The organism is Laceyella tengchongensis, from assembly GCF_900182735.1.
Taxonomy (GTDB): domain Bacteria; phylum Bacillota; class Bacilli; order Thermoactinomycetales; family Thermoactinomycetaceae; genus Laceyella; species Laceyella tengchongensis.
Genome location: NZ_FXTU01000005.1, coordinates 114,655 through 171,425 on the forward strand (window position 1 = coordinate 114,655; position 56,771 = coordinate 171,425).

61 protein-coding genes, 1 pseudogene and 1 riboswitch (2 of these 63 only partly in view) are annotated in these 56,771 nt (G+C 51.7%); of the genes and pseudogenes, 55 read left to right on the forward strand and 7 right to left on the reverse strand.

Annotation, left to right across the window (positions count from 1 at the left end; translation table 11 throughout):
• From icmF to pyrG, 3 genes are all read left to right on the forward strand, one after another.
• Window positions 1–2,108: the 3' portion of a fused isobutyryl-CoA mutase/GTPase IcmF gene (gene icmF, locus QQZ12_RS11475; RefSeq protein WP_284724459.1), read on the forward strand. The gene continues 1,147 nt to the left of window position 1, outside the view; 2,108 of the gene's 3,255 nt are visible here — the last part of the coding sequence; the start codon falls outside the window, past its left edge; its stop codon occupies window positions 2,106–2,108.
• Between the two features lie 233 nt (window positions 2,109–2,341).
• Window positions 2,342–2,818 carry a DNA-directed RNA polymerase subunit delta gene (gene rpoE / locus QQZ12_RS11480; protein ID WP_154986031.1) on the forward strand — a complete coding sequence of 159 codons (477 nt, stop codon included), beginning with the start codon at window positions 2,342–2,344 and terminating at the stop codon, window positions 2,816–2,818.
• Between the two features lie 264 nt (window positions 2,819–3,082).
• Window positions 3,083–4,702 (forward strand): CTP synthase, encoded by a 1,620-nt coding sequence (gene pyrG, locus QQZ12_RS11485; RefSeq protein WP_102993668.1) that lies wholly within the window; start codon window positions 3,083–3,085, stop codon window positions 4,700–4,702.
• 106 nt (window positions 4,703–4,808) lie between these two features.
• Here the strand turns inward: pyrG and QQZ12_RS11490 are convergent, their stop codons facing one another.
• Window positions 4,809–5,396, reverse strand: coding sequence for an ECF transporter S component (locus QQZ12_RS11490; RefSeq protein ID WP_284724460.1), 588 nt, complete (start codon window positions 5,394–5,396; stop codon window positions 4,809–4,811).
• Window positions 5,397–5,579: 183 nt separating this feature from the next.
• Window positions 5,580–5,718: riboswitch (FMN riboswitch) on the reverse strand.
• Between the two features lie 214 nt (window positions 5,719–5,932).
• Here QQZ12_RS11490 and QQZ12_RS11495 point away from each other — a divergent pair.
• Window positions 5,933–6,250 carry a cytochrome C oxidase subunit IV family protein gene (locus QQZ12_RS11495; protein ID WP_106341805.1) on the forward strand — a complete coding sequence of 106 codons (318 nt, stop codon included), beginning with the start codon at window positions 5,933–5,935 and terminating at the stop codon, window positions 6,248–6,250.
• Window positions 6,251–6,345: 95 nt separating this feature from the next.
• Complete coding sequence (locus QQZ12_RS11500; RefSeq protein WP_154986029.1) at window positions 6,346–6,849, forward strand: GNAT family N-acetyltransferase; 504 nt, start codon at window positions 6,346–6,348, stop codon at window positions 6,847–6,849.
• Between the two features lie 94 nt (window positions 6,850–6,943).
• On the opposite strand, the gene QQZ12_RS11505 is transcribed toward QQZ12_RS11500, so the two are convergent.
• From QQZ12_RS11505 to QQZ12_RS11520, 4 genes are all read right to left on the reverse strand, one after another.
• The gene (locus QQZ12_RS11505) at window positions 6,944–8,035 is read right to left on the reverse strand and encodes a hypothetical protein (RefSeq protein WP_102993664.1); all 1,092 of its coding nucleotides are present in this window, start codon (window positions 8,033–8,035) and stop codon (window positions 6,944–6,946) included.
• A gap of 301 nt (window positions 8,036–8,336) precedes the next feature.
• Window positions 8,337–9,263 (reverse strand): PIG-L deacetylase family protein, encoded by a 927-nt coding sequence (locus tag QQZ12_RS11510; protein ID WP_189318928.1) that lies wholly within the window; start codon window positions 9,261–9,263, stop codon window positions 8,337–8,339.
• Window positions 9,264–9,492: 229 nt separating this feature from the next.
• Window positions 9,493–10,410: a PIG-L deacetylase family protein gene (locus QQZ12_RS11515; protein WP_189318927.1), complete on the reverse strand. Its 918-nt coding sequence runs from the start codon at window positions 10,408–10,410 to the stop codon at window positions 9,493–9,495.
• Between the two features lie 356 nt (window positions 10,411–10,766).
• Window positions 10,767–11,207, reverse strand: coding sequence for an SRPBCC family protein (locus QQZ12_RS11520; RefSeq protein WP_102993661.1), 441 nt, complete (start codon window positions 11,205–11,207; stop codon window positions 10,767–10,769).
• 362 nt (window positions 11,208–11,569) lie between these two features.
• Here QQZ12_RS11520 and QQZ12_RS11525 point away from each other — a divergent pair, with 362 nt between their 5' ends.
• The 10 genes from QQZ12_RS11525 to QQZ12_RS11570 all read left to right on the forward strand — a co-directional run bounded on the left by QQZ12_RS11525 (window position 11,570) and on the right by QQZ12_RS11570 (window position 20,121).
• Window positions 11,570–11,932, forward strand: coding sequence for a response regulator (locus tag QQZ12_RS11525; RefSeq protein WP_102993660.1), 363 nt, complete (start codon window positions 11,570–11,572; stop codon window positions 11,930–11,932).
• Between the two features lie 29 nt (window positions 11,933–11,961).
• Window positions 11,962–12,339, forward strand: a complete 378-nt coding sequence (gene kal / locus QQZ12_RS11530; RefSeq protein WP_189318926.1) for a 3-aminobutyryl-CoA ammonia lyase — start codon at window positions 11,962–11,964, stop codon at window positions 12,337–12,339.
• Window positions 12,340–12,375: 36 nt separating this feature from the next.
• A complete protein-coding gene (kce, locus tag QQZ12_RS11535; RefSeq protein ID WP_102993659.1) occupies window positions 12,376–13,200 on the forward strand; it encodes a 3-keto-5-aminohexanoate cleavage enzyme in 825 nt (274 codons plus the stop codon).
• Window positions 13,201–13,280: 80 nt separating this feature from the next.
• Window positions 13,281–14,135 (forward strand): class II fructose-1,6-bisphosphate aldolase, encoded by an 855-nt coding sequence (gene fba, locus QQZ12_RS11540; RefSeq protein ID WP_102993658.1) that lies wholly within the window; start codon window positions 13,281–13,283, stop codon window positions 14,133–14,135.
• 74 nt (window positions 14,136–14,209) lie between these two features.
• A complete protein-coding gene (gene fsa, locus QQZ12_RS11545) occupies window positions 14,210–14,863 on the forward strand; it encodes a fructose-6-phosphate aldolase (RefSeq protein WP_132221753.1) in 654 nt (217 codons plus the stop codon).
• 748 nt (window positions 14,864–15,611) lie between these two features.
• On the forward strand, window positions 15,612–16,574 hold the full coding sequence (glpX, locus tag QQZ12_RS11550) for a class II fructose-bisphosphatase (protein ID WP_102993932.1): 963 nt from the start codon (window positions 15,612–15,614) through the stop codon (window positions 16,572–16,574).
• A 64-nt stretch (window positions 16,575–16,638) separates the two neighbouring features.
• Window positions 16,639–17,910: a transcription termination factor Rho gene (rho, locus tag QQZ12_RS11555; RefSeq protein ID WP_284724461.1), complete on the forward strand. Its 1,272-nt coding sequence runs from the start codon at window positions 16,639–16,641 to the stop codon at window positions 17,908–17,910.
• Window positions 17,911–18,007: 97 nt separating this feature from the next.
• A complete protein-coding gene (locus QQZ12_RS11560; protein WP_102993655.1) occupies window positions 18,008–18,985 on the forward strand; it encodes a LysM peptidoglycan-binding domain-containing M23 family metallopeptidase in 978 nt (325 codons plus the stop codon).
• Between the two features lie 160 nt (window positions 18,986–19,145).
• Window positions 19,146–19,346 (forward strand): 50S ribosomal protein L31, encoded by a 201-nt coding sequence (gene rpmE / locus QQZ12_RS11565; protein WP_102993931.1) that lies wholly within the window; start codon window positions 19,146–19,148, stop codon window positions 19,344–19,346.
• 184 nt (window positions 19,347–19,530) lie between these two features.
• Entirely contained in the window at window positions 19,531–20,121 is a 591-nt protein-coding gene (locus QQZ12_RS11570; RefSeq protein WP_223247994.1) for a thymidine kinase, read from the forward strand.
• A gap of 55 nt (window positions 20,122–20,176) precedes the next feature.
• Here the strand turns inward: QQZ12_RS11570 and QQZ12_RS11575 are convergent, their stop codons facing one another.
• Complete coding sequence (locus tag QQZ12_RS11575; protein WP_102993654.1) at window positions 20,177–21,229, reverse strand: CPBP family intramembrane glutamic endopeptidase; 1,053 nt, start codon at window positions 21,227–21,229, stop codon at window positions 20,177–20,179.
• 217 nt (window positions 21,230–21,446) lie between these two features.
• Between QQZ12_RS11575 and prfA the strand changes: the two genes are divergently transcribed.
• The 36 genes and pseudogenes from prfA to spoIID all read left to right on the forward strand — a co-directional run bounded on the left by prfA (window position 21,447) and on the right by spoIID (window position 52,994).
• Window positions 21,447–22,517, forward strand: a complete 1,071-nt coding sequence (prfA, locus tag QQZ12_RS11580; protein ID WP_102993653.1) for a peptide chain release factor 1 — start codon at window positions 21,447–21,449, stop codon at window positions 22,515–22,517.
• Between the two features lie 26 nt (window positions 22,518–22,543).
• The gene (prmC, locus tag QQZ12_RS11585) at window positions 22,544–23,425 is read left to right on the forward strand and encodes a peptide chain release factor N(5)-glutamine methyltransferase (RefSeq protein WP_102993929.1); all 882 of its coding nucleotides are present in this window, start codon (window positions 22,544–22,546) and stop codon (window positions 23,423–23,425) included.
• A 73-nt stretch (window positions 23,426–23,498) separates the two neighbouring features.
• Entirely contained in the window at window positions 23,499–24,131 is a 633-nt protein-coding gene (spoIIR, locus tag QQZ12_RS11590) for a stage II sporulation protein R (RefSeq protein ID WP_102993652.1), read from the forward strand.
• Between the two features lie 117 nt (window positions 24,132–24,248).
• Window positions 24,249–24,713 (forward strand): GNAT family N-acetyltransferase, encoded by a 465-nt coding sequence (locus QQZ12_RS11595; RefSeq protein ID WP_154986021.1) that lies wholly within the window; start codon window positions 24,249–24,251, stop codon window positions 24,711–24,713.
• 104 nt (window positions 24,714–24,817) lie between these two features.
• Window positions 24,818–25,873, forward strand: coding sequence for an L-threonylcarbamoyladenylate synthase (locus tag QQZ12_RS11600; RefSeq protein ID WP_284724485.1), 1,056 nt, complete (start codon window positions 24,818–24,820; stop codon window positions 25,871–25,873).
• A 158-nt stretch (window positions 25,874–26,031) separates the two neighbouring features.
• Complete coding sequence (locus tag QQZ12_RS11605; protein ID WP_284724462.1) at window positions 26,032–26,595, forward strand: manganese efflux pump MntP; 564 nt, start codon at window positions 26,032–26,034, stop codon at window positions 26,593–26,595.
• A gap of 196 nt (window positions 26,596–26,791) precedes the next feature.
• Window positions 26,792–27,439, forward strand: a complete 648-nt coding sequence (locus QQZ12_RS11610; protein ID WP_102993649.1) for a low molecular weight protein arginine phosphatase — start codon at window positions 26,792–26,794, stop codon at window positions 27,437–27,439.
• Between the two features lie 85 nt (window positions 27,440–27,524).
• Window positions 27,525–27,974 carry a ribose 5-phosphate isomerase B gene (gene rpiB / locus QQZ12_RS11615; protein WP_022737376.1) on the forward strand — a complete coding sequence of 150 codons (450 nt, stop codon included), beginning with the start codon at window positions 27,525–27,527 and terminating at the stop codon, window positions 27,972–27,974.
• 5 nt (window positions 27,975–27,979) lie between these two features.
• Window positions 27,980–28,540 carry a TIGR01440 family protein gene (locus QQZ12_RS11620; RefSeq protein ID WP_102993927.1) on the forward strand — a complete coding sequence of 187 codons (561 nt, stop codon included), beginning with the start codon at window positions 27,980–27,982 and terminating at the stop codon, window positions 28,538–28,540.
• Window positions 28,541–28,604: 64 nt separating this feature from the next.
• Window positions 28,605–29,846 (forward strand): serine hydroxymethyltransferase, encoded by a 1,242-nt coding sequence (glyA, locus tag QQZ12_RS11625; RefSeq protein ID WP_102993648.1) that lies wholly within the window; start codon window positions 28,605–28,607, stop codon window positions 29,844–29,846.
• Between the two features lie 266 nt (window positions 29,847–30,112).
• Window positions 30,113–30,742 carry a uracil phosphoribosyltransferase gene (gene upp / locus QQZ12_RS11630; protein WP_102993647.1) on the forward strand — a complete coding sequence of 210 codons (630 nt, stop codon included), beginning with the start codon at window positions 30,113–30,115 and terminating at the stop codon, window positions 30,740–30,742.
• 448 nt (window positions 30,743–31,190) lie between these two features.
• Window positions 31,191–31,406, forward strand: a complete 216-nt coding sequence (locus tag QQZ12_RS11635) for an AtpZ/AtpI family protein (protein WP_102993646.1) — start codon at window positions 31,191–31,193, stop codon at window positions 31,404–31,406.
• A gap of 7 nt (window positions 31,407–31,413) precedes the next feature.
• Window positions 31,414–31,809: an ATP synthase subunit I gene (locus QQZ12_RS11640; protein WP_022737381.1), complete on the forward strand. Its 396-nt coding sequence runs from the start codon at window positions 31,414–31,416 to the stop codon at window positions 31,807–31,809.
• 10 nt (window positions 31,810–31,819) lie between these two features.
• Window positions 31,820–32,599, forward strand: coding sequence for a F0F1 ATP synthase subunit A (atpB, locus tag QQZ12_RS11645; RefSeq protein ID WP_022737382.1), 780 nt, complete (start codon window positions 31,820–31,822; stop codon window positions 32,597–32,599).
• A gap of 44 nt (window positions 32,600–32,643) precedes the next feature.
• Complete coding sequence (atpE, locus tag QQZ12_RS11650) at window positions 32,644–32,871, forward strand: F0F1 ATP synthase subunit C (protein ID WP_022737383.1); 228 nt, start codon at window positions 32,644–32,646, stop codon at window positions 32,869–32,871.
• A 119-nt stretch (window positions 32,872–32,990) separates the two neighbouring features.
• Entirely contained in the window at window positions 32,991–33,479 is a 489-nt protein-coding gene (gene atpF / locus QQZ12_RS11655; RefSeq protein ID WP_022737384.1) for a F0F1 ATP synthase subunit B, read from the forward strand.
• The gene (locus tag QQZ12_RS11660; RefSeq protein ID WP_102993645.1) at window positions 33,476–34,021 is read left to right on the forward strand and encodes a F0F1 ATP synthase subunit delta; all 546 of its coding nucleotides are present in this window, start codon (window positions 33,476–33,478) and stop codon (window positions 34,019–34,021) included. The genes atpF and QQZ12_RS11660 overlap by 4 nt, the downstream gene beginning before the upstream one ends.
• Window positions 34,022–34,054: 33 nt before the next feature.
• Complete coding sequence (gene atpA, locus QQZ12_RS11665) at window positions 34,055–35,569, forward strand: F0F1 ATP synthase subunit alpha (RefSeq protein WP_102993644.1); 1,515 nt, start codon at window positions 34,055–34,057, stop codon at window positions 35,567–35,569.
• 100 nt (window positions 35,570–35,669) lie between these two features.
• Window positions 35,670–36,542 (forward strand): ATP synthase F1 subunit gamma, encoded by an 873-nt coding sequence (atpG, locus tag QQZ12_RS11670; protein WP_022737387.1) that lies wholly within the window; start codon window positions 35,670–35,672, stop codon window positions 36,540–36,542.
• A gap of 87 nt (window positions 36,543–36,629) precedes the next feature.
• Window positions 36,630–38,030, forward strand: a complete 1,401-nt coding sequence (atpD, locus tag QQZ12_RS11675) for a F0F1 ATP synthase subunit beta (RefSeq protein ID WP_022737388.1) — start codon at window positions 36,630–36,632, stop codon at window positions 38,028–38,030.
• A 154-nt stretch (window positions 38,031–38,184) separates the two neighbouring features.
• Window positions 38,185–38,430, forward strand: a pseudogene (atpC, locus tag QQZ12_RS11680) (ATP synthase F1 subunit epsilon); the annotation flags it as partial.
• A gap of 805 nt (window positions 38,431–39,235) precedes the next feature.
• Window positions 39,236–39,610, forward strand: coding sequence for an NADH-quinone oxidoreductase subunit A (locus tag QQZ12_RS11685; RefSeq protein WP_102993643.1), 375 nt, complete (start codon window positions 39,236–39,238; stop codon window positions 39,608–39,610).
• On the forward strand, window positions 39,601–40,119 hold the full coding sequence (locus QQZ12_RS11690; protein ID WP_022737391.1) for a NuoB/complex I 20 kDa subunit family protein: 519 nt from the start codon (window positions 39,601–39,603) through the stop codon (window positions 40,117–40,119). The genes QQZ12_RS11685 and QQZ12_RS11690 overlap by 10 nt, the downstream gene beginning before the upstream one ends.
• A complete protein-coding gene (locus QQZ12_RS11695; protein ID WP_102993641.1) occupies window positions 40,116–40,835 on the forward strand; it encodes an NADH-quinone oxidoreductase subunit C in 720 nt (239 codons plus the stop codon). Before QQZ12_RS11690 ends, QQZ12_RS11695 begins: the two co-directional genes overlap by 4 nt.
• 3 nt (window positions 40,836–40,838) lie before the next feature.
• Window positions 40,839–41,939, forward strand: a complete 1,101-nt coding sequence (locus tag QQZ12_RS11700) for an NADH-quinone oxidoreductase subunit D (RefSeq protein WP_102993640.1) — start codon at window positions 40,839–40,841, stop codon at window positions 41,937–41,939.
• A complete protein-coding gene (nuoH, locus tag QQZ12_RS11705) occupies window positions 41,939–42,913 on the forward strand; it encodes an NADH-quinone oxidoreductase subunit NuoH (protein ID WP_102993639.1) in 975 nt (324 codons plus the stop codon). Before QQZ12_RS11700 ends, nuoH begins: the two co-directional genes overlap by 1 nt.
• Before the next feature lie 18 nt (window positions 42,914–42,931).
• A complete protein-coding gene (gene nuoI / locus QQZ12_RS11710; RefSeq protein ID WP_022737395.1) occupies window positions 42,932–43,384 on the forward strand; it encodes an NADH-quinone oxidoreductase subunit NuoI in 453 nt (150 codons plus the stop codon).
• Complete coding sequence (locus tag QQZ12_RS11715; RefSeq protein WP_102993638.1) at window positions 43,381–43,893, forward strand: NADH-quinone oxidoreductase subunit J; 513 nt, start codon at window positions 43,381–43,383, stop codon at window positions 43,891–43,893. Before nuoI ends, QQZ12_RS11715 begins: the two co-directional genes overlap by 4 nt.
• On the forward strand, window positions 43,890–44,201 hold the full coding sequence (nuoK, locus tag QQZ12_RS11720) for an NADH-quinone oxidoreductase subunit NuoK (protein ID WP_102993637.1): 312 nt from the start codon (window positions 43,890–43,892) through the stop codon (window positions 44,199–44,201). Before QQZ12_RS11715 ends, nuoK begins: the two co-directional genes overlap by 4 nt.
• A gap of 76 nt (window positions 44,202–44,277) precedes the next feature.
• Window positions 44,278–46,128 (forward strand): NADH-quinone oxidoreductase subunit L, encoded by a 1,851-nt coding sequence (gene nuoL / locus QQZ12_RS11725; RefSeq protein WP_106341795.1) that lies wholly within the window; start codon window positions 44,278–44,280, stop codon window positions 46,126–46,128.
• Window positions 46,125–47,666 (forward strand): complex I subunit 4 family protein, encoded by a 1,542-nt coding sequence (locus QQZ12_RS11730; RefSeq protein WP_102993635.1) that lies wholly within the window; start codon window positions 46,125–46,127, stop codon window positions 47,664–47,666. Before nuoL ends, QQZ12_RS11730 begins: the two co-directional genes overlap by 4 nt.
• Before the next feature lie 4 nt (window positions 47,667–47,670).
• A complete protein-coding gene (locus QQZ12_RS11735; protein WP_223247993.1) occupies window positions 47,671–49,188 on the forward strand; it encodes an NADH-quinone oxidoreductase subunit N in 1,518 nt (505 codons plus the stop codon).
• Window positions 49,189–49,338: 150 nt separating this feature from the next.
• Entirely contained in the window at window positions 49,339–49,581 is a 243-nt protein-coding gene (locus tag QQZ12_RS11740; protein ID WP_102993634.1) for a DUF1146 family protein, read from the forward strand.
• 71 nt (window positions 49,582–49,652) lie between these two features.
• Window positions 49,653–50,384 (forward strand): YwmB family TATA-box binding protein, encoded by a 732-nt coding sequence (locus tag QQZ12_RS11745; protein WP_189318925.1) that lies wholly within the window; start codon window positions 49,653–49,655, stop codon window positions 50,382–50,384.
• Window positions 50,385–50,403: 19 nt separating this feature from the next.
• The gene (gene murA / locus QQZ12_RS11750; protein ID WP_102993632.1) at window positions 50,404–51,705 is read left to right on the forward strand and encodes a UDP-N-acetylglucosamine 1-carboxyvinyltransferase; all 1,302 of its coding nucleotides are present in this window, start codon (window positions 50,404–50,406) and stop codon (window positions 51,703–51,705) included.
• 257 nt (window positions 51,706–51,962) lie between these two features.
• The gene (gene spoIID, locus QQZ12_RS11755) at window positions 51,963–52,994 is read left to right on the forward strand and encodes a stage II sporulation protein D (RefSeq protein ID WP_102993631.1); all 1,032 of its coding nucleotides are present in this window, start codon (window positions 51,963–51,965) and stop codon (window positions 52,992–52,994) included.
• A gap of 36 nt (window positions 52,995–53,030) precedes the next feature.
• On the opposite strand, the gene splB is transcribed toward spoIID, so the two are convergent.
• Complete coding sequence (splB, locus tag QQZ12_RS11760; RefSeq protein ID WP_102993630.1) at window positions 53,031–54,053, reverse strand: spore photoproduct lyase; 1,023 nt, start codon at window positions 54,051–54,053, stop codon at window positions 53,031–53,033.
• 152 nt (window positions 54,054–54,205) lie between these two features.
• On the opposite strand from splB, the gene QQZ12_RS11765 reads away from it, so the two are divergent.
• The 4 genes from QQZ12_RS11765 to QQZ12_RS11780 all read left to right on the forward strand — a co-directional run.
• Window positions 54,206–54,895, forward strand: a complete 690-nt coding sequence (locus tag QQZ12_RS11765; protein WP_284724463.1) for a M23 family metallopeptidase — start codon at window positions 54,206–54,208, stop codon at window positions 54,893–54,895.
• Window positions 54,896–55,111: 216 nt separating this feature from the next.
• Window positions 55,112–55,396, forward strand: coding sequence for a sporulation transcriptional regulator SpoIIID (gene spoIIID / locus QQZ12_RS11770; protein ID WP_022737407.1), 285 nt, complete (start codon window positions 55,112–55,114; stop codon window positions 55,394–55,396).
• Between the two features lie 258 nt (window positions 55,397–55,654).
• A complete protein-coding gene (locus tag QQZ12_RS11775) occupies window positions 55,655–56,473 on the forward strand; it encodes a DNA-directed RNA polymerase subunit beta (RefSeq protein WP_189318924.1) in 819 nt (272 codons plus the stop codon).
• A gap of 63 nt (window positions 56,474–56,536) precedes the next feature.
• Window positions 56,537–56,771, forward strand: the 5' portion of a protein-coding gene (locus QQZ12_RS11780; protein WP_022737409.1) for a CDP-alcohol phosphatidyltransferase family protein. 281 nt of this gene lie beyond the right edge of the window; the window shows 235 of its 516 coding nt (coding positions 1–235); its start codon is at window positions 56,537–56,539; its stop codon lies beyond the right edge, outside the window.

Sequence of the window (56,771 nt, forward strand, 5' to 3'; positions counted from 1 at the left end):
TCTATGGCACCATGGCTAGCCGGTTCCATGATCCGGGGACAAATCGGTTCTACCGGGCACTGATTGAAAAAATCAATGAGAAATGTTCGCTCGCTTGGCAAACGACGTGGGATGGCACCGAGGATGATGTGACCAAGGGGCGCGCCATCATTCCGCCGGAGCGGACGCACTATCTGCGCGAGATCGCGGCTACCGTTCGCAAATACCATGCGGAATCCGAGGAGCAGGCTCAGCTGGCCACCCAATTGTACCAGCTGGAAGGAACCAAAGCGTTGCTTGCGGAAGACGATGATCTCAATGAGCGGCTCTCGGCCAAAATCAGGGAAATCGAAGAGCGGTTGGCGCCAGAGAGCAAAAAGGCGTTGGCGGATTGGCCAAAAGTGCAAGAGGCGTATCGGCAAGACGTGTTTATCACCAAAGTGCGGGATCGGGAGTTGCGGGTGCCCCTCTTCACGGAAACATTGGCTGGCTCGCGTATCCCCAAAGTGGCCCTGCCTAAGCTAAAGGATTGGGGCGACTTGTTGCGGTGGTTCCGCAAAGAGAACCTGCCAGGTCATTTCCCCTTCACCGCGGGTGTGTTTCCATTCAAGCGGGCTGATGAGGACCCGAAGCGGCAATTTGCGGGAGAAGGAACGCCTGAGCGCACCAACAAGCGCTTTCATTACTTATCTAAGAATGATACAGCCAAACGCTTGTCCACTGCGTTTGACAGCGTGACCCTGTATGGGGAGGACCCTGCCGAACGGCCCGACATCTACGGGAAAATCGGGGAATCCGGGGTGAGCATCTGCACGCTGGAAGATATGAAAAAGCTGTATGCTGGCTTTGATTTGTGCGCGCCCAACACCAGTGTGTCGATGACGATCAACGGGCCCGCGCCCATCATCTTGGCTATGTATTTTAACACCGCTATTGCCCAACAAGTGGATCGATTCCGGGAACGGGAGGGCCGGGAACCGTCAGCGGAAGAGAGGGAGCAAATCAAAGCAGAGACGCTACGCAGTGTGCGGGGAACGGTACAAGCCGATATTTTGAAAGAAGACCAAGGGCAAAACACCTGCATTTTTTCAACAGAGTTTGCCTTGAAGATGATGGGGGACATTCAGGAGTATTTTATTGAGCATGGGATTCGCAATTATTATTCGGTCAGTATCAGCGGTTACCATATTGCCGAAGCGGGTGCCAATCCCATTACCCAGCTGGCGTTCACCTTGGCCAATGCCTTCACGTATGTGGAGTATTATTTAAGCCGAGGCATGAAGATCGACCAATTCGCCCCCAACTTGTCCTTCTTTTTCAGCAACGGATTGGATGCCGAATATTCCGTGATCGGCCGCGTCGCCCGTCGGGTGTGGGCGATAGTGATGAAGCATCTCTATAAGGGCAATGAGCGTAGCCAAAAGTTGAAGTATCATATCCAAACGTCCGGCCGTTCACTGCACGCCCAGGAGATCGACTTCAATGATATTCGCACCACATTGCAAGCGTTGATGGCTATTTACGACCAGTGTAATTCGCTCCACACCAACGCTTATGACGAAGCGATTACCACGCCAACCGAGGAATCGGTGCGTAGAGCCATGGCGATCCAATTGATCATCAACCGGGAATTGGGCTTGGCTAAAAATGAAAATCCGTTGCAAGGCTCCTTCATCATTGACGAATTGACCGATTTGGTGGAAGAAGCGGTGTTAAAGGAGTTTGAGCGGATCAGCGACCGGGGCGGCGTGCTGGGAGCGATGGAAACGCAGTACCAGCGCGGCAAGATTCAAGAGGAATCGTTGTATTATGAAACGAAAAAGCACTCGGGCGAATTGCCGATTATCGGCGTGAACACCTTTGAAAATCCCAATCCGCCGGCAGAAACGGTAGAGATCGAATTAACCCGGGCTACACCGGAAGAGAAGCAAGCGCAAATCGACCGGCTGAGGGCGTTTCAACAGGCGCACCGCAACGAGACGACGGAAGCGCTGGAACGGTTGAAGGAAGTGGCTCGAAGCGGTGGCAACTTGTTCGCGGAGTTGATGGAAACGGTGAAAGTGGCGAGCCTTGGGCAAATTACCCACGCCTTGTATGAGGTGGGCGGACAATATCGGCGAAACATGTAGATCGGTTCCTTTGCTTTCAGCCCTGTGGGCAAGAGCTTAGGTAGCCCGAGATTGAGAGCCGCGCAAGCCTACTTGTTTGCGCCCGGCATTCTTTGATGGATGCCGGGCTTTTTCCATACGTGGGGATGTTTTTTAGGAAGATTGGTTGACTTCAACCGTTTTTTGGATAAAATAGTTGTACGAGAAACATAGGGATTTTGTGGACTTCGCCCTGAGGGAAGGATGTGTCCAGGTTGAATGACAACCTCGCTTTAGAAAAGATCAAAGAAACGTCGATGGTTGATCTAGCGTACGATCTGCTCAAACAAAGAGGCGACGCGATGCAATATAGAGACATCATGGCGGAAGTTGCGAAGAAAAAGGAATTTACCCAAGAGGAAGTTGAACAATATATCGCGCAATTGTATACGGAAATCAATATTGACGGACGCTTCGTTTGTGTGGGCAGAGGCACTTGGGGCTTGAGGGAATGGTATTCGACCGAGCAGGCAACCGATTCCGCTGTGGCCATGAACGTGAAAGACGATTATTTAGACGAAGAATTGGATGAAGAATTGTTTGATGCGGATGACGAGGATTACGGAAATGCCGGCCTGGATGAATTGGATGATATCGAGGTGCCTTATGCCGACAAAGATACGCCTTTTGACGGTGATGAGGATGCATTGCCAGACGAAGACGTAGAAGATGACGAGGAAGACGCGCTTTAATCCTTGACAAATAAAGGTATGTGAGATAAATTATTTTTTGGGCTCATTATGAACGGAAATGAAAAGAGCGCCCCTGCATTCGGGGGCGCTCTTTTCTATTTTGTGCGGTATTTTCAACCGCTACGACAGGCAACCAACCTTTTTTCAGTGAGTGCCTCGTAAACAAGTGAAGCGATTGAGAAAAATGGTTGCGGGCCTGAACGCGAGATTTTGAAATGCTTTAAGCGAATAGGGGCATCCTTAGATACAGGAGGAAGATAAAACATGGCTAAATACATTTTTGTGACTGGAGGCGTGGCATCCTCCCTTGGCAAAGGTATCACGGCTTCCGCATTGGGGAGATTGTTGAAAAACCGGGGGCTCAAAGTGACGATCCAAAAGTTTGATCCATATATCAACGTCGACCCGGGCACGATGAGCCCATACCAACATGGCGAAGTGTTTGTGACCGACGACGGTGCGGAGACTGATCTCGACCTCGGCCACTATGAGCGTTTCATTGATATCAATCTGAGCAAAAACAGCAATGTTACGACGGGGAAAATCTATTCTGCCGTCATCAATAAAGAGCGCCGCGGCGATTATCTGGGTGGGACGGTGCAAGTGATTCCGCACATCACCAACGAAATCAAGGATCGCGTTTTCCGGGCGGCGCGCGAGACAGGTGCCGATGTGGTTATCACTGAGATCGGTGGTACCGTTGGCGACATCGAAAGCTTGCCATTCTTAGAAGCGATTCGCCAGATTAAGAGTGATGTGGGCCGTGAAAACGTCATGTACATCCATTGCACGTTGGTGCCGTTGATGAGAGCTAGCGGCGAATTGAAAACCAAACCGACGCAACACTCGGTCAAAGAATTGCGCAGCATCGGGATTCAGCCCAATGTCATCGTCTGCCGCACCGAATATCCGTTGGCTGAAGAAATCAAACAGAAGATCGCTCTTTTCTGCGACATTGATCGTGAAGCCGTTATTGAAATGTGCGATGCGGAAACATTGTATGAAGTGCCTTTGATGGCGCAAGAACAAGGGTTTGACCAAATTGTGGTCGACCACTTGGGCTTAGAATGCGGCCAAGCAGACATGACTGATTGGATCAAGCTGGTCAATAAAGTGAAAAATTTGGCGCACACCACCCGCATTGCCATTGTTGGTAAATACGTCGCGTTACACGACGCATATATGAGCGTGGTGGAAGCGTTACGCCATGCCGGGTTTGAGCGCGACACCGATATTGAGGTCAAGTGGATCAATGCTGAAGAAGTGACCGATGAGAATGCCGCTCAGCTGTTAGGGGATGTGAACGGGATTCTGGTGCCGGGCGGATTCGGCGACCGCGGCATCGAAGGGAAAATTGCCGCTACCCGCTACGCTCGCGAAAACAACATTCCTTTCTTGGGCATTTGCCTAGGCATGCAGATGGCTTGCGTTGAGGGTGCCCGCCATGTGCTTGGGCTGGAGGGGGCCAATAGTTCGGAAATCGATCCGTCCACCCCTTATCCGATTATCGACATTCTGCCTGAGCAAAAGGAGATTGAAGAAAAAGGCGGTACCATGCGCCTCGGCCTTTATCCGTGTAAGCTTACACCAGGCAGCGTGGCTCACCAAGCGTATGGCACGGATCTGGTGTACGAGCGCCATCGCCATCGGTATGAGTTTAACAACGAGTATCGCGAAGAGATGGAAAAAGTGGGTTACCGCTTTTCCGGCACCTCGCCAGACGGCCGGTTGGTGGAAATTGTGGAGTACATTCATCACCCTTGGTTTGTCGCGTCCCAATTCCATCCAGAGTTCATCTCTCGTCCTAACCGTCCGCAACCGCTTTTCCGCGGGTTTGTGACGGCCGCGCTAAACGCGAAACTAAAAGAGCATGTGAATGCCTAATTTTAACAGCCAAATGGGATTAGGAACCATCTGCTCTGTCCGCGTCCCAGGCGACAAAAACCCAGTCAAGCGGGATGTTCCCTGTTTGACTGGGTTTTTTCTATGGTCAAGGCGCTGTTCTGAAGCTTAAGCGCCGTTTTAGATGGGGTTGTAATTTCAAATAAAGCGGTATGAAAATCGCGGTCACAAGTACGCCTTTAAGCAAGTTAAACGGGGCGATACCAAACATGATTAAGGCGAATTTTTGTGAACCGGATACTGTCCAATGGATCAGTTTGCTGTAAAGCGGGAAGAAGACATACCAATTGGCCGAAGTCATGACGACCGCGCTGATCACCGTGGCGGTGGCCAAGCCGTATATGAGCCCTTTCAATTCTCCCACTTTGCGAGCGATGATGGAAGTGACAGCGACAAAGACGCTGCCGGCGAGGAAATTAGACAGTTGCCCGACAGGGATAATGCCGGTTTCACTGCCGCTGAAGAGGAAGTGTAGGAAGTTCTTGAAGAACTCCACCAACACCCCGGCCAACGGCCCATAGAGAAGTCCTGCGATTAAGGCAGGGACTTCGCTGAAATCAATTTTTAAAAACGTTGGGAAGCCGGGCAACGGAAATTCTAGTTTTTGTAAGATAAATGCGATGCCCGCCATCAAAGATAAAAAGATCATTTTTGTCAGTGCTTGCGATCGTTGCATCAGAACACGCTCCCTTATTTGTGCTTCTGATGACAACGGGTACGAAGGCCTGAAAAAGGTAAGAAACCCCGAAAGATGGTGTGTCCATCTTCGGGGTATCAGAAAGAAAGGTGCAAACAACCCATTTTATTGTAAAAGGGCAGACTCCACCCTGGGTCGTGTACCTTGATTTTCGTACGCGTCATCATCCTTCTCCCATCCAGACTATACTGTCGGCTTCGGAATCACACCGAATCCACCGCTTGTAAGCGGGTCACGGGCTTAGGGAAACGCATTTCCCATCACCGCCGGTCGGGAATTTCACCCTGCCCCGAAGGATATCCCTATGTTATTGTCTTGCATTCCTCGTTTTTATATTATAAATGACTCCAACACGATCGGGAAGGGGATTCTGTTAAATACGCTTGCATCCATCAAGCGATCAGGGCGGATCATGGTGAAAAACCGGGGCATCCCGATGGATGATCATTTTTATCGCTTATGATTAGAAAATTCATTATAATGAAATAAAAAGGAGAAAAGGCGAGGTGGTTGGAATGGAACCGCAATTGCAGCCGCAAACCCAGCGGCCAGTGAAACCGAAGGAAAAACCGGAAACGGCATGGCGCTATGTCCTCTCGTTTGTATGGATGATTTTGTTCACGGCGATTGCGTTCATCGTGGTCGGCGGAGGACTGGTTGAATCCAAAACGGCCATTTTTTGGGTGCTGATCATTTCGGCTTCGATTCAGGTAGTGTTGCAGCTCTTTACATTCATGCACCTAAATCAAAAAGGGTATGGCATTGTGATTCTGTTCATGGGGGTAGGGTTGGTGATTGCGGTCGTGTCCGCCGTCGGAATGGTGTTAATGTAATGCCGGAGAGGGGCGCATGTTTGGTATGTTCTTTCTCCCTGGTGGAACCCTAGAGATAGATTCTGCGGGTTGAAGCGAGGGAGGCAAGATGCAACATGCGGTTAGTTCATGCACATTTGGATCAGTTGGATGAGATCTTGGAGATTTACCGGCATGCGACACGCAAGATGAATGAGCAAGGCATTACCCAATGGGCGGATGATTATCCCAGCGAAGAACAGGTTAAGGACGACATTCAGAAGAGAAATCTCTACACCCTGCTTGATGAAGATCGGGTGGCGGCTGTCGTCGTGTTGGATCAGGAATACGAGGATGCCTATGAAAAGGTTTCTTGGTCAGATCAATCTGGACGTTTTTTGGTGGTGCATCGATTGTGCGTCAACCCGGCTATCCAGGGAAGGGGAGTATCCCGCATTTTGATGGGGGAGATCGAACGGTTTGCCAAGGAGCACGGGTACACCAGCATCCGATTGGACACGCAGATCAAGAATGAAAAAGCGATGCGGCTCTATATGGTGAATGAGTATGAACAAAAGGGGATCATTTACCTTAGAGGTAGCGACGATCCGCACATGGCGTTTGAGAAGCAATTGGACTAAACACCGGCAACCTTCCGCTTTGTGAAGGTTGTTTTGTGCATCCAAACAAAAAAGCTCGCCTACTGGGAAGCGAGCATGTGAGCGTATTGGATGATTATGATCTTCTTTTCGCTTTGACCACGTTGATTTGTTCCAATTCCCTCTGGGTGAGGGGTTGCGTATAAGCAAAGCTTTTTCTCGGGGCACCTTTGAGGGAGCCGGCTTCCGGTCTGGAGGAAGAGGTAGCTGGAACGGCGATTCTCATCCCGAACGTCTGCATGGCGAATTGAATGGGGAAGCACAACGAACGGGTCATGTTGGAAGTGGACGAGTAATGAACAGCAGCGGCGAGATTGTTCGTTTCCCCGATCCAGACGGAACCGGAATCACCAGGGCCTCCTACGACGCCATCACCCCGAACGATGGTTTGGTTTTCAAACATGCCGATCCCGAATGAGTATTGGATGCGCGTTGTCGCGTTGATAGATTCTACTGTCCCTGTGCCGAATCCCGACGTGCGCCCCGTCTTCTTGAGGCGTGTTCCCACAGGGTAGCTGATGTAATGGCCCGCCAATATAATCCGTTGCCCTGTGTTGCCCAACAGATAACGGGGGTCCAACAGGCTGTTTTGGTCGGCAATGGCGACGGAAGCATCCAAGAAATTGACAGACGTTGTGCTAATAATCACCGATTGGAAGGTTCTGCCGATGCGGTCCGTTCCCGGCCGCCCGCCATCCGATCGGCCCGGCTGAATCACTTCATGAAAAGAGGTGTCATTGGTCGGGTTGAGCACATGGGCGTTGCTCAGCACAAACAGGCGCGACGGATTGGGGAAATTGACGGTAATCACTCCCGCCGTGCCGGTGCCGGCAGTGGATGTACCCACACTGACACCGCCGGGGACGGGACGCAACCGGGTTTGAAAGATAGGTTGGGCTGCAACCAATTTGTCTGAGTAGAACCCTCCACTTTTAACGAAACGGATCGGAACGTTGGATGCGGTGCCAACGGTTCGTTCCATGGAGGCTTTCAGAGTGGCTAGCCGCTTTGGAGAAATGTTTCGCTCAACATAAACAATGGTGCTGGCTCCTTGGGACGGTTTTCGCGGATTGGCATATCCCACACCAATCCCATGCACATCGCTGTGGCTCGACACTAACTTAGAAAGCTTATTTTTTTGCGTGGTAGCTTCAAAGAAAGTAGCCATATTTCTACTCCTTTCAATAGAGATATTCTAATTTATGAGATTAGTTCTCTATTTGATAGGAGCAGATACACATTTTCATAGAATAAAAAGGGAAATTGGGCGCTGGATGTTGCCAATAAAAAAAGCAAGCGTCTGCTTGCTAGGGCCTGGCGACGGAAGCGACGACCGTTTCCCAACCGCTTCTGCTGCCGTTTGGGGCGTGACGGGCCAATCACATTGACTCGTGTGAGATGTAATTATTTTTGCCAATAAACGCCGATGGACAAGCGAAGAAGCCACCGTACATCATCGCTGGGTATGCCTAGCTGTCAAAATGGGCTTCCACGCGGATGTTTTTCATGAATGACTCAAATTGGTGAGGAACACTGTGTAGTCCCAACGCATGCCAACCGTGGCTGGGTTCCCAACGTAGATAAATCCGGGCGGCTTCCAGGATTTTGTTGCGATCCCGGGGGTCGATCACCTTGAGTTGTACGGTTTCCACGGGTGGGCGGCGTTTGGTGAAACGGGACTTATATATGGACAGGAAATAAACGGTGTCCGTGGGTTTAATTTTTCCTTCCAATTCATATTGACGCATGATCTGCCCCAAAAACGCATGGTCACGGTGATAATCATACCGGCTCATCGTTCTGAAAATGGCGTGGGGGTAGCGGGACAAAAAGAAATCGTACACTTGGCGTACAGCGCGTTCTGTAAAACGTCCGTTGACCAGACTGCGCACGTGTACGCGGTTGCGGGGAATGCCCAGTCGCTCCGCCGCTGCGTAAAACTCCCTCACCCGGTCACGGGCTAGATCCTGTGGGCTGTAGTAGCCGTCGGGGTCATTGACGTCAAGCGCGCTGTGATAAGTGTTGTGCCAAACGCAATAGACGGGGATTTTGACCACTTTGCCTTTTCTTGCCACTTCGCGGAAGCCGTTGATCACGAAGCGGGCTCCGCTGTGTTCGCCGCCGCTCATCAACACCAAGTGAACTTCGTAACCCATCCGTTGCCGATTGACGATATCTGGTGACATGGACAGGATTTCGTCATCGGCATGGGGCACAAAATAAATAGCCACCGGGCGTGGTTTCGGTTGGTTCGCGGGTGCGGAGTGGGGGATCGGGCGGCTTTGCGCGGCCACGATTTTGCCCAAAAAGAAACCAACCATGGCGAGATTGATCAGAATGAGGGTTAACCAGAAGATAACCTTGCGTTTTTGTTTCACTCCAGCAGCTCGTTTCATGCCCATCTTCCTTTTTCGCGAGTCAATGTCGAATTATGAAGATTCATTACTTTTCATCATAATCCATTTTAAGGAAAATGGGAATAGCGGCATGATGGTGTAAAAACGCTCGTCATTTTAGCAGTGAAAAGACCGAGCAGACGGTGACACCACTGCTTCTGACCCTCAGGTTGCGAGTGTTTGTGTGCGTAAAAAGAGTCCCCTTTCAGATGAAGGGGACCCTCGTAGATCAATAATGCATGATCATCGATTTATCTCTAAAGTAAGAGTCGAATTGTTGTGGAACGCTATGGTAACCCAGCGCCAGCCACCCTTTCAGCGGTTCCCATAGGCTGTACACTTCTGCAGCGTGTTGCAGACGCTTTGCTTCGTCTTTGCCCATCGGCCCTACCTTTATTAACTCAACAGGCAACTTGCCGAACTTGGTGAACCGAGTTTTATAAATGGATAGAAAATAAGCCGTATCCGTGGGATCGATTTTCCCTTCTTTTTCATACTTCATAAGCACTTTGCCCATCATTGCATGATCAGGGTGATAATCGTACGGACTCATGGTGCGGAAAATCGCATGCGGATACCGGGCGATGAATTCATCGTAAATGGCGCGTAGCCCTTCTTCGGTAAATTTGCCGTTGACTAATTCATAGGTGTGGGTGTTTTCTTTGGGGATGCCTAAGCGTCGGGCGACTTCATAAAATTCGCGAATTCTCGCATCGCCAAACTCTTTTGTATCCAAATAATGATCTGGATCTCTTAGTTCATCAGCACTGTGATACGTGTTGTGCCAATGGCAGAAGACGGGATGCTTCACTTTCTTTTTCCCTTCCCACATTTCTCGGAAGCCGTTGACCACGAACCGGGCTCCACTGTGCTCACCGGGGCTAGCCAATATCATCTGGATGTCATAGCCCATGCGTTGGTGGTTGACGATGTCCGCTCCCATGGAGAGCAATTCGTCATCCGCGTGTGGCACGAAATAGATTGCGACTGGTTTTGGTTTTGGCGTGCTGGTGTCCAAGATTTTTTGTGGCTTGTTTTCTGCGGACACGATGGACACCAAAGAACAGCCCAACAAGGACATGGTGAGAATGGAGAAGGCAGCGAATAGTGAAAGCCGTAAAGTGTTTTTGCGTTTACACAAATTCATGCCCATCGTCCTTTATATCTAATTTTATATATGATGATAACAGGTGGTTTTTATAGGAAAGAGGTAATGCCCTTGAGAAATGATATCTACTCAATCATAATACATTCTGAGCCGTCTAATGATGACAAGATAATGACAATAAAGAGGTTTATTGTCATAAAAAATGATAGATTGCGCGTAAAATTTGAAAGGGGCGGATGAAGCTCACACAGGGGAAACTGGTTGGCATTGCGCCTGGGCCAGCGGGGATGTGAATGCCGAACTTCGGCAGCGGGCAGGGGTGAGGGCGCAGGGGTGTCGCCATCCAGTACATGGGGCCCGTTGCCTGCGTTCGGCGGTGGATGTAGGAGGTTGGCTTATTGCTCTATTTGTTGCTTCAGACGTTGCAATTGTTTGACATGATGAAAGCGGGAAGGCAGGAAGGCGAACCATTCCTTTGGTTTTGACGCCGCTGTCCGAGATTGGACTGTGCACTTGAAGTGTAGGCGGCATTGCTTGGATGTCAGGGGTTCCAGCCGATAGATGATTTCTTCAGAGAGAGAACCTTTATTTATCTTCACCCCGTATATGTTCGGATGATAATATTCGATCACTTCCCCATCGAGCTCCAAGGTGTTTTTGCCTTGGCGCACGGTTTGGGTGAACCGAATGCCAACCGGATTCTCCGGATTGTAAAGCTCCAGCCATTTGGTCTCCAGCAGCTCGGTTTTCCACTCTTGTTGTTGTTGAGGGTCCACCAGCCAATGAAATACCTCTTCAATGGGTGCGTTAAATTCAATTTGATAGGTAAATTGCATGGCTTTCCTCCTTTATCGCTGCCAAGGTTGCGGCGCGAGCGATGTCGTCAGCACGCTTGCCAACTATGAATAGAGTAACATGTTCGAGATTTGATAGAAAACCGAAATGATTGAAACCGATTTTCATGTTTTTTTTGCTTCTTTGCAGGAAATAGCGTTGCCGATAAAAAATAATAGTCATACATATTCACTAAGATAAACTAATAGACCTAGGGCGTGTCTGACAAATCGCGGAAAAACCTTTTCCATGTGAGCGCCTTGTCACGCGTGAAGCAAATGAGTAAACGGTTTAGAGCTGCAAAAAACGCCCGCATAAAACCCAGTTAGAGAAAAGCCGAGCTGAAGGGAGGGGATCGTCGCGCATGGATAAAAAAGTGTTGGTGGTCGACGACCAATATGGCATCCGCCTGCTGTTGAAAGAAGTGTTTTCAAAAGATCAAATCCTCTTCTATCAAGCGTCCAACGGCAAGCAAGCATTGGAGATTATTCAGATGGAAAAGCCGGACCTCATCCTGCTGGACATGAAAATGCCAGGAATGGATGGATTGGAGTTGTTGCGCCGATTGCGCAAGTTTGATGCCAAGGCCAAAGTGATCATGATGACGGCGTATGGAGAGTTGGATATGGTGGCGGAGGCGAGCCGTCTTGGAGCGCTGACCCATTTCACCAAACCGTTTGACATTGAGGAATTGCGTTCAGAAGTAATCCGGCATTTGGCTTCATGAATTCAACGCGGAGAGAGGGAAGAGACAGCATGATAGAATCGAAGATCCGCTTGCGCCTTAGCCAAGCGGACGCGCACTATGGCGGGAATTTGGTGGATGGTGCCAAAATCATGTCGCTGTTCGGCGATGCGGCCACGGAGATATTGATCAGGCATGATGGGGATGAAGGGTTGTTTGTAGCTTACGATATGGTTGAATTTCTGGCGCCGCTGTATGCAGGCGATTTTGTTGAAGCGGTTGGCCGTTTGGAGAAAGTCGGCAACACCAGTCGGAAAATGACGTTTGAGGCGTACAAGGTGATTGAAGCGGGAACAGATCCCGCCCGTCCGTACGCAGCGCGCGTACTTGAACAGCCCCTTTTGGTAGCCCGTGCTTCTGGCACGTGTGTGGTACCAAAAGAACGATAGGCTGGTTTTTTTTGTGTTGGGAGGGGGATATACATCATGCAAAAGTTAGTGATCACAGCGGCTTTGGTCGGAGCGGAAGTGACCAAAGAGGATACGCCTCATTTGCCGGTGACTCCGGATGAGATTGTGCAGGCGGCGGTGGAAGCGTGCCAGGCTGGCGCCTCGATCATTCACCTGCATGTGCGGGATGCGGAGGGACGGCCTACACAAGATAAAGAGATTTACCGCGAAGTGATAGAGGGAATCGAACGACACACGGATGCCATCATCCAAGTTTCCACTGGTGGGGCGGTGGGTATGTCGTCAAAAGAGAGGTTGCAACCATTGTCACTTCGGCCTGAGATGGCTACGCTCACCACGGGCACGGTCAACTTTGGGAATGAGGTGTTCATGAATTCACCGGAGCAACTTCAATTGTTTGCGGAGGAGTTTGAGCGATACGGTGTCCGGCCCGAATTTGAAATTTTTGACGTGGGCATGGTGGCCAATGCGCTCCGTTTGGTAGAACGCGGCTTCTTCACGGGACATCTCCACTTCGATTTTGTAATGGGTGTGCCTGGAGCCATCCCCGCGACGCCGGAAAACCTGCTGCACTTGATGCGCCAGTTGCCGGAAGGAGCGACATGGAGCGTAGCTGGTGTGGGCCGCGCGCAATTGCCGATGGCAACACTTGGCATCCTGTGGGGTGGGCATGTCCGCGTGGGTTTGGAGGATAATATTTATTACAGAAAAGGGGAGCTGGCCACCAATACCCAATTGGTGGAACGGGTCGTCCGGCTGGCCACGGAATTGGGAAGACCAGTCGCCACACCGCAAGAAGCGCGGCAGATCTTACACCTCACCCGCAATAACTTTTATTGATGCAATTACCCAATTCGAATTCGTAGTGTTATAATGTCGAAATGACACAATAAGTTTATCTTTTTGAAGGAGGCTTTCACATGCCGCTTGTATCAATGAATCATTTTTTACCTCAGGCAAAAAAAGAAGGATTTGCGGTGGGGCAGTTTAACGTGAACAACCTGGAATATTTCCAGGCGATCACTGAGGCTGCTAAAGAGGAGCGCTCCCCGCTTATTTTCGGTGCAAGTGAAGGGGCCATCCGCTATGTTGGGCTAAACAACATCGTTGCCCTTGCGAAAGTGGCTGCTGAGGAATCCGGACTGCCGATTGCCTTGCACCTTGACCACGGCAGCAGCTTTGAGATGGTTATGAAGTGTATCCGGGCTGGTTTCTCCTCCGTAATGTTTGACGGATCACACTATCCGTTTGAAGAAAATATTCGTTTGACCAAAAAAGTGGTCGAAGCCGCCCATGCCGTCGGTGTTTCTGTAGAAGGTGAATTGGGTACCATCGGTGGAGTGGAAGACGATCTGGATGTGGCAGAAGAGGATGCGACCTTGGCCAATCCGGAACAAGCTATCCGCTTCTGGGAAGAAACCCGCGTAGACGCGATGGCGATTGCTGTTGGTACGGCTCACGGTATGTACAAAGGCGAGCCAAAAATCCGTTACGACATCATCGAGAAAGTGGCCAGCAACATCGATGCGCCCATCGTGCTGCACGGCGGTTCGGGTGTACCGGATGAATCGATCAAGAAGGCCGTTTCCCTCGGTGTGGGCAAAATCAATGTGAACACGGAAAACCAAGTAGCCCAAGTGCAAGTGATCCGGGAACTGCTTGACAAAAATCCGGACATGATCGATCCGCGCAAATACTTGGGACCGTCCCGTGAAGCGATTAAAGAAGTGGTTAAAGGCAAAATGCGCCTGTTTGGAAGCTCCGGCAAAGCTTAATTTCGCCCTGGGCCAGGTACAGTCGGCCCGGGCTTTTGCCCAATCATTCAGTTATTAACGAAGGGGATGGAGACATGAAGTTTTTCTTGGATACCGCCATCGTAGATGAGATTCGCCAAGTGAACGAATGGGGATTATTGGCCGGAGTGACGACCAATCCCAGCTTGGTAGCCAAGTCCGGCCGTGTATTTGAAGAAGTGCTGTCCGAAATCTTGACCATTGTGGATGGGCCGGTGAGCGCCGAAGTGATGAGCCGCGAGGCCCGGGGCATGATTGAGGAGGGGGAGAAACTCGCCCGTCTTTCCGAAAAGATCACCATCAAGATCCCCATGACCATTGAAGGGTTGAAGGCGGTTCATCATTTCTCGAAAAAAGGCATTAAAACCAATGTCACGCTCATCTTTTCCGCCAACCAAGCGTTGATGGCAGCACGTGCCGGGGCAACGTTTGTAAGCCCGTTTGTGGGACGCTTGGATGATATCAGCCAAGACGGCATGCAGTTGATTGAACAAGTATCCGCGATTTTTGATACGCATCGCATCGACACCGAAATCATCGCGGCCAGCATTCGTCACCCTATGCATGTGACCCAGGCGGCTTTGGCCGGCAGCCATATTGCGACAGTGCCTTACAAAGTGTTGGAACAGATCGTTCGCCATCCCCTGACGGATCAAGGGATTGAAAAGTTTGAAGCCGACTGGAAAAGCGCGATGAAGAAGGGCAAATGAGCATGCGGAAGGCGGGAAAGAGATTCTCGCTGGCAGCCACTTCTGCTCAGAGCGGCCGTGTTTGGCGCGCTTAAAGGTCAGCCCAATCGCCTCGGGGCTTCCATGGGGTGTTTGGATAGGGGGGCGATTGGGCATACCATGGTTAAAGATGGGTTGAATTGAAAAAAGAAACATGTTTTTCTTGGAAAAGGATTTCGCGCATGCAAGGCGAAGATGTTTTGTGTACACTGTAGGTTCACAAGTGAAACAAATGTTCATCAACATCTCTCTTCTTTTTTCTGCTAAAGTAAAGTAGTTGGGGGTACTGATGAAAGAATAAAACGTTACCGGTTACTGGACAGAATGTTTTGTTTTCCGTCTGTCTCCATACAACCTGCCCTTCATTCCGAATTGTTCCATCGTTCTCCTGCGAACCATCTCCTCTCAATCGAAGTTGACGCGGGTGCGCCGCCGTCAATCATTGCCACTTTCCCTATTCAGCGTGTGTCTGCCACGTGGGTTGCATGCCGTGCGTTTGATTGCCACAGGGAGGGACCATCCTTCATCCTGTCTTTTTTCTTTCTTTTGCCACTTATTGTTTTCATGTGGTGGAACCCTGTTTGTGACAACTGGACCAACTCGCGACCCAGCCAGCATGTGCGCCGATGGGCCTGTGGATGGAGTATGACCTATCGGGTAAAATGTGATACTCTAATCCTATACATGTGACATACTGAATGAAGATGCGAGGGGATTACACATGGCAATGATGGAACGAAGTTTGACAATGGAATTGGTTCGCGTGACGGAAGCAGCGGCGATCGCTTCGGCGCGGTGGATGGGATTCGGGAAGAAAGATGAAGCCGACGGGGCGGCCACGGAAGCGATGCGCAAGGTGTTTGACACCATTCCGATGCGCGGCACAGTTGTCATCGGTGAAGGGGAGATGGATGAAGCGCCCATGTTGTATATCGGGGAGCGGCTCGGTCTGGGGTACATGCCGGAATTGGATGTCGCCGTAGATCCGCTTGAAGGAACGAACATTGTGGCCAAAGGGCTATGGAACGCCCTCTCCGTCGTTGCGGTGGCTGATCGCGGTTGTTTGTTACATGCGCCTGACATGTACATGGACAAAATCGCGGTGGGGCCAAAAGCAGTCGGTTTGGTTGATCTTGACGCACCTGTGGTTGACAACTTGAAAGCGGTGGCGCGCGCGACAGGCAAAGACATGGATGATTTGGTTGCCGTGGTGCTGGATCGTCCGCGCCATGCCAAACTGATCGAGGAAATACGGAACGCCGGGGCACGGATTAAGCTGATTCCAGACGGGGATGTGGCGGCGGCCATTCATACGGGATTCCCGGATACGGGCGTGGACATTCTATTTGGCTCAGGCGGAGCTCCAGAAGGTGTGTTGGCGGCTGTGGCTCTTAAATGCTTGGGTGGGGAGATTCTCGGGCGCCTGATGCCGGAAAACGAGGAACAAGTTCAGCGTTGCCTGAAGATGGGCATTTCCGATCCAAACAAAGTCTTGCGCATGGACGATCTCGTCAAAGGCGACGATGCCATCTTCGCGGCGACTGGGGTGACTGATGGCGAATTGTTGAAAGGTGTCCGTTATCAAGGGAACTTGGCGAAAACGCATTCCGTTGTGATGCGCGCCAAAACAGGAACCGTGCGTTTTATGGAAGGTACCCATCGACTTGAGAAAAAACCAAACCTTGTTTTATAATACCCTTCTTCCTCTCTGTTTGGCGGAGGAGGGATGAAACTAGAATCGAGTGGTGATGGTACCCATGGAGCTCACCTTGAGCGAATTGGAGAATCGCCGGTTGGTCGACTTGTACAAACTGGCAAAAGAATATCAAATTCCTTATTATTCACAGCTGAAAAAGAAAGAACTGATTTTCGCGATATTAAAAGCAAAGGCGGAGCAAGACGGGCTGATGTTCATGGAAGGCGTGCTCGATGTCCTGCCGGAAGGGTACGGTTTTTTGCGTCCGATCAACTTCCTGCCCTCGTCGGAAGACATTTATATTTCCGCTTCCCAGATCCGTCGCTTTGACCTGCGCTCAGGCGACTTGGTATCGGGAAAAGTGCGTCCGCCGAAGGAAAATGAGCGTTATTTTGGTTTGTTGCATGTGGAGGCGGTTAATGGCGAAGATCCGAATGTCGCTGCCGAGCGTTTGCATTTTGCGGCGTTGACGCCCCTCTATCCAGAGCAACGCTTGGTGTTGGAGACGACGCCAGAGCGGATATCGACGCGGATGATGGACTTGATCGCTCCGGTGGGGTTGGGGCAGCGCGGTTTGATCGTAGCCCAGCCCAAAGCGGGGAAAACGATGTTGCTCAAAGAAATCGCTAACAGCATTACAGAGAATTATCCGGATATCGAGCTGTTTGTGTTGCTGATTGATGAGCGGCCCGAAGAAGTGACTGACATGCAACGCTCCGTCAAAGCGGAAGTGGTGAGCTCCACGTTTGATGAGTTGCCCGAAAACCATATCAAAGTGGCTGAGTTGGTGTTAGAACGGGCGCAACGGCTGGTAGAGCACAAGAAAGATGTCGTGATTTTGCTGGATAGTGTCACACGGTTGGCCCGCGCTTACAATTTGGTCATCCCGCCGAGCGGGCGCACGTTGTCCGGGGGGATTGATCCCGCTGCGCTCCATCGTCCCAAGCGTTTCTTTGGAGCTGCCCGCAACGTGGAGGAAGGCGGAAGTTTGACAATTTTGGCGACGGCCTTAGTTGAGACCGGTTCACGCATGGATGATGTCATCTATGAAGAGTTCAAAGGGACAGGCAATCTGGAATTGCATTTGGATCGCAAGTTGGCAGAACGCCGCATCTTTCCCGCGATCGATATTCGCAGATCTGGCACGCGCCGCGAAGATTTGCTCTTGAGCAAGACGGAGTTGGAAAAATTGTGGGCGCTGAGGAAATCGCTTAACGATGCGCCGGATTCCACGGAGGCGCTTATCAAACGGCTGAAACAAGCCAAAACCAATGAGGAATTCTTAGGCTCCCTGGAGTTGAAATCCCCCCGCCAAACCACTCCTGTTTCATGAGCGGCACATTTCACTGACATATCGAGCGAGTGCCTCACATAAGATGAAACCGGGTGAATGTATACCCGACACTTTCATCTTTTTGTGAGGTGCTGACATGTCTTCCAAACGCGCATTGTTGGCTTCTTCCCTCGCTGTTACCACATCGGCTTCATGGATGTTCGGAACAGACAGACATCCGGTTGTCTCCGCGGAGTTGCTGGAGGGAGCGGATGGGGAACCTGAGCAGAAACAGATAGCCGAGGAAGCGATCTTTCAATATCTCAATCCGGTCATGGCGGTGGCCGAAGGAAATCTGGCCGCTAGGGTGGAGACCAAGCCGTTGGTTTACGAGGTGAAGCAAGGAGACACCCTGATGGAGATCGGCCAGCTATTTGGCTTGGACTATCATGAGATTGCCCAAGTCAATCGGTTGCCCGACCCCGACCGATTGCGTGCAGGGCAAAAGCTGACGATTCCGCTGACCAAAAAATGGATTCGCCTCAAACAGAGCGATTCCGTCGCGCGGTTGGCCAAAGAGTATCAGACAGTGCCGGAGCTGATCCGTTATCTCAACCCGGAACTGGCCGACGCCGAACTGGCATATATTGGCCAATTGATAGCGGTTCCGGTGCGGATGGCCCCTCCGCCGAAGCGGGTCAAGGAAAATCGCGGAAATGCGGCGCGATTGGCGACAACACCAACGCGGCAATCGAGTGGGGAGTTTGTCTTTCGTTGGCCTGTAGCCGGACAGGTCACCAGCAACTTTGGCTGGCGTAATGGGCGGCAACATAAAGGGATCGATATCTGGAGCCCGGCGAAAGAGAAAGCGGAGATTCATGCATCGCTTAGTGGACAGGTTGTCCAAGCGGGGTATGTGAACGGATATGGGAATTTGGTGGTCGTGGATCATGGCGGAGGCTGGGTCACGTACTATGCGCACTTGAGCCGGATTACAGTTAGCAAAGGCGAGCAAGTCGCGACGGGGCGGGTTTTAGGCTTTATGGGGATGACCGGCAGGGCAACCGGGTATCACTTGCACTTTGAGGTGCGCAAAGGAGATAAAGCAATTAACCCATTGCGGCTATTGAGATAATTGGCATTCATTTATTTTTTGTGAACAGACACCGCCTTGCTTCCTGCTGTTAACCATGCTATAATGTTGCAGTGATTTTCTAGAAATCGTGCGAATAACTTCTCTGCATTTTGTGGGGAGTGAGTCACAGATGGAATGGCTAGGAAAAGAGGTGAAAAGCATGAAAGCAGGAGTTCATCCGGCATACAAAATGACGACTGTTACCTGTGCATGTGGAAATACATTTGAAACCGGATCTACCGTTGAGAACTTGAGAGTGGACGTTTGCTCCGAGTGCCATCCTTTCTTTACTGGTAAACAAAAAATGGTAAATGCGGGTGGTCGCGTAGACCGTTTCAAAAAGAAATACAACCTCAAATAATGAGATTGTTGGCGTTAAAACCTGCCAGGCAAGCCGATCGTTGGAAGCTTGCCTTTTTTGTTGCGAAGAAAGTCGATCCAGGGACATCCTGGATTTTTTTGTGCGGGAAAACTTGTAACTATCCGTTTTCGTCAAGATCGGTTAAAATGACAATTTGTAACGAACACGGACGGGAGGAACGAGAGTGAAAAGCGAACGGCTTTACATCAAGCGCCAGGGCTGGATCGAGATTATCTGCGGTGGGATGTTTTCCGGGAAGAGCGAAGAGTTGATCCGCCGGATTCGACGCGCCAAAATCGCCAAGTTGCAGGTGATGGCTTTTAAGCCGGCCATTGATGACCGTTATCACAGTGAAGCGATTGCTTCGCACAACGGTTTGATCGCCGATGCCCATCCGGTCAGCAGCGCAACGGAACTCATGTCGCTGATCACATCGGAAGTAGATGTGGTGGCCATTGACGAAGTGCAATTTTTTGAACCGGAAATTGTAGAAGTCTGCCAGGATCTGGCCGATCAAGGGAAACGCGTAATCTGTGCGGGACTGGATCAGGACTTCCGCGGAAAGCCATTTGGCCCTACCCCCCTCTTGCTTTCCGTTGCTGAGTATGTGACCAAGTTGCAAGCGATCTGTGTGAAATGCGGGGCTCCGGCCAGCCGGACCCAACGCTTGATTGACGGCCGGCCCGCCGCCGTAAATGATCCCGTCATCCAAGTAGGGGCTTCCGAGCAGTATGAAGCGCGCTGCCGCCATTGCCATGAACTGGTTGTCCGCTGAATAAAAAAATCTCAACACAGCAATGCGCGTGTTGAGATTTTTTGCCGTTTGGCCCTTATCCAGCCAACATATAGAGCAGGCCGAGGGTGATATTGTAGGTTGCATGGATGACCATGCTCAACGTAGTGTTGACGCGTAGGCGAGCAAACGCCAACGCCAGCGCCACGAAGAAAATCATCAGGGTGGACAGGCTGAGCCCGTAGTTAGTGTGGATCAAAGCGAACAACACGCTGGTGTAGACGATGCCGAAGCGGGGCAAAAGTGCTCCGCGGAAGATGAGTTCTTCACCCAAAGCGGCCGCCAATCCGAGTGTGAGCACACCGGGGATGGAATCGAACAAGGGGCCTAGCATCTTGGTGGTCAGATCGTTCACATTTTGGTCCACGATCGGTCCGAATAGGGTTTCCACCCATGTCATCAAGGCTGGAAACAGGGTGAGCGCGGCGCCAATGCCGATCCCAGCAAGGACTTGTTTCAATGTGAGAGGGCGCACGCCAAGGCGCTCCAGTACTTCTTTCCCATTGCGGCGGGTCAGCCACCCTGTTCCGATAAAGGCGAGTAAGGCGAATAAAATGTTTTGCGACCAGATGGAGGCAAACGTATAGGACGCTGCCACGTTTGGTGCGGTGGCGTCATTGATCAGGCCGAGTCCGATGGCGACGGTGACGAAAAGTTGAACCCAGACCACCATGCTGAAAGATAACGCCATCGTATGTACCCGATGAGCAGGGTCGATCGGCAACACCTTTCCGGCCAAGAACCGGCGCAACGACGGGATGAAGACGAGCATGCCTACTAAGGACGGAATCCACAAGCTCATACCGATGGATGCATGCTGGCTAGCAAAGTGATTGACGATGCGTTCAGAATAGATGCCTTGGAGGGTGTGTGCCAACTGCCCGCCTTGGAAGTGGGCGATAAGGCCGAGCAAAAAAACGATGGCAAAACCGAGAGCCATCAACATATAAAGAACCAAGGCGAACTCTTTTCCTTCGCGCGGATGCTCTGGTGTGCGCGAACGCTCGGCGAGATTGACCAAGTAGAACAAGATGATGATCGGGCCAAACACGGTCAGGTTTTCAATGATTGCAGAAAGTGCTTCGTACATGTATCAGTGTTCTCCCTTTAACTTTTCTGTCATTTTCTATCATCATAACATTATCATTGGAACGGTGTCTTTGGTTTCTTCCAAAAAAGGTGCGGGATGTGGTACAATCAAATAACGTGTTTATAGAGTCGGATCTGCATGGGCGTTGGCGTTGGGTGGGAAAGCGCATCCATATTCCAACGGGTCGGCGATTTTATGATATGTGGGAGTGAGAACTGTGTTAGATCGTTTAGAGGCGATTCATCAGCGATATGAAGAACTGAGCCGCTTGCTATGCGATCCCGAAGTTATCAGCGATAGCAAGAAATTGCGGGAATATTCCAAGGAACAATCGGGATTGGAAGAGAAAAATCAAGCGTATCTAGAATATAAAAATGTGGTTGAACAATTGCGCGACGCAAAGGCGATGTTGGAAGAAAAGCTGGATGATGAGATGCGCGAATTGGTGAAGGCGGAGATCGAAGAATTGACGGCGAGCAAAGAAGAGTTGGAAGAACGGATCAAGATCCTCCTGTTGCCGAAGGACCCCAACGACGAGAAAAACGTCATCGTCGAGATCCGTGGTGCGGCCGGCGGGGAAGAGGCGGCGCTGTTTGCGGCAAACTTGTACCGGATGTACACCCGTTACGCCGAACGCCAAGGTTGGAAAGTGGAGCTGTTGGAAGCCAATGCGACGGGATTGGGCGGATTTAAGGAAGTAGTCTTTTCCATCCAGGGGCGTGGCGCTTACAGCCGGCTGAAGTATGAAAGCGGCGCCCACCGAGTGCAGCGCGTGCCGGAAACGGAGTCAGGCGGCCGGATTCACACCTCAACGGCGACGGTGGCGGTGTTGCCAGAAGCGGAAGAGGTGGAAATCGAAATCCACGATAAAGATTTGCGGATTGACACCTTCTGTTCGAGCGGCCCTGGCGGCCAAAGCGTGAACACAACGCAATCGGCGGTGCGGATCACGCATATTCCGACGGGGATCGTCGTATCCTGCCAAGATGAGAAATCGCAGAACAGCAACAAGGAAAAAGCGATGCGGGTTTTGCGGGCTCGGCTGTATGACCTCAAGCAACAGGAAGAGAACGCCAAGCTGGCCGACGCTCGCCGTAGTGCGGTTGGAACCGGGGACCGGAGTGAGCGGATTCGCACGTACAACTATCCGCAAAGCAGGGTGACGGATCACCGCATCGGCTTGACCCTGCACAAGCTCGATTTGATTTTGGATGGTGACTTGCAGGAAGTGATTGATTCCCTGATTTTGCATGAACAGACGAAACTGCTCAGCAAAGAGGCGCAGTGAGCGAGTTTGCCAAAGGAGTCGGTGGGATGCATAGGGAATATACGCTGAGAGAAGCCTATCGCCGGGCTTCTTCTTTTTTGCAGGACAACGGGGCGGAAGAGAATGCAAATTTTGAGGCGGAATTGCTGATCCGGCGTCTGGTAGGCTTGGATCGAACGCAATTTTTCATGCATTTGTCTGACCCGTTTCCGGCGGACTTGGCAACAAAGCTGGAGGAATGGCTCAGGCGGCGGGCGGCGGGGGAGCCGTTGCAATACATTGTGGGTGACCAGGAGTTTTACGGAAGGGTGTTCCACGTCAGTCCGGCTGTGCTCATCCCCCGGCCGGAAACCGAATTGCTGATTGAAGCGGTAATCGATGAGGCTGGGCGGCGTTTTGCTGAGGATGCGTTGCGTGTGGTTGATGTGGGGACGGGCAGTGGCGCGATTGCAGTGACATTGGCGCTGGAGAAGCCACAATGGCATTTGACGGCGATCGACTTATCGGCCTCCGCACTGGAAGTGGCTCAGATGAATGCTGCGAGGTATGGGGTCAGAGAGCAAATCTGCTGGCTTCAGGGCGACTTATTGGCGCCGGTAGGGGCAGGACTATCCGACATCGATATTCTGGTCTCTAACCCGCCGTATATTCCGTCTCAGACGGTTTATGAGCTGGAGCGGCAAGTGCGCGACTTTGAACCACACCTTGCCTTAGACGGTGGCGACGACGGCCTATCTCCCTATCGTCGCATGGTGAGCGCCCTAGCTTCGGTGAAAGCGGGTCCGAAGCTGATCTGCTTTGAGATCGGGGCCGACCAGGGGCGCGCGGTGGCAGAGCTTTTGGGCAATGTCTGCCAAGAAGTGACGGTAAAACAAGATTTGGCTGGCCTAGATCGAATCGTCGTCGGGTGGCGTTCTGCAGTAGGGTGAAAATTACAAAAACATGTATAAACGGGTTGCCCCCCTGTCCATACTTTGGGTAAGGACAAGGGGGAGGATTTAGATGTGCAAACGGACTATTTTTTTATTTTTGTTGAGCGGTTTTATCTTATGTTCTTTTGTTCGCGCGGAATCGTCCGCAGTGGTCTCCGGCCGCCAGGCGCCGGATCATCCGGAAAAGGGGATTCCAGAACAAGCGATACGGTTACGCATTTTGGCTAACAGCGACCAGCTGCGGGATCAGTGGTTGAAGCGCAAAGTGCGGGATGAACTGGTGAAAGAGATTGAGACTTGGGCCGAGCAACCGGGCGACATCGGTGAAGCCCGGCAGTTGATTCGATCCCGTTTGCCCCGTTTTCAGGCATTGGCCGAACGCACTGTCGCCCAACATGGATTTGATTATCCGGTCAAAGTCGATTTTGGGCGCGTGCCGTTCCCGACTAAGCTGTATGGAGAAAAGGTATATCCGGCCGGCAATTATGAAGCGTTGCGTGTTACGATCGGGCGAGGAGAAGGGGAAAATTGGTGGTGTGTGCTGTTTCCGCCTTTATGCTTTATCGACATGAGCAACGGTGACGCGGTGGAGCCACCCCCGGAGTCGTTGTCCGCTTCGCTAGAACCGACCCAACCGGCGCAACCTAAAGAAGAGAAAATCCAAGTGCGGTTTTTCCTGTTGGATAAGCTGTTGAAAAAATGAGCGTAGAAAGAGGATATCCTAACATAGAGCGCTTTGCTCTACCGATTTTTGTTCTACGCGTTTACCCCCTGTCATACCGTCATATTGTAGGACAAGCGAGACAGGGGGCAAGGTTGTATGTTCGTGATACGACGAGCCATTGAGCGAGACGTCTTTCAAGTGCGCAAATTGTTGAGGGAAGCCGGACTCAATGATAAAGGAATTGATGAGCATATCGATCATTTTTTTGTGGTGGAAATGCCCACGGATGAGGGAGAGACACCGCAATTGGCCGGGGCGGTAGGCATGGAGGTTCACGGAAAGTATGGGTTGTTGCGTTCGTTTGTGTTGGAGCGGGCGCCGTGGAACACCAAAGTGGGCATGAACATGATCCAAATCCTTCTGTCCTATGCGAGCAAACTGCGCTTGTCGCATGTGTATCTGTTAGCGGGCGCTTCCCAGGAATTTTTCACCCAATTGGGTTTTTCCGAAATTGCGTTTGACGAATTGCCGGCGGATATCCGGGAATCCGAACATGTGGAACGATCCCGGAACCAAGGAACGGCGATGGTGTTCTCCTGCGTCCCTTCCCATCAGCAATGACGACCGGTGTCTGAATTCTTTGCTCTATTGTGTTAAGATAGGTGGACAGATGTGACAGCGGATGAGGAAAAGGAGAATGGATTGTGGAATGGATAGAGACACGCTTGAGTCGGGTGGTTGATGAGGGAAAGGGAATCGAGGAATTGCGCGGTAGGGTGGAGATTCAGGAGGCGGCCAACATCCTCAAGCGAGGGGGATTGGTCGCTTTTCCGACGGAAACGGTTTACGGATTGGGAGCGATCGCCACCTCTGCGGACGCGGTGTCCAGCATTTACAAAGCCAAAGGGCGCCCCTCAGACAATCCGCTCATCATTCACTTGGGAGCGGTGGAGCAGGTGGGTGACTGGGTGGAGTCCATTCCGCCCATCGCCGCCGAATTGGCCCGCCGGTTTTGGCCCGGCCCGCTGACGATGGTTTTTCGACACAGAGGCAACTTGGCGTCCAATGTGACCGCCGGTTTGCCCACTGTTGCGGTGCGGGTGCCGGATCATCCACTTGCTCAGGCGTTGCTGTTGGAAACGGGAATTCCCGTTGCGGCTCCCAGTGCCAACCGCTCAGGGCGCCCCAGCCCCACGGAAGCTCTGCATGTGTGGGATGACCTGCGGGGAAAAGTAGCCCTGATCCTTGACGGAGGTGCGACCGGGTACGGCTTGGAGTCAACGGTTGTCGATGTGACAGGGGAAGTGCCTGTCCTGTTGCGCCCGGGCGGGGTGACGTTGGAGCAGTTGCAAGCGGCAGTCGGTACAGTGGAGGTGGACCCCGGCTTGGTTCGTGACGATGAGTCTCCTCGCTCGCCAGGGATGAAGTACCGCCATTATGCGCCGGAAGGGGACGTGTGGCTGGTACGGGAGCCTTGGGCAGAAGTGAAAGAGGCGCTACAACGTGAAATCAGCCGTCAGCAGGGACAAGGGCACCGGGTGGGGCTGTTGGTGACCGAGGAACACAGCGACCTTGTTACGGCGGATGTGATTGTTCGCTGTGGATGGCGCCGGGACCCGCTCAGCGTGGCTCGCGGATTGTACCATGCATTGCGGGAGTTTGATGAGCAGCAGGTGGATGTCATCTTCGCCGAGACCTTCCCTGAGGAGGGGATATACCGGTCAGTAATGAACCGCTTGGCCAAAGCGGCGGCAGGGAAAACACTCGATTTGCGTAAGTAAAAGCCAGACGGATGAGCCGTCTGGCTTTTTGTCTATTCTTAAGAGAGCCATATGGCCCCCTGTCGTTGGAGGCGCGCTTTGAATCCCTCATCCCGCCAGTTCTTTTTTCTTGGACGAGGGCATACCATGAGACGAGGACTTGGACGGGAGGTGCGGATATGCCGCTGACGACTGTGGAATGGGGGCAGCTGTTCACCCTCTCCATGATCGCCCTTGCGATGGGGACAGATGCATTTTCATTTGGCGTCGGCATGGGCACGAAACGGCCCGCGGTCGGTACCATTTCCAAGTTGAGCGCATCCGTCGGTTTTTTCCATGTGTTGATGCCGCTCATCGGCATGGCGATCGGGCAGTTGCTGGGCAAAGTGATGAAAGATGTCGCAGTCATGGTGGGGGGCGGAATGCTGTGCTTTTTGGGCCTATCCATGCTGTGGCATGTGATCAGGGAAGGGGAAGAGGATGAGCGCTCTCGCATCTCCTCATGGGGAAGTATCCTGCTTTTTTCGCTCAGCGTAAGTTTAGACTCTTTGTCGGCTGGCCTCAGTCTGGGGCTGTTCGATGCGGATATATGGTTGGCCTTGTTGTTGTTTGGTTTGTTCAGCTTTGCCATGACCGGGATCGGGCTGGTACTGGGGAGATTCATGGGGGGATGGATTGGCACCTATGGCGAGGTGATCGGCGGAATGATCCTTATCTACTTGGGATGCAAATTTATGATATAAGCCCCCTATTGCCCCAAAATATTCCTTTGAGTAAAGTAGATGATAAGGATGTTTATTTTTAATTAAAATAAGTTTATCCACTAGTCTCGTCGGCAAAGAGACGCGGGACGCAAAAAAGGCGCTGGCGCGATGGCCGAAATGAGATGTCCGGTTGCCCCCGGGCGTGCGAGAATAGGTGGAAGCGAGGTGAATAAATGTGCGTAAGGTGTTGTTTGTCTGTACAGGAAACACATGCCGAAGCCCGATGGCCGAAGCGCTGTTGCGGAAGTGGGTTGAGCGGGAGCGGCTGGATGTGGATGTGAAATCGGCTGGGATATCGGCGTTGGACGGAGCCGCGGCGTCGGAGCAGGCGACCCAGGTGTTGGAAGAGAAGGGGATCGCTCATCGCCACGCATCAACCCCGCTGTGCAAGGAGTTGGTGGCGTGGGCCGATGTGATCTTGACGATGACCGCGCAGCACAAAGCGTTTATCATCCACGATTTCCCCGAGAGCGTGGACAAAATTTTCACGTTAAAAGAATACGCTTTCGGCGGTTCAGAGCAGGTTTCGGTACATCAAGCGTTGGATCGGTTATATGCGGAGATGGAAAGTCATCGGGCGGCGGTACAAAGCAGGTTTTCACTCAAAGCGGACGAGCCTTGGCCCAAAGAAGCAGAAGAAGCGTGGATGAAAGAAGTGGGCCCGCTATTGGCTGAGGAAGAACGGCTATTGCTGGAATTGAAACAGATGGCATTTCAGCAGGACATCGCCGACCCCTATGGCGGATCGGTAGAAGAATACCGGGCGTGCGCTGGGGAGATCGAGGCGGCGATCGAGGCGATTGTGACCAAATGGAGGGAATGACCGGAAAGGAACGCCCAATTCAAAGCGCCAGCAGGGGAAGCACTGCGTTATACTGGGGATGGATGTTTCCAAAGGAGGAATAAACATGCGTATACTACTTGGCTCCGACCACGGTGGCCTTCGGTTGAAGCAAGAAATCAAGGATTTGCTGGATGAAATGGGCATCCATTACAGCGATGTTGGCTGTGACTGTGCGACTTCTGTCGATTATCCAGATTATGCACGCCCGGTCGCGGAAAAGGTGGCTAGCGGCGAATATGACTTGGGTATCCTGATCTGCGGAACCGGCATTGGCATGTCCATCGCCGCTAACAAAGTCAAAGGCATTCGCTGTGCAGTGGTGAGCGATGAGTTTTCCGCCCGCATGAGCCGCGAACACAACAACGCCAACATTTTGGCCCTTGGGGAGCGCGTTGTTGGCCCTGATTTGGCCCGCTCGATCGTGCGAGTGTGGTTAACTTCTGAATTCCAAGGGGATCGGCATGCCCGCCGCGTGCAAAAAATCCACGAATTGGAAGGGGCTCTCCAGTCGTGAACGGAATGGAACGGCTGTCCGCAGAAGTGAAAGATGCCATGCGCGAGCTGGTGGCGGAAGCCGGTTTGACGGACAAGCATGTGGTGGTCTTGGGAGTGAGCACTAGCGAAGTGGCTGGGCAACGGATCGGTTCGCAAGGGAGTGAAGAGATTGCCGCGGCTTTGTTCGCCGGCGTGCGGGAGGTACAACAAGAAGCCGGTTTTCATTTGGCTTTTCAATGTTGCGAACACCTGAATCGAGCTCTTGTCGTCGAGCGCGCGGTGGCAGAGCGGTTTGGTTGGCAGGAAGTGATGGTGGTACCTGTCCGTCAAGCAGGCGGCGCGATGGCCGCTTATGCCTTTCGGCATCTAGCTGACGCGGTGTTGGTGGAATCGATTCAAGCCGATGCTGGGATCGACATCGGTGACACCCTCATCGGCATGCATCTCAAGCCGGTAGCTGTGCCGGTTCGTCCTGGGCGGAAAACGATCGGCGGCGCGCATGTGACCATGGCCAAAACCCGTCCAAAGCTAATTGGTGGCGCACGGGCGGTTTATGTACGGGAAATTGAAAAAGTGTCTCCTTAAAAACGAAAGATCTGTTAAAATGAGGATTGGAATGTTAAGTTTTTTATTCGAGGGGGCAGGTTGAATGGAACAGTTAAAGCGGAAAGACCCACAAGTGGCTGAGGCAATTACCAAGGAGTTGCGCCGCCAACGGGACAAGATCGAACTCATCGCTTCTGAAAATTTCGTTTCCGAAGCGGTGATGGAAGCGATGGGGACGGTATTGACCAATAAATATGCTGAAGGATATCCTGGCAAGCGTTATTATGGCGGTTGCGAACACGTGGATGTGGTGGAAGAACTGGCGCGGGAACGGGCGAAACAGCTGTTTGGCGCCGATCACGCCAATGTGCAGCCTCATTCAGGTGCGCAAGCCAATATGGCTGTGTACTTTGCGGTGTTGGAACCAGGTGACACCGTATTGGGCATGAACTTGGCGCACGGCGGCCATTTGACCCATGGTAGCCCGGTCAACTTCTCCGGCCAGCTGTATAAATTCGTTGCATACGGCGTTGATAAAGAGACACATCGAATCAACTATGAAGAAGTGCGCCAGATGGCACTTGAGCACAAACCGAAGTTGATTGTGGCTGGGGCGAGCGCCTATCCGCGCCAAATTGATTTCGCCCGCTTCAGAGAGATTGCCGACGAAGTGGGGGCGCGGTTGATGGTGGATATGGCTCACATCGCCGGCCTCGTGGCGACGGGCCATCACCCAAACCCTGTGCCGTATGCTGACTTTGTGACAACCACCACCCATAAGACATTGCGCGGCCCACGCGGCGGGATGATCCTTTGCAAAGAAGAATTTGCCAAAGCGATCGACAAATCGATCTTCCCCGGTGTCCAAGGCGGGCCACTCATGCATATCATCGCCGCAAAAGCTGTCGCCCTCGGCGAAGCGCTGTCCGATGAGTTCAAGTCTTATTCCCAAGCAGTGGTGGACAACGCCGAACGCTTGGCTGAATCGCTCAAAGGGCACGGCCTTGAACTCATTTCTGGCGGCACCGACAACCACCTGGTGCTCATCGATGTCCGCAACTTGGGCTTGACAGGTAAAAAAGCGGAGCATCTCTTGGATGAAGTGGGCATCACCTGCAATAAAAACGCGATTCCATTCGATCCGGAAAAACCGTTTGTCACCAGCGGAATCCGCATCGGGACGGCGGCGGTCACCAGCCGTGGCATGGGTGTGGAAGCGATGGAAGAGATCGCTGCGATCATCGCTCTGACCCTGAAGCACCCTGAAGACCAAGCGAAGCATGAAGAAGCGAAACAACGTGTAGCCAAATTGACAGGTGCATATCCTCTGTACCCGAACAAATAAAAAAGCGGAGCAGCTAGCCCCGGGAGCCAAGTGCTCTCGGGGTTTTCGCGTGTGTAGGCAGGTAACGAAGCGCGGTGAAAACCGCTTGGTTCGTTATGATCCATCCCCGAAGCGCCCTCTGCTAGGGCTTTTTTTGCGCCGTGGGAAATTTAACCCAACATGTGGCAATAATAATCTAAGAAAAGGTTGTCTCGCGGGGAGCCTTATGGTTAACTATCATGGGAACAAAAATCGAAGACATTCAAGACAGAAAGAAGGGCGTTAACATGGGGAATGTTTATGTATTCGATCATCCACTTATCCAGCACAAGCTCACATTTATTCGGGACAAGCACACCGGAACCAAAGAATTCCGCGAGTTGGTGGATGAAGTTTCCGCACTGATGGCTTATGAGATCACAAGGGATATGCCGCTTCGAGAAGTGGAAGTGGAAACGCCAGTAGCCAAGGCGAAGTGCAAAGTCTTGGAAGGGAAAAAGCTGGGGCTAGTGCCGATTCTGCGTGCAGGATTGGGCATGGTGGACGGCATTTTGAAATTGATCCCAGCTGCCAAAGTGGGGCATCTCGGCCTGTATCGCGATCCGGAGACGTTGGAGCCAGTGCAGTACTATTCAAAAATGCCATCCGATATCGGTGAACGGGAACTGATCGTGATCGACCCGATGCTGGCTACGGGGGGATCGGCATCAGCCGGGATTCGCATCCTGAAGGAAATGGGCGCGAAACAGATCAAGCTGATGTGCCTGATCGCGGCGCCGGAAGGTGTTCACAGAGTGCAAAAAGATCATCCGGATGTAGACATTTATGTGGCAGCCATTGATGAGAAGCTGGACGAAAAAAGTTATATCATCCCAGGATTGGGTGATGCAGGAGATCGGCTGTTCGGCACCAAATAATAACAAGGCGGCGCCGGGGCCCGCGGTCAACTCGCAACATGCGTTTGCCTGCGCCCCGCGCATGAGCGACCTTAGGGGGTTGAAGCCGCATCTACGCACCCACTTGACTTGTTAGACACGCTCTAGCATGGGGATCAGCAATCGGATCTAGAGTTGTTTATGTTGCCATGTTGAGAAGAACGTCTGTGCATATGTCAATAGCGATATGGTGAATAACTTGTTCTGTGACGGCGTCAAAACCCATAAAAATGTAGTAACAGCAAGCCATTTTTCAAAAAAACGACTTTTTTGTCACATATGTTTTTGAGAAAACGTTGACAAAAAGGATGAGGCTTCGTTACTATAGGCAGGGGAAAGGGAAGTTTTCCTAAGATTCTCCGAACGAATTCCAAGCAACCGGAAGCTGTCTGCCCTTTTCTGAAATCCTTCCTACATATGGGGGTTTTTCATGAAAAATGACACGAATCTGTGGCGCATTGCCGCGATGGTCAGTTCAATTGGCACGGAGATCGTGTTGTTGACCGTGGGCGGGGCTTGGGTGGGGAACAAATTGGATGCCTTGTGGGGCACCAAACCTTTTTTGCTCCTCGCAGGTGTGTTGGTTGGGCTTGGAAGCGGTTTTATCACTGCTTTTTTCACTTTGAAAGCATTTGTGAAGGAATGAACTCCTCATGGATCCATTGCATACCATTCGCCGACGAGTGGTGATCCTCACAGCCGGATTCCTCGCGTTACTCTTAGTCCTATGGTTACTTACTCCGTATAAGAAAATGGTTGCTGGAGCAGGCCTTGGCTTGTTGGTCAGTCTGTATAACGTCTTGTACATGGCGCGTAAAGTGCGCCTGGCGGGAGAGACGACCTTAGCGACTGGTTCCACCAGACACAGAGGAACAGGCATGATCAATCGTTATCTCATGGTTGCCCTTGCGATACTCGTCGCTTTCAAATATCCAATGCATTTTGATGTCCGCACGATTGTCGTGGGGTTGCCAATCTGCTATATACTCATCATTGTATTGGAGTTTTGGGAGGTTCGAAAACTCCGAACCACGTCAGGAAAGGGGTGAAGCTGGATACATGGAAAAAACACCAAAGCTAGTGTTTGACTTAATGGGTTTGCAAGTAAAGCTGGACGTGACTGTGATGATCACCACGACGATTTGTTGCATCCTGGTATTCCTCATCGCTATGTTGGCCACTCGCCGCTTGGCAATGGTTCCGACGGGTATGCAAAACTTTGTGGAAATGATCATCGAGTTCACCCAGGGGATTGTCCGTTCCAACATGGATGCCAAAACAAGCGAACGCTTTTATGGCTTTGCTTTCACGCTCTTTTTGTTCATTTTTATCGCGAATCAGATGGGACTCATGTTTAACGTGGTGACCGAACACCATGAACCCATACCTTTCCTGGGAATTGAAGCAGCGGGAGAGCATCATGGTGAAGCGGGCAAGGAAGCGGAGCATCATAACGCCTACGCTTGGTGGAAATCACCGACTGCTGACATCAACGTGCCGATCGCGATGGCTTTAGCAATCACGATTGTCGCTCATTTCCTGGGCATCAGAAAGTCACCCAAGAAGTACGCATCCCATTATTTCCAACCATTCTTCTGGATGTTCCCGCTCCACATCATCGATGAAGTCGCCAAGCCTGTCACACACGGCTTGCGTCTATGGGCGAACATCTTTGCTGGTGAGATTCTGATTATCGTGTTGCTCAAAGGCGGGTTCTTGACCGAAGCACCGCTGATCGTATGGTTGGCGTACTCGGTCTTTGTCGGAACGGTGCAAGCGTACGTATTTACAGTGTTGGCCATTGTATACATGTCACAGAAGTTGGCTGACGATCATTAATCAACGATTCAAAAAACGATTTAATTTTTAAGGAGGATTTTATTATGGATTTGACGATTATTGCTGGTGCTATCATGTTGTCTTTTGCCGCTATCGCGGGTGCATTTGGTAACGCTTGGGTGTTTGGACGCTATCTGGAAGGGATTGCTCGTCAACCTGAAGTTCGCGGCATGCTGTTCACCCAAACCTTTATCGGGATCGCTTTGGTAGAGGCGTTGCCAATTATTGCTGTTGCTTTCGGCATCATGGCTGTACTCGGCATCATCGGCTAATGTCTTCACCAATGCAATGACGGGGAATATGTTTTTCTATTCCCCGTCTGCTTATGATTAAGCCTTTTATTCGTAATTTGCATACACAAGTTCCCGCAAGTCTGAAGGGAGTGAATCAAGTGTTAAGTATTGAATGGGGTACGATGGTATTCCAGCTTATCGCATTTATCATTTTAATGCTGCTCGTTTCCAAATACGCTCTTCGTCCAATGCTGAACACCATGAGGCAACGTCAAGAGCACATCGACGGCCAGATCAAGGCTGCTGAGAAAAGCCGCAAAGAAGCGGAGGATCTCATCAAAGAGCAACGCGAAGCGCTGGAAAAAGCCCGCCTAGAGGCGAAAGAGATCATCGAACGCGCCAAAGCGCAAAAAGAGCGTGAAGCGGAAGAGATCATCGCCAAAGCGCAAGAGCGCGCTGAGAGCATGATCAAAGAGGCGACCAATGAAATTCAACGCGAGAAAGAAAAAGCGCTTGCCAGTTTGCGCGATGAAGTGGGTGCCCTGTCCGTTCAGCTCGCATCCAAGTTGATCGAGAAAGAACTGGATGGCAAAGCCCAAGCTGAGCTGGTGGGTCGTTACCTTGAGCAGGTAGGCAGAGTGCAATGACCAGCTCGGTAGTAGCGAAGCGATACGCCAAAGCATTGTTTGAGGTCGCCGAAGAACAGAAATGCTTGGATGGCGTGGAGCGAGATCTAAAAATAGTGACGGCAACATTTAACGCTTCCCCTGAGCTGGTGGCGTGGCTAGGCCATCCTTCCACTTCCTCCGCCAAGAAGCGTGAAGTGTTTGACAAGCTGTTCGCGGATGTGAACCAATACACGAAGAACCTCTTGTACGTATTGGCTGACCGTCGCCGCGAGAACATCGTGTTCGATCTGGCGCAAGCGTTTAATGAGTTGGCCAACGAAGCGAGAGGGATTGCTGAAGCGCAAGTGACGACCGCGTTCCCCCTCACTGAGGAGAATAAGGCGGAGATCGTCAAAGCGTTTGAACCGATTATCGGCAAGAAGATTCAAATCACCGAAAAAGTGGATTCCGACATCCTAGGCGGCGTGATCGTGCAAGTGGGCGACCGGTTGTTTGACGGAAGCCTGAAGACGAAGTTGGCCCGTTTTCAGGATGGGTTGAAGCTGGGCAGAATCGGATAGAACATACAGACGGAAAGATTGGGGTGAACCATTATGAGCATTAAACCGGAAGAGATCAGCTCTCTTATTAAAGAGCAGATCAAAAATTACCGTGCCGAAGTCGAAGTGACCGATGTAGGCACCGTTATCAATGTCGGGGACGGTATTGCCCGCGCGCACGGCCTGCAAAATGCCATGGCTGGTGAGCTGGTTGAGTTCAGCAATGGTGTGATGGGTATGACGCTGAACTTGGAAGAAAACCACGTAGGTATCGTTATCTTGGGCCCATATCAAGATATTCGTGAAGGAGACCAAGTGAAACGCACGGGTCGCCTGATGGAAGTGCCAGTGGGTAAAGCACTGTTGGGTCGCGTTGTGAACCCGCTCGGACAGCCACTGGACGGCAAAGGTCCGATCGAAACCACTGAATTCCGCCCGATCGAATCGGAAGCACCTGGCGTTATTGACCGTAAATCGGTGCATGAGCCGTTGCAAACCGGGATCAAAGCGATTGACTCCATGGTTCCGATCGGCCGCGGTCAGCGCGAGCTGATCATCGGTGACCGCCAAACCGGTAAAACCTCGGTGGCGCTTGATACCATCATCAACCAAAAAGGCAAGGACATGGTCTGTGTTTACGTGGCGATCGGCCAAAAGGCTTCTACCGTAGCGCAAGTGGTAGAGAAGTTGCGTCGTTTTGGTGCGCTTGAATACACCATCGTCGTTGTGGCTGGCGCGTCTGACCCGGCTCCGCTGTTGTTCTTGGCTCCGTATGCGGGTTGTGCGATGGGTGAATACTTCATGTACAACGGCGGACATGTACTCTGCGTATACGATGACTTGTCCAAACAAGCGGCTGCATACCGTGAGCTGTCCTTGTTGCTCCGTCGTCCGCCAGGCCGTGAGGCGTATCCTGGGGATGTATTCTACCTGCACTCCCGCCTTTTGGAGCGTGCAGCGAAACTTTCCGATGAGCGCGGTGGCGGATCGTTGACAGCCTTGCCGTTCATTGAAACCCAAGCGGGTGACATCTCTGCTTACATCCCAACGAACGTGATCTCCATCACCGACGGACAAATCTTCCTGGAGTCCAACCTGTTCCACTCCGGTGTGCGCCCGGCGGTAAACGTAGGTACTTCCGTATCCCGCGTAGGGGGATCTGCACAAATCAAAGCGATGAAAAAAGTGTCCGGTACATTGCGTCTGGACTTGTCCCAATACTACGAGTTGGCGGCGTTCGCACAATTCGGTTCTGACCTGGATAAAGCGACCATGGCGAAGCTGGAGCGCGGAAAACGCGTCGTAGAAATCTTGAAGCAAGGTGAGCATGAACCGCTGTCCGTTGAGAAACAAGTGGTGTCCCTCTACTTGGTAACCAAAGGCCATTTGGATGAGATCGCGGTTGAAGACGTTCGCCGTTTCGAAGCGGAGTTCCACGCTTTCCTTGACGCGAACCATCAAGATGTGCTGAAAGACATCGTTGATAAGAAAGAGCTGAAGGAAGACAACGAGAAGAAACTGCTCGAAGCGATTGCTGCGTTCAAAAAAAGTTTTGTGGCATCTAACTAAGCAGGAAGACAAGTTTTCACTGCCGACGCTCGGTTGAGCCGCTCACGTGTAAGAAAGCGGCGGCTCGACGAACGATCGGCAACAGAAAGGCGGTGAACACATGGGACAATCGATGCGGGACATTAAGCGGAGCATTAAAGCTAAAGAGGATATCAGAAAGACGACCAAAGCGTTGAAACTGGTATCTGCGGCCAAACTTCGCCGCGCACAGGAGCAAGCGCAGGCGGCGCGTCCATATGCGGAGAAGTTGCGCGATGTGATCATCAACATCGCTCAAAGCACGACAAATGCCAACCACCCGATGCTCGTTTCCCGTCCAATCAAAAAAACCGGTTATCTGATCATCACTTCGGACCGCGGCCAAGCTGGCGGCTACAACTCAAACCTATTGCGCATGCTGGTGTCTGCACTGAGCAAGCGCCACCAAAGCAAAGATGAATACGTGATCTTTGTGATCGGGCGCAAAGGACGCGATTTCCTACGCAAACGCAATTACCCTGTCATCAATGAAGTGACAGGTTTGTCCGATTCGCCAACGTTTGCCGATGTGAAAGAAATTGCGGAGCAAGCCGTTCGTTTCTATGCGGAAGAGAAGTTTGATGAGCTGTACCTCTTGTACAATGAGTTTGTCAACCCAGTGGTTCAGCGTCCGACGGAAAAACGCTTGTTGCCGCTGGCTGGGGATGACTTGGCGGGGTCCAGCCAAACTGGAAAAACCGTTTACGAGTATGAGCCATCCCAAGAAGAGGTGTTGTCCACTCTGCTTCCAAGTTATGCAGAAGCACTTATCTATAGCGCTCTTTTAGATGGTAAAGCGAGTGAACACGCCGCTCGAATGAACGCGATGAGCAATGCGACCGACAACGCTACGGAAATGATTGAATCGCTGAAGTTGCAATTCAACCGGGCGCGGCAAGCGGCTATCACGCAAGAGATTGCGGAGATCGTCGGTGGGGCGGCTGCGCTGGAATAGAACAAGCGATGAGTTGAACGAAGCAACGATTAGCGGGTTGGCCATCCCGTTTTGATAGATGCAAATGCAGTTTAAGGAGGGAACGAGATGAGCACTGGACGTGTGCTTCAGGTAATGGGCCCGGTTGTGGACGTGCAATTTGAAAGCGGCCAATTGCCTGAGATTTATAACGCGATTAAAGTTAGACGTAACGATGGAAGTGAACTGGTGTTAGAAGCTGCCATCCACTTGGGTGACAATATTGTTCGTACAGTAGCGATGGCATCCACCGACGGATTGGTTCGCGGCATGGAAGCGGTTGATACAGGTAAGCCGATCAGCGTTCCGGTGGGCCGTCCGGGATTGGGACGCGTATTCAACGTATTGGGGGAACCGATCGACGAAGCGGGTCCGGTCGTTTCAGACGAATATCTGCCTATCCACCGTCCGGCACCGAGCTTTGAGGATCAATCCACCCAAGCGGAAATGTTGGAAACGGGTATTAAAGTCGTTGACTTGCTTTGCCCATACGCAAAAGGTGGTAAGATTGGTCTGTTTGGTGGTGCGGGTGTAGGTAAAACGGTACTTATCCAAGAGTTGATTAACAACGTTGCCCAAGAGCACGGTGGTTTGTCTGTATTCGCAGGGGTAGGGGAGCGTACCCGTGAAGGGAACGACCTGTACCACGAGATGAAAGATTCTGGCGTAATCAACAAAACGGTGATGGTCTTCGGTCAGATGAACGAGCCGCCGGGTGCACGGATGCGCGTGGCTTTAACTGGCTTGACCATGGCTGAGCATTTCCGTGACAGCGAAGGGCAAGACGTGCTGTTGTTCGTAGACAACATTTTCCGCTTTACACAAGCAGGTTCTGAGGTGTCTGCGTTGTTGGGCCGCATGCCGTCCGCGGTAGGTTACCAACCGACCTTGGCTACGGAAATGGGTCAATTGCAAGAGCGGATCACATCTACCAAAACCGGTTCGATCACATCGGTGCAAGCGATCTACGTACCGGCGGACGACTACACCGATCCGGCTCCGGCGACCACCTTTGCCCACTTGGATGCAACCACCAACTTGGAGCGCCGCCTGACCCAAAAAGGGATCTATCCGGCGGTAGACCCATTGGCGTCCACTTCTCGTATTCTGACCCCAGATGTAGTCGGGGAAGAGCATTATCGTGTAGCTCGCGGCGTGCAACAAATCCTGCAACGCTACCAAGAACTCCAAGACATCATCGCGATCTTGGGTATGGATGAGTTGTCTGATGAAGACAAACAACTGGTAGCCCGTGCGCGGAAAGTAGAGAAATTCCTTTCTCAAAACTTCCACGTGGCTGAGCAATTCACCGGCCAACCAGGTGTGTATGTGCCTGTGAAAGAAACGGTTCGCAGCTTCAAAGAGCTGTTGGAAGGCAAACACGACGATCTGCCAGAAGATGCGTTCTACATGGTGGGAACCATTGACGACGCGATCGAAAAAGCGAAATCGATGGGTTACACCCGTTAAACCATAACATTCTGCCTGGCGGAGAGGAATCGGGTTTCTGCCAGGCAGTTTTCTTAGCTAGCCTCAACTCGAGATGGGGAGGTGAATCACTGCTACAAGGTACGTCGCTTGGCTGATACCAAGATGACACCCGAGGGAGTAGCAGGACGCCCACATGAGCAAAATTCAGTTGGACATTGTGACACCTGAAAAGGTCGTCTACTCAGAACAAGTAGAAATGGTCATCACCCGTGCGGCCAATGGGGATGTTGGGATTCTCCCAAAACACGCCCCCTTTGTTAGCCCGCTCAAAGGGGATACGGTGCGAATTAAGAAAGACGGTTCAGAAGAGGTCATTTCTGTCAGTGGCGGATTTATTGAAGTGCGCCCTGACAAAGTGACGATCTTAGCTAAGTCGGCCGGCGTATAATTGGCGTGGCGCTTAAAGAAGTCGCTGTGCTATTGGAGGGGATTTTAGTGAAGCTAAAGTCCTCTTTTTTTTACCCTGAAAACATAGGGAGGCGCGGGCGTTGTTGAGGTAATGATGAATGCAAAGAGGGGGCCAAGGCAAGGGTTGCTGTTCATTCCGCTTATTCTTTCGGCATAAATGCAGGAATATTCGCTTATGTTAGGAGTGACCAGGCCCAGGCTAGAAACAGCATTTCGTCAACGTAGAAAATGGGACAATTTTTCGTCGTTTTCGTCAACCTTCTCACAATTAGGAAAGTGTTGTATAATCAAACAATAGAAACGGGCTATTTTTTATGTATCTCTTTAAGTTTTATATATGAATGCGCCTGATACGTTGTGGTGTGTCTGACAAGTCCAATTGACACATGTGAGGCGGCGGAAACATCATTTCCCAATGAGCACCGATGGGCAAGTGAAGTGAATAGGGATGAGGTATTGCGCCGCCGGACATCTTCACCAGGCGCACTCTGGCATAGAAGGTGTCCAGAGTGAAGTTCGTTTGGTTTGTTAGGCGCGATTGCTTTTTTTTGGAGCAGGGTGGGTGCCCCCCTTTTTTTGCGCTGTTGCAGAAGGGAATCACATGCTGTGGCAGGCTTCCCTGAGGGGTTGTCAGGCCCGTGGGGAACCTCGGAGTGAGGGAAGTGTTCGCGGGGCGCTTTTTAGGCGGAATCCCCTGCCCGAATTTGATTGATGTAAGCGTTTTTACAGACGGATGACAGATCCGTCTCCTTCATTTTCCGCTAGGAGGGATAAATATGGCGCTTGATCCCACCCACTTGCAACTCGCTATCTTCCTTTTGATCGGCATCGCGTTGCCGATTGTGGCCTTGTCGCTGGGACGCGTGCTTCGTCCGCACAATCCCACCCCCGATAAGGCGATCACGTATGAGAGCGGTGTTGATCCCAAGGGTGACAGCTGGGTTCAGTTCAACGTCCGGTACTACTTGTTTGCGTTACTGTTTGTGATATTTGATGTGGAAGCTGTTTTCCTGTATCCGTGGGCGGTCAGTTATGATGTCCTTCGCTCGGATGTGGGACTATTTATTCTTGTGGAAATGTTGATCTTCATTTTCTTCCTGGTGCTGGGTTTGGCTTATGCTTGGAAAAAGAAGGTGTTGGAATGGGAGTAAATTTTGAACAGATGACGCCGTTTGAGCAACAGGAGTTGGAAAGAAACGTCTTGTTCACCAGCTTGGAGCAGGTGAAGGCTTGGGCGCGCTCCAACTCCATGTGGCCTCTGACATTCGGGCTTGCTTGCTGTGCTATCGAGATGATGGGAACGGGCGGTTCGCACTATGATCTAGACCGTTTTGGCGTGTTTTTCCGCGCTTCACCCCGTCAGTCGGATGTGATGATTGTAGCGGGAACTGTCACCAAAAAGATGGCCCCCTTGTTGCGCCGGCTCTATGATCAGATGCCTGAGCCCAAATGGGTGATCGCCATGGGTTCCTGCGCGACGGCAGGTGGACCTTACGTCAAATCGTACGCTGTGGTAAAGGGAGTCGATCAGATCGTGCCTGTGGACGTATACATCCCCGGTTGCCCACCCAATCCGGCGGCATTGATCTACGGCATCCACAAATTGCAGGAGAAGATTCGCTATGAGGCCAAGCATGGGAAGAGGGTGACCAGTCAATGAGTGAACAAGGGGACAAAAACAAGAAACCGGAAACCGGCCAAGGCATGAGCGAGATGGAAGCCAAGGGGACCGAAGCCAATGCGGATAAAGGTGCTCCCGCCGCTGGGGGGAAGACCGGAGAAGAGGCCCAAGGGAAAGCCAAGGCGACTCCGACAGGGCGAGCCCGACCGGCGTCCGGCGCTAGACCTCGTCCGGCCGGAGCCAAGAAAGCGGAAGAAAAGAAACCGGAGGAACCCTCTCCGATGCAGCCGTTGCTGGAACAGTTTGTCGCCCGAATCAAGGAGGGTTGCCATCCGGAAGCGGTGGTGGAGGCATATATCAACCGCCCCAGCGGGCATATCCCCACCTTGGTGATCGACCGGGCACATTGGAGCGAAGTTGCCCGATTCTTGAAAGAAGACGAGGCGCTGGCGTTTGATTATATGCGCAATCTCTCCAGTGTGGATTATGAGACGCATCTGGAAGTGTGTTATCAGCTGGTATCGTTTGCACACCAACATCAAGTGGCCGTCCGCGTCAAGGTGGACCGGGAGGAAGCGGTGTTGCCGACCGTCTCCCATGTGTGGGCCGCGGCTGGTTGGAATGAGCGTGAGGCGTATGACTTGATGGGAATACATTTCACCGATCATTCCGATTTGCGGCGCATCTTGCTCCCGGACGATTGGGTCGGTCATCCACTTCGCAAAGATTATGAACCGCTGGATAAGGAGGTGTGACCCTTGCTTCGAACGGAAGAGATGTTATTGAACGTCGGCCCGCAACACCCGAGCACACACGGGGTGCTGCGCTTGGTGGTTAAAATCGACGGGGAAGCCATTGTGGACGCGGAGCCGGTGATCGGTTATTTGCACCGTGGAACGGAAAAGTTGGCTGAGGATTTGAATTATACGCAAATCATTCCGTACACTGACCGTCTCGATTATGTGTCGGCGATGACCAACAACTATGCGATCGTACATGCGACTGAACGGTTGATGGGGTTGGAAGTCCCTGAGCGGGCGGAGTTTTTGCGCGTGATCGTGATGGAACTGAACCGCATCGCCAGCCATTTGGTCTGGATGGGAACCTACCTGTTGGACATCGGAGCGTTAAGCCCGTTTTTATACGCATTCCGCGACCGCGAACAGATTTTGGATTTGTTTAATGAATTGTGCGGAGCGCGGCTCACCTACAACTACATGCGTGTGGGCGGCGTGAAATGGGATGCCCCCCCTGGATGGATTGACAAAGTGGGAAGTTTTGTCGAATACATGCAAAAACAGATGGTGGAGTACCATGGGTTGATTTCTGGCAATGAGATCTTCAAGCAACGCACCAAAGGAATCGGCGTTTATGACCGCAAGATGGCATTAGATTACGGGTTGTCCGGCGCCAATTTGCGGGTGACGGGTGTCGATTGGGACCTTCGCAAAAAACAGCCGTATTCGATCTATGATCGTTTCACATTTAATGTGCCTGTGGGCAAAACGGGTGACTTGTATGAGAAGTACATGTGTCGCATGAATGAGGTGGTGGAGTCGCTCAATATCTTGCAACAGGCGGTTAACGCGTTTCCCGCTGAGGGCAAGATTATGGGCAAGGTACCACGTGTGCTTCGGGTACCGGAAGGTGAGGTTTACGTGGGGATCGAGTCGCCGCGGGGAGAGTTGGGTTGCCACATTGTCAGCAAAGGCAAGGATAAGCCTTGGCGCCTGAAGTTCCGACGCCCATCGTTTTATAATTTGCAGATTTTGCCTGAGTTGTTAAAGGGCCAAAACATCTCCAACTTGGTCGCCATCTTGGGCGGAATCGACATCGTGCTTGGGGAGGTGGACGGTTGATGAATCCGTGGCTAGTGCTGGGTCCGGTGATCTTGCTCTTGATCGTGTTGGGGTTTGTTACATACGCAATCTTTTTTGAGCGGAAAGTGCTTGGATGGATACAAGGCCGCATCGGGCCCAATCGTGTGGGGCCGTGGGGGCTGTTGCAGACCGTCGCTGACGTGCTCAAACTGCTTCTCAAAGAGGATGTCACACCGAAAAAAGCGGATTTGGCCCTGTTTAAGCTCGCCCCCGCGCTGGCGTTTATTCCGGCGTTTGCCATCCTGGCGGTGATTCCTTTCACCGACACCATCCAATTCGCCGATTTTGCGGTGGGACTTTTGTATTATCTGGCCTTGTCCAGCGTTACCATCATTGCGATCTTAGTTGGCGGTTGGTCTTCAAATAACAAATACGCGCTTTTGGGCGGGATGCGTTCTGCGGCGCAAATGATCAGTTATGAGATTCCGCTGGTGATGTCAGTGGTGGGCATCATCATGACTGTGGGATCGCTCAACCTGAACGAGATTGTGGAAGCGCAAAAAGAGGTCTGGTTCATCTTCCCGCAGGCGATTGGGTTCGTCGTCTTTTTGATCGCTTCCATCTCGGAATTGAACCGAACCCCGTTTGACCTCCCGGAAGCGGAGTCGGAGTTGGTGGCCGGTTATCATGTGGAATATTCGGGATTCCGCTTCGCCTTCTTCATGTTGACGGAATATGTGTACATGTTTGCGATGGCTTCTTTGACCACTGTGCTTTATCTGGGAGGCTGGAATGCGCCGTTCGGCCTTACTTTTATCCCACCGATCGTTTGGTTTGTGTTGAAATTCGGGTTTATCGTATTCTTCCTCATCTGGTTGAGAGGGACGTTCCCGCGGATTCGTGTCGACCAGCTGATGCAATTCGCTTGGAAAGTATTGTTGCCGCTGGCACTGTTGAACATCCTGGTGACGGCGCTGTTAAAAGAAGTCCCCTTCTTGGGGAAATTCTATTGAACGGGAAGGTGATTGGCGATGTTAGGACTGGTTAAAGGGTTGGGCATTACCCTAAAAAATATGGCCAAACCCAAAGTCACCTACAAGTATCCGGATGAGCCGCTGGTCATGCCAGATCGCTTTCGCGGAATTCAGCATTTTGATCCTGAAAAATGCATTGTCTGCAACCAATGTGCGCGCATCTGCCCGACGGATTGCATCACGTTGACGGGCAAGAAGCATCCAGATCCGGAACAAAAGGGCAAAGTCATCGATACCTACGACATTAATTTTGAAATTTGCATCTTGTGCGATTTGTGCACAGAAGTGTGCCCGACGGAAGCGATCGTGATGACAAACAACTTCGAATTGGCGGTGTACAGCCGGGATGAGTTGTTTAAGGATTTAAACTGGCTCCACAACAACAACACTCACATCCGTTCGGAAAACAGCACCAATCTCATGCCGAAAGCAGGGGGAAAAGCAAAATGAGTTTTCAGTTTTCCGGCGAGTTCATCGCGTTTTTCATCCTGTCAGTCATGGCGATCTGCGGAGCCGTTTTCATGATTAATGCTACCCGCGTCATTCACATGGCTTTGTCGCTGGCATTTACTTTTTTCAGTATTGCGGGGATCTACTTGTTGCTGGAAGCGGAATTTCTGGCGGTGATCCAGATTCTCATATACACGGGTGCGGTTTCGATTCTCATGTTGTTCGGCATCATGCTGACCAAGCATAAAGAGGAAGAGCAACCATCCATTAGCTCCTGGCATAGCATCATCAGTTTTTGCGCGACTGGGGCGTTGTTCGGTTTGCTCATTTGGGTTATTTACCGGTCTCCACTGGTTAGCCAAGCGCCCCAAAAGGCAGCGGCCACGGTGGGACAATTGGGGGGAAGTGTATTTAAACAATACGTCATCCCATTTGAATTGACATCGGTGCTACTGCTGGTGGCCTTGGTGGGGGCCGTGATCTTGGCCAAGAGGGAGGGGAAAAAATGACGCTCACACTTACTTCTTACTTGGCTTTGGCGGCGATCCTCTTCGTCATTGGCTTATATGGCGTGCTCACCAAGCGCAATGCCGTGCTGGTGCTGTTTTCGATCGAATTGATGCTCAACGCGGCGAACATCAATCTTGTCGCTTTTTCCAAATACGGATTGTTCCCGGGAGTGACCGGTCAAGTTTTTACTTTGTTCACGATCACGGTGGCGGCCGCGGAAGCCGCTGTCGGTATCGCCATTCTCATCGCATTGTACCGCAACCGCGAAACGGCTGAAGCGGATCGTTACAATTCGATGAAAGGCTGATCGTCCGAAATGCGCCGTTTTCACGGTCAGAATGCAAAATACGTTCTAATCAGAACAAAAGAAGGAAGGATTCAATATGGGCACAAATGTTGCTTTGCTGATTCCCCTCTTTCCTTTTCTCGCCTTTCTGTTTCTGCTCATGGGCAAGAAATGGGCGAAACCTGTCATTGCGGGAATGGGGATCGTGGCGACCGGGCTCTCCTTTCTGTTGACGCTGCCACTGGTGTGGAACAGCGCGATTGGAGGGCCACTGTTGGCATGGCAGTTCCCCTGGTTATCCATAGAAGACCAAATGGTCCAGTTGTCAGTGACGTTGGGACCTTTGCAAGTATTGATGTTGTTGATCGTGACCAGCGTCAGCTTATTGGTTCAGCTTTACTCCTACGGTTACATGCATGCTGATGCGCGGTTTCACGTGTTTTACGCCTATCTGTCCCTATTCACTTGTTCGATGCTTGGCTTAGTGATGTCGGCCAATCTGTTGCAGATTTATGTATTCTGGGAATTGGTTGGGGTCTGTTCTTTCTTGTTGGTCGGCTTTTGGTATACGAAACCGGAGGCCAAAAAGGCCGCCAAAAAGGCGTTCATTGTTACGCGGATCGGAGACATCGGCCTGTTTATCGCCATCTGTCTGATCTTCTGGCGCGTGGGCAGTTTTGAAGTGGATGCGCTGGCGAAGGCAGTGAGTAGCGGACAACTGAACGCAGGCTGGCTGTCATTGGTCGCCATTCTGATATTTGTCGGTGCTGTGGGCAAATCGGGCCAATTTCCACTCCATACCTGGTTGCCCGATGCGATGGAGGGCCCCACGCCGGTCAGCGCGCTGATCCACGCCGCGACGATGGTGGCCGCAGGCGTGTACTTGGTAGCCAATCTCTTTTTTCTGTTTGCGGCATCGGACTTAGCCATGGATGTAGTGGCTTATGTTGGCGGATTTACAGCACTGTTTGCCGCTACCATCGGGATTGCGCAAACCGATATCAAACGCGTGTTGGCTTACTCCACAGTGAGCCAATTGGGCTACATGATGCTCGCGCTCGGCTCGGCGGGTTATACAGCAGGCGTGTTTCATTTGACCACGCATGCATTCTTTAAAGCGCTGTTGTTCTTGGCGGCTGGGGCGGTCATCACCGCGTTCGACCATCAACAGGATCTCCGTCAGATGGGGGGATTGTGGAAAACGCATCGCTGGCTGGGTGTGTGGTTTTTGATTGGCTGTCTGTCGATTGCGGGGATTCCTCCGTTTGCCGGATTTTTCTCCAAAGATGAAATTCTGGCGGCCGTTTATCAGGCAGGGAGAATGGATTTGTTCGTTATCGGCTTGTTGGCGGCGTTCTTCACTGCATTTTACATGTTCCGCCTCTTTTTCCTCGCTTTCGCGGGTGAAAGTCGCGGCCAGGCTCAGACCAAAGCCGTGCCTACCGTGATGATGGCTCCACTCGCTGTGCTGGCGGTCATGGCGACGGCAAGTGGTTTGGCCAATCTGCCCGGACACTGGTTCGATCATTGGCTGGCGCCTGTGTCGGCTAAGACCGGAGCTCCGCTCTGGTTGCCGGTGGTGGCCATCTTGGTGTCTGTCTTGGGAATGGGCTTGGCGACGATGATGTACGGCGTGCGCAAATGGGATGCTACCAAGTGGGCAAAAGCCGTACCATGGCTCCATCAGCTGGTGTTGCGCAAATACTATGTGGATGAGTGCTACCAAGTGTTGGTTGTCTGGCCGCTCAAAGGGTTCGGTTGGGTGCTCAACGGCTGGGACCGGTTTGTGATCGGTGGTCTCGTCCACTTGAGCGGCTGGTTCATGTCGGCGTTCGGCGGCCTTGGTTCCCGGTTGCAGACAGGTCAGGCGCAAACATATGCCTTGATTAGCGTGATCGGACTTGTCCTATTATTCGTCGGCTTGACAGCGGGGAGGTTGTTCCAATGACCCAATGGTTAAACGCACTGCCGACACTCATCACTTTCGCGCCCTTGATCGGCCTCGCCGTCTTGCTTTTCTTGCCCCAAGATAAGACCCGCGCCCACCGCATGGTGGGGATTGCGGGAACCTTGCCGTCATTGGTGCTGGCGTTGGTGATGTTTGGGCGGTTTGACCCATTGAAGCAAGGGCTACAATGGGCGCAGTCGATACCGTGGTTTGACATTCCGCTGGGCTTGATCAATCGGCAAGCTCCGGCGACCAAGCTTGTGTTCAATTACAGCATGGGAGTGGATGGCCTGTCGATGCCGCTGGTGGTGCTGACCTGCCTTGTTGCCACATTGGCCGCCATTGCTTCTGTGTATGTGAAACAGCGTACCAAAGCTTATTACACGTTGTTGTTGCTGTTGCTTGTCGGGATGAACGGGGTTTTTCTGTCCGCCAACTTCTTCTTGTTCTTTATCTTCTTTGAAGTGACGTTGGTTGCGGCATTTTTCTTGATCGGTATTTGGGGATTCCTAGGGCGGGAGAAAGCAGCTAACCACTTTTTGCTCTACAACGGGCTGGGCTCTGGCTTTCTGCTGTTTGCCATGATCGGTTTGCTCTTGTTATCGGGTTCACTGGATTATGCAACCATTCAACAACAGGCGGGCGGGCTGGTCAAACAGCTCCATCTGTTGGAACCGCAACAGGTAAGCTTGGTTTGGTTGATTTTTATTTCGCTGATCGTGGCGTTTGCAATCAAGCTTCCGATGTTCCCTTTCCACTCCTGGATGTTGCGGGTGCATGTAGAGGCCCCCACTCCAGTGGTGATGATTCACTCTGGCGTATTGTTGAAAATGGGCGCCTACGGGCTGATTCGCTTTGGCGTCGGTTTCTTTCCTGGATTGATGGACCGGGCGGCGACGGTGCTGGCCGTATTGGGATTGGTGAATATCCTGTATGGAGCCATTCTGGCCTTTGTGGAGACGGAGCTGAAACGGGTGCTGGCTTATTCCAGTGTCAGCCACATGGGCATCATCCTGTTCGGCTTGGCTGCGATGAATGAGGCTGGCTTAAAGGGGGCGGTGTTCCAATCGGTATCCCATGGGTTGATTTCAGCCTTGCTCTTCTTTATCGTCGGTAGCCTGTATGAGCGGACCAAAACGACGGAGCTAAACGAACTCGGGGGCCTTGCCAAGCCGATGCCGATCCTGTCGGGTTTGCTCTTGTTCGGGGGGATGGCTTTGTTGGGGTTACCGGGATTGTCAGGATTCATCAGTGAATTCATGGCCTTCTTGGGATTGTTTCAAGAACGGCCGATTGTGGCCGCAGTGGGAGCGCTAGGGTTGGTGCTGGCGGCGGCGTACACGTTGCGCGCTTGCTTAAAAACCACTTTTGGGCCGCTCAAGGAGCGCTTTAGCGACACGGCTGACGTCAAAGGATGGGAAGTTGGCTCCCTGTTTACACTGGTGTTTTTAATCGTAGTCATCGGGGTTTATCCGGCTGTGCTGGCCTATCCGATGGAACAGACAGTGGAAGTTATTTTAGCGGGAATAGGAGGGTAGAGGCGTGGAACAAATATTGCTCGATTTTGATCTGAGGGTGATGGCGCCCGAGTTGGTGATTGTCTCTGCCGCCGCCCTCCTTTCCATCATTGATTTGTTGCTGAAGGAATCGCGTTCGCGCAAAGTGATCGGCTGGTTCGGCTTAGCGGCGGTCGTGCTGGCTGGTGTGTTCGTGACGATGGCGTTCGGGCATGAGCCCTATCAGATCTTGGATGATACTTATCGCATCGATTCATTTAGCTTGATGTTCAAAGCGATCTTGCTGGCCGGAACCGCCGGGGTCTTTCTGCTTTCCCTGGCGTCGGGGCAGGAAGAGTGGAAGTCGCGGGAAGGCGAATACTACTATCTGCTCCTCACTGCCTTGCTCGGGGCGATGGTGATGGTTTCCTCCGCTGATTTAATCACATTGTTTGTGGGATTGGAACTGCTGAGCCTTTCCTCCTACATCTTGGTGGGCATCCGCAAAGAGCAAGGGGAAGCCAATGAAGCGGCTTGGAAATACGTGGTGCTCGGGGGAGTTTCCAGCGCGTTCATCCTGTATGGGATGTCGTTTGCCTACGGCCTTGCAGGTAGCACGAACTTGTTTGAAATTAGCCAACGTTTCGCCGAAGGGATGGGCGGCTCAGGGCACTTGTTTATTTACTTGTCCCTCTTCTTAATGATGGTGGGATTTGGTTTTAAGGTTGCCTTTGCGCCGTTTCATATGTGGGCTCCCGATGTGTATCAAGGGGCGTCCACGCCGATAGCCGCCTTTTTGGCCATCGTGTCCAAAACAGCTGCGTTCGCTTTTATCATCCGGGTGCTCCTTGTGGCTTACAGCCCGTTGATGTCCGACGCGAGCTGGATGGAAGTGGTCTCGTGGATGTTGATGATCGTCGCTGCTTTGTCAATGATTTTGGGCAACACGATCGCTTTGAGGCAGACCAATGCCAAACGGTTAATGGCTTATTCCAGCATTGCCCAAGCCGGCTACCTCGTTGTACCGTTTGCAACGATTGGCTTGGTGCCGTTTGACCTGTTCCCTAGTATGCTGTTCTATTTGGTCGCGTATTTGTTCATGACCTTCGGGGCATTTGTAGTGATTGAATTCGTCACCAAAGACCGGGGGCATGGAGGCATTAGCGCGTTTGCGGGATTGTCCCGGCGTTCGCCGTGGTTGGCGGCAGCCATGACCCTGTTTCTAATATCTTTGGCGGGGTTACCGTTGACCGCTGGTTTTTTCGGGAAGTTTTATTTGATCACTAGCACGCTGTTTAACAATCAGGAATGGTTGGCGGCAGTGATGATTTTGACGACCATTGTGTCGTACTACTATTACTTTGGTATTGTACGCCAAATGTATTTTCGACCTCCCTACTCCGATCAAAAAGTGCCGGTGCCATGGTTGGCTACGGTCGCGATCCTGTTGGGAGTGGGTGGGACAATCGGCTTGGGTTTATTCCCCGAACCGCTCTTGGCGTTTATCGGTGAATTGGATTGGACTTCGATGTTGTCCATCGCCTCCAACGGTGCACCCCAGTGACGGTGCGGCCGCAGAAGAAACCCCCCGTTTGCGAAAAGCGAGCGGGGGGTTTAATGTTGCTGACTTGTAATAAAAAATTCTTTGCTATTCAAGGCGTTTTTTTGTACCATGATACCATGTGCAGAACCTGCGATTGGGGGTGTGCATAAAATGAATGGAGCAGGGCAACTGGCGATGGAATCATTGGTAAACATCCTCATCTCCCTCGGTAGCATCGTGTTTTGCTGGTGGATTCTGACGGGAGTTCGTTGGGATGTCCTCATTCGCCCCAACCGGGTGATGCAGGCCAGACTGTTGCTTTCGGTCATTTCGATTGTGCTAGGGCACGGTTTGGCATCGTTTGTGATCGACTATCTCGGATGGTCGCGGTTGGTGGGTACCCTGTTGCGATAAAAGCGGAAGGTATAATCTTTGCCACGAATGCGAAAAATGGAAATAATGCCAATTCGTGGGAGAGGTTGAAAATGAAAAATTTGCGCCGAATCGAATGGGGCTTGCTCATTGTGCTATCGCTGCTGTTGCAAGGGGCCCAGATGCAACCGATCGAACCTGAACAGCGGTTGCTAGCTGCTTTGCACACCCTGAACGTTCAACCTGAAGCTTTCACGCTGCACCATGGGGGACGCTTGCGTCAAGCCGTGCAAGCACAGCAGTTGGAAGACTGGGTACAACGTTTATCGCATGGGCTGGGTACGGGGAACGTGCATAAGACCGTCGGCCGAGATGGGGTAAAATACACGGCTGTCGACCAACGTTATGGAAATACAGTAATCAAATTCATTGTTATTCATGATAGACTTGGAGATAAATATGTTACCCCATACGTGTCACTTCAATTGATGGGACGAGGGGTTCCGACGCAATCCTTTCAAGCACTGAAGAGACGTTGTACAAGACTGTTGCAATCATATGGAATTATTGCCGATTATCATTTTTCGATCCGAGGCAGAACATTGAATGTGACGACCGGGCTAGCGCAATATGCGCAAAAGGTGCTGACTCTGTTGGGAGCGAGGGAAGTGGAAGGGATGCGGACAGACCGCACTGTGAGCCTTTCCGCACGCTCCCCCGTGTTGCCTGCGGGCATTGAAACGGGCCGCGGCTCGATGAACCTGCAAGTGGCCGCACGGATGGATTCGGTAAGGCCCGCGGTTGTCCTGACAATCGGAACGCCCATCATAACCATAGAATACTAGAATAATGGGGGGAAGAGTTTTGGAAAAGATCATTGTTCAAGGTGGAGCGCGCTTAAAAGGTAGAGTGAAGGTGCATGGAGCGAAAAACGCGGTGCTTCCGCTGATCGCAGCATCTTTGCTGGCTTCACGTGGGGATATCACCATTTTGGACGTCCCGATGCTGGAGGACGTGAAGACGATCACTCAAATGATGAAGTGTTTGGGTGTTAAAGTCGAATTGAAAGAAGATCAAGTCACCATCAACGCGGAGAAGGTGGCCTCCACAGAGGCGCCTTATGAATTGATGCGCAAAATGAGAGCTTCGGTGTTGGTGATGGGTCCCTTGTTGGCGCGGAAGAAACATGCCCGCATTCCTCTGCCCGGCGGTTGTGCTATCGGTAGCCGGCCGATCGACTTGCACTTAAAAGGGTTTGAGGCGATGGGTGTGCAGTTTGAAACGGGACATGGCTACATCGAAGGGCGTGTCACCGACCGGTTGAGAGGTGCGACGATCTACCTTGATTTCCCGAGTGTGGGAGCGACGCAAAACATCATGATGGCGGCCGCTTTGGCGGAAGGACGCACAGTGATTGAGAATGCAGCGTGCGAACCGGAGATCGTCGATTTGGCCAACTTCCTCAATGCGATGGGCGCTAAGGTGCGCGGCGCCGGAACGGACGAAATCCGCATTGATGGGGTTGACTTCTTGCGCGGAACGGAATACACGGTCATTCCTGACCGGATCGAAGCGGGTACCTACATGGTAGCGGCAGCGATCACGCGCGGTGAAGTGTTTGTGGAAGGAGCCATCTCCGACCACTTGGTGCCGCTGATCGCCAAGTTACGTGAAATGGGCGTGCATGTGCTGGATGGGGAGAATGGCATTCATGTCCGCGCTGAAGGAAAATTGAAGCCGGTGGATGTGAAGACGTTGCCATACCCAGGATTCCCAACAGACATTCAGTCACAGATGATGGCCCTCTTATTGACTGCGGACGGTAATAGTCTGTTGACGGAAACGGTGTTTGAAAACCGGTTTATGCACGTGGAAGAATTTAAACGGATGAATGCCCGGATCAAAATTGACGGCCGCACGGCAATCATTGAAGGAGGTCACCCCTTGTCAGGTGCCCAAGTGAAAGCGACCGATTTGCGCGCGGGAGCTTCTCTGATCTTGGCTGGCTTGGTGGCGGAAGGGACGACCGAATTGACCGAGCTGCACCATGTTGACCGCGGCTATGTCGATATTGTAGGCAAACTGCGTGCGCTGGGCGCGAATATCACTCGCGTGAATGTAGCGGAAGAGGAAGAAAGTCCAGTGCATCAAAAAACATTCGCATAAGATAAGCCAGCTCAAGCGGCATCCTTTGGGATGCCGCTTGTTTTCGTTTCCCGTGGTTTGCTGATGGAAGCTGGCGTTTCCACTGAACGGTTGTTTGTGTCCGCTTCTTTTTCGACTGTTTTCTGTTATCTCGTTCTAAAGGGCCGTTTTTGTTTCATAGATTGGTAGCGTAGTCTTGTTGGAGCGGGGGATCAAGAAACGCATCTTTCATTGCTGCAAGCTCGCGGCAAGAGATCACGGGAGAAAGGATGACGGTTATGGGTTCAAGGGGGATACTCATCGGCATAGCAGGATTGTTGCTCGTGATCATGGGAATTCCCGCGCTGTTGGTGTCATGGGTTGGGGCGGATACACCAGACGCGGGGGACAAGCCGGGGAAGGATGGGGCGGATCTGGCGGGACGAGGCTCGCTTCAGGTTCGTGTTTATTTAAGCAAAGAGAAACGGGTGATTCAGCTACCTTTGGAATCGTATATTGAAGGGGTGGTGGCGGCCGAAATGCCGGCGCAATTCCATTCGGAAGCATTAAAAGCCCAAGCGTTGGCGGCCCGCACCTACATCGTGGGCCGATTGATGAAAGGGCAAGTGCTGGATGCCAAAGAATGGGGTGAAAAGGCAGGCGGGGCTCATGTGACAGATACAGTGCAGCACCAAGCATATGCAACAGACGCTGTGTTGCGCAAAAAATGGGGTTACAACTATCCCAACAATAAACGGAGAGTGGCCGAAGCTGTGCATGCCACAGCGGGGCAGATTATCACCTACGGCGGCAAGCCGATCTACGCGGCCTTTTTCTCCACCAGCAACGGACGCACGGAGAACTCGGAAGATTATTTCAAGGAGAAGTACCCCTATTTGCGCAGTGTGAACTCTTCCTGGGATCAATTGTCGCCCAAGTATATCAGCCGCGTCAGCATGAAGCCGGACGTGTTTCTGAGCAAGCTGGAACACGCGACCGGCAAACGGTTGGCTGTTGCCGCATTGCAAACCACAAGCAGCAAGTCGTTTGCCGTCCTCAGCCGGACGCAAGGCGCGCGGATTGAGCGGGTACGGATTGGCGGGGAAGTGTTTAAAGGCAGAGAAGTGCGAGAAGCATTAAACTTGCCTTCGTCTGATTTTCAATTGCAGGTGAAGGACGGCCAAGTCATCATCACCACAAAAGGTTACGGGCACGGAGTAGGGATGAGCCAGTGGGGCGCCAACTTGATGGCTGCGCAGGGCAAGGCGGTGGATGAGATCATCAAGCATTACTACCAAGGGGTGGAAATCAACCGCCTGCGCTTGGACTAAGCATCGCCAAGCGCAGGCGGTTGCTACTCTGGTTTATCAAGTGATGTAACTGATCTCGGCGTTTGGAAAGGAAGCTTTCAGCCATGCGGGGATTTTTTCTTTTATTTCGCGCATGGGTTCATCTGGATACACATATTTTACTCGTCCGTATCGTCCCCATTTCTTTTTGCGTTCTTCCTCGTTCATCGCCAGCTTTGTTTTAGGATAGCGCTCTTCGATGATGCGTTTGGCGGTCGCGGTGTAGCGGTGGGTGATCAATTCGAAAGTTAAGTCCGGCAGGTCGGGAGGCAGGGCTTCTGCCAACCAGCGGATAAGGGACGCATATTGTTCCTCCCAACCGTCGAAGATCATGATCGGTGCGATGATGAAACCGAGCGGATAACCGGCTGCAGCTACTTTCTTAGCCGCTTCGATGCGGTCGGAAAGCGGCGAGGTGGCCGGTTCCATTTGGTTGATCACATAATCGGCATTCACGCTGAAGCGAAACCGGGTATGGCCGCGGTGATCAGCATCTAACAGGGAGTCGACGTGAGCGAATTTGGTAACGAAGCGCAATCTGCCCAAGGGTTGGGTAGCGATAAATTCAATCGCTTTTTTTAGCGATCCGGTCAAATGTTCAATCCCCACCGGATCGGAGGTGCAGGCCGCTTCAAAGCGGGTAATCTCCGGCGCCCGTTCGTCGATGTATTTTTGCGCCTGGGCGAAGATTTCTTCCAAATTGACGTATACCCGGATATATGGGCGGTTGCCAAGGGTGGTTTGCAGATAGCAATAATGGCAATGGCCCATGCATCCGGTAGCTAGGGGGATTGCGTACTCCGCGGACGGCTTGGAGGGTTCGAACTTTAGCGTTTTGCGGATACCAACAACCAAGGTGCGTTTGGCGATGCGGTATTTTTCCAGCTCGGTTGATCCGGGAAGGTCAGTGATGCGATTGTGGGACGGGGTGATTTTGACGGGGGTGCCGAGTGCGCTGAACTTCTCGTGCAATTCCTGTCCCAACGGGTATTTGAGCGCGTCGGGTTCAAAGTATACGAGATCTGGCATGAAAGGTTTCATGACACCATTCCTTTCTTCTTTCGTCTGAGCGGGTCCGGTGCGAGAAGATGAATCGCACGCGAGTCTGACGCCTATGAATTGACGAAACATTTACCAACTTGGGTATAAAAAGGAAATAAACCGTCGAGAATGGTACCTGAGGTGATAGAAGCATGAGACCTGAGGAACCAAATAAAACAGTGACATCTCTTGAACAAGTCCAAAAACGGTTGAAGTGGAAAAAACTTTTTGCGAAGAAGTGGTTTTTCCCAGCGATTTATCTAGTGACGGCAGCACTGATCCTAACCATTGCTTGGTTGTACCAAGAACATGGGAGCCGCGTGACGGAGACGAACAAGCCGATCCCCGCCTCCTTGCCTAAAGAAAAAGTGCCGGCCAACCCGACCGATGATGATATGGTGTTGCCCACGGCTAAAAATTCAGGCGCTGTCAAAACCATGGATTTTTATGATGAAGCCAAATCCAAAAAAGACCGGGAAGCGGCTTTGGTTGATTACGCCAATGCTTTCTGGCCCCATGCTGGAATCGACTTCGCTCGCAAAGATGGAAAAAGCTTCGAAGTGGTAGCGGCGCTGGAAGGCAAAGTCATCCGCGTCGAAGAACATCCCGTGTTGGGCCATCAAATAGAAATTAAGCATGAAAGCGGCATTTCCACCGTTTACCAAAGTTTGGACGACATCCGGGTCAAACAAGGGCAAATGGTGAAAAAGGGCCAAGTGATCGGCAAGGCCGGTCGCAACTTGTTTGAAAAAGAAGCTGGCGTTCACTTGCACTTTGAGGTTCGCGGACGTGACCAACAGGCAGTCCATCCGGCCCAATATCTGCCGCAAACGAAACAATAATCCAAGACAGGCACTCTTCTTGATGGAGAGTGCCTTTTTGCGCGTTGTGGGTAATTCCATTCATCCATGACAGGATTATGCGCGGCTTCGCGATCTTGTCATAGTTTATCCAAAAAAAAAGCTTGTTTATTCTTGTCCAGGCTTGTTTGCAAAGAATAACCGAACGTGCCTTCCAATATAATGTAGCAAATCATGACGAAAGGGGGCGCGGGGCGGGTGCATGATTATATAAAGGAGCGTACCATTAAAATCGGTAATTATTTTGTGGAAACGCGAAACACAGTAAGGACGATCGCCAAAGAGTTCGGTGTGTCAAAAAGCACAGTCCATAAAGATTTAACGGAGCGCTTGCCTGAGATCAATCCTGAATTGGCCAACCAGGTGAAAGAGATACTGGAATACCATAAGTCGATCAGACACATAAGAGGAGGGGAAGCGACAAAAATTAAGTACAAGCGGCGATCGCAACCAGAATGCCAAGAAGTTTCAATGAAAGTTTAAATTTTATTCGGGTTGTGGCACCGGTAGCATGACATAATATCCTTTGTATAAGTGATACACACCCCGTTTACACCCTTCTTCCGGTGCTATTTTTTGTAAACGAAACAGACCCGCGTCTATACGGTGTAAGTATAGACTTATGTTCATAGTTACGATATATTCAATTATGATAGTGCAAGACATGACTAAAGCCTTTTAAATTGGACGAGCTTTTTTTTCAAACAAATTGGAGAAGTAAGCCTTTGGAGAGGAATGCAGATGAGTTACCCAGATAAAAACCAAGACAACAACAAGCGGGATCAAGTTCATCCCGCACAGCAGGAAGAGGCAAAAAGCTCGTTGACCGAAGCAACTCAGCAGCCAGAACCCAAAGAGCAAGAAAGCCCAAAACCCACCAAAAGCGCCAAAAAAGACACCTTGCCAGTGGGGATGCTGAAGTGGAGCAAAGAAGATGAATTGGTGCAAGACACCCATCTTAATTTGGATAAGAGCGGTGCCGTCGACAGAGAACAAGACCATCAGAGTCCGGACAATAAACAATCATCGGTTCTTCCGCTTGCTCAAAAATCTGTTGCCGCTGGGCAAGAAGACCAATCTGCATTGGACGAACCGGTTCAGGCCGACCAATCCCCGGCCCCAAATCAATCTGAACGCAACCTTTCTCTAGAAGACACACTGACTCCCATCGATTTTAAAGAATACTCCTTGACTCCGGTTGACGAAGCCGATAAAGAGCCAGAGATTCAGTATAAACAACCCGCTTATACCGTTGATTTCTCCGAAGACATTGCAAAGGCCGATGAGTCTGGTCAAGAGTCGGTTTCGGAATCGACGGAACATGTTTCGAAAGAGGAGAAACGTGGGAAATATACAGAAGAGGTTAAGGGACAGGATGAGGCCGACACGCGTCCGGCTTGGAAGAAAGTTGTAAAAATCGCTTGGTTGCCTGTTTCGTTGCTGGCGGCCTTGATCATCGGGTTGATTGTGGGTCATGCGGTGATCGGCAAACAACCAGCCGGTGACGTTTTTGATATGAATATGTGGCAGCATATCTACGAATTGATCTTTAAAAAGTGACCCGTTTGTAAGTGTAGGGCGGGGATTTTGCATTTATCTGATGGCGTGAGGAGGGATCCAGAATTGAATTTGCCCAATTTATTAACCTTGGCGCGGTTTTTTTTGATACCGCTGTATTTGGCCGTGTACTTCTCCGATATGGCTGGGCGCATGTATTGGGCACTTGGGATCATCCTTCTCGCAGGTTTGACGGATGTGGTGGACGGTTACTTGGCTCGCAAGACGCAACAAATCACCCAACTGGGTATTATGTTGGACCCTCTTGCGGATAAGCTGATGATGCTGGCGGTCTTTTTGT

Coding starts and splice junctions, on each gene's coding strand:
- pyrG (WP_102993668.1), top strand. CDS start 3,083: ATGGCTAAATACATTTTTGTGACTGGAGGCGTGGCATCCTCCCTTGGC.
- QQZ12_RS11490 (WP_284724460.1), bottom strand. CDS start 5,396: ATGCAACGATCGCAAGCACTGACAAAAATGATCTTTTTATCTTTGATG.
- QQZ12_RS11495 (WP_106341805.1), top strand. CDS start 5,933: ATGGAACCGCAATTGCAGCCGCAAACCCAGCGGCCAGTGAAACCGAAG.
- QQZ12_RS11500 (WP_154986029.1), top strand. CDS start 6,346: ATGCGGTTAGTTCATGCACATTTGGATCAGTTGGATGAGATCTTGGAG.
- QQZ12_RS11505 (WP_102993664.1), bottom strand. CDS start 8,035: ATGGCTACTTTCTTTGAAGCTACCACGCAAAAAAATAAGCTTTCTAAG.
- QQZ12_RS11510 (WP_189318928.1), bottom strand. CDS start 9,263: ATGAAACGAGCTGCTGGAGTGAAACAAAAACGCAAGGTTATCTTCTGG.
- QQZ12_RS11515 (WP_189318927.1), bottom strand. CDS start 10,410: ATGAATTTGTGTAAACGCAAAAACACTTTACGGCTTTCACTATTCGCT.
- QQZ12_RS11520 (WP_102993661.1), bottom strand. CDS start 11,207: ATGCAATTTACCTATCAAATTGAATTTAACGCACCCATTGAAGAGGTA.
- QQZ12_RS11525 (WP_102993660.1), top strand. CDS start 11,570: ATGGATAAAAAAGTGTTGGTGGTCGACGACCAATATGGCATCCGCCTG.
- kal (WP_189318926.1), top strand. CDS start 11,962: ATGATAGAATCGAAGATCCGCTTGCGCCTTAGCCAAGCGGACGCGCAC.
- kce (WP_102993659.1), top strand. CDS start 12,376: ATGCAAAAGTTAGTGATCACAGCGGCTTTGGTCGGAGCGGAAGTGACC.
- fba (WP_102993658.1), top strand. CDS start 13,281: ATGCCGCTTGTATCAATGAATCATTTTTTACCTCAGGCAAAAAAAGAA.
- fsa (WP_132221753.1), top strand. CDS start 14,210: ATGAAGTTTTTCTTGGATACCGCCATCGTAGATGAGATTCGCCAAGTG.
- glpX (WP_102993932.1), top strand. CDS start 15,612: ATGGAACGAAGTTTGACAATGGAATTGGTTCGCGTGACGGAAGCAGCG.
- rho (WP_284724461.1), top strand. CDS start 16,639: ATGGAGCTCACCTTGAGCGAATTGGAGAATCGCCGGTTGGTCGACTTG.
- QQZ12_RS11560 (WP_102993655.1), top strand. CDS start 18,008: ATGTCTTCCAAACGCGCATTGTTGGCTTCTTCCCTCGCTGTTACCACA.
- rpmE (WP_102993931.1), top strand. CDS start 19,146: ATGAAAGCAGGAGTTCATCCGGCATACAAAATGACGACTGTTACCTGT.
- QQZ12_RS11575 (WP_102993654.1), bottom strand. CDS start 21,229: ATGTACGAAGCACTTTCTGCAATCATTGAAAACCTGACCGTGTTTGGC.
- prmC (WP_102993929.1), top strand. CDS start 22,544: ATGCATAGGGAATATACGCTGAGAGAAGCCTATCGCCGGGCTTCTTCT.
- spoIIR (WP_102993652.1), top strand. CDS start 23,499: ATGTGCAAACGGACTATTTTTTTATTTTTGTTGAGCGGTTTTATCTTA.
- QQZ12_RS11595 (WP_154986021.1), top strand. CDS start 24,249: ATGTTCGTGATACGACGAGCCATTGAGCGAGACGTCTTTCAAGTGCGC.
- QQZ12_RS11605 (WP_284724462.1), top strand. CDS start 26,032: ATGCCGCTGACGACTGTGGAATGGGGGCAGCTGTTCACCCTCTCCATG.
- rpiB (WP_022737376.1), top strand. CDS start 27,525: ATGCGTATACTACTTGGCTCCGACCACGGTGGCCTTCGGTTGAAGCAA.
- QQZ12_RS11620 (WP_102993927.1), top strand. CDS start 27,980: ATGGAACGGCTGTCCGCAGAAGTGAAAGATGCCATGCGCGAGCTGGTG.
- glyA (WP_102993648.1), top strand. CDS start 28,605: ATGGAACAGTTAAAGCGGAAAGACCCACAAGTGGCTGAGGCAATTACC.
- upp (WP_102993647.1), top strand. CDS start 30,113: ATGGGGAATGTTTATGTATTCGATCATCCACTTATCCAGCACAAGCTC.
- QQZ12_RS11635 (WP_102993646.1), top strand. CDS start 31,191: ATGAAAAATGACACGAATCTGTGGCGCATTGCCGCGATGGTCAGTTCA.
- QQZ12_RS11640 (WP_022737381.1), top strand. CDS start 31,414: ATGGATCCATTGCATACCATTCGCCGACGAGTGGTGATCCTCACAGCC.
- atpB (WP_022737382.1), top strand. CDS start 31,820: ATGGAAAAAACACCAAAGCTAGTGTTTGACTTAATGGGTTTGCAAGTA.
- atpE (WP_022737383.1), top strand. CDS start 32,644: ATGGATTTGACGATTATTGCTGGTGCTATCATGTTGTCTTTTGCCGCT.
- QQZ12_RS11660 (WP_102993645.1), top strand. CDS start 33,476: ATGACCAGCTCGGTAGTAGCGAAGCGATACGCCAAAGCATTGTTTGAG.
- atpA (WP_102993644.1), top strand. CDS start 34,055: ATGAGCATTAAACCGGAAGAGATCAGCTCTCTTATTAAAGAGCAGATC.
- atpG (WP_022737387.1), top strand. CDS start 35,670: ATGGGACAATCGATGCGGGACATTAAGCGGAGCATTAAAGCTAAAGAG.
- atpD (WP_022737388.1), top strand. CDS start 36,630: ATGAGCACTGGACGTGTGCTTCAGGTAATGGGCCCGGTTGTGGACGTG.
- QQZ12_RS11685 (WP_102993643.1), top strand. CDS start 39,236: ATGGCGCTTGATCCCACCCACTTGCAACTCGCTATCTTCCTTTTGATC.
- QQZ12_RS11690 (WP_022737391.1), top strand. CDS start 39,601: ATGGGAGTAAATTTTGAACAGATGACGCCGTTTGAGCAACAGGAGTTG.
- QQZ12_RS11695 (WP_102993641.1), top strand. CDS start 40,116: ATGAGTGAACAAGGGGACAAAAACAAGAAACCGGAAACCGGCCAAGGC.
- nuoH (WP_102993639.1), top strand. CDS start 41,939: ATGAATCCGTGGCTAGTGCTGGGTCCGGTGATCTTGCTCTTGATCGTG.
- nuoI (WP_022737395.1), top strand. CDS start 42,932: ATGTTAGGACTGGTTAAAGGGTTGGGCATTACCCTAAAAAATATGGCC.
- QQZ12_RS11715 (WP_102993638.1), top strand. CDS start 43,381: ATGAGTTTTCAGTTTTCCGGCGAGTTCATCGCGTTTTTCATCCTGTCA.
- nuoK (WP_102993637.1), top strand. CDS start 43,890: ATGACGCTCACACTTACTTCTTACTTGGCTTTGGCGGCGATCCTCTTC.
- nuoL (WP_106341795.1), top strand. CDS start 44,278: ATGGGCACAAATGTTGCTTTGCTGATTCCCCTCTTTCCTTTTCTCGCC.
- QQZ12_RS11730 (WP_102993635.1), top strand. CDS start 46,125: ATGACCCAATGGTTAAACGCACTGCCGACACTCATCACTTTCGCGCCC.
- QQZ12_RS11740 (WP_102993634.1), top strand. CDS start 49,339: ATGAATGGAGCAGGGCAACTGGCGATGGAATCATTGGTAAACATCCTC.
- QQZ12_RS11745 (WP_189318925.1), top strand. CDS start 49,653: ATGAAAAATTTGCGCCGAATCGAATGGGGCTTGCTCATTGTGCTATCG.
- spoIID (WP_102993631.1), top strand. CDS start 51,963: ATGGGTTCAAGGGGGATACTCATCGGCATAGCAGGATTGTTGCTCGTG.
- splB (WP_102993630.1), bottom strand. CDS start 54,053: ATGAAACCTTTCATGCCAGATCTCGTATACTTTGAACCCGACGCGCTC.
- QQZ12_RS11765 (WP_284724463.1), top strand. CDS start 54,206: ATGAGACCTGAGGAACCAAATAAAACAGTGACATCTCTTGAACAAGTC.
- QQZ12_RS11775 (WP_189318924.1), top strand. CDS start 55,655: ATGAGTTACCCAGATAAAAACCAAGACAACAACAAGCGGGATCAAGTT.